This is a genomic window from Phenylobacterium sp., assembly GCF_030698145.1.
Lineage (GTDB): Bacteria > Pseudomonadota > Alphaproteobacteria > Caulobacterales > Caulobacteraceae > Phenylobacterium.
Map to the genome: position 1 here is coordinate 54,238 of NZ_JAUYNW010000011.1, position 43,716 is coordinate 97,953.

Sequence of the window (43,716 nt, forward strand, 5' to 3'; positions counted from 1 at the left end):
GTGGCCAAAGCGGCCGTACAGCGTCAGGCGGCCGGGCTCGTCCTTGGGGTTGAGCGCCTCCATCAGCCGCAGCAGGTCGTCCGGCTCCATGGTGGGGCCGCACTTGACGCCGATCGGGTTGCGGATGCCGCGGAAGTACTCGACGTGGGCGCCGGCCAGGTCGCGGGTGCGCTCGCCGATCCAAACCAGGTGGGCGGAGGTGTCGTACCACTCGCCTGAGGTGGAATCGACGCGAGTCATGGCCTCCTCGAAGCCCAGCAGCAGGGCCTCGTGGCTGGTGAAGAACTCCACCCGATGCAGGTCGGGCTGGCTCTCCGGGGTGACCCCGATGGCGGCCATGAAGGTCAGGGCCTCGCTAATCTTTTCCGACAGCTCGCGGTACTTGGCGCCCTGGGGGCTGTCGGCCACGAAGCCCAGCGTCCAGCGGTGAATGTTGTAGAGGTCGGCATAGCCACCGCCCGCGAAGGCGCGCAGCAGGTTCAGCGTCGAGGCCGACTGGCCATAGGCCTGCAGCAGGCGCTGGGGGTCGGGCACGCGGCTGGCGGCGTTGAAGTCCATGCCATTGATGATGTCGCCGCGATAGGAGGGCAGCTCCACCCCATCGATGGTTTCGGTCGGCGCCGAGCGCGGCTTGGCGAACTGGCCGGCCATGCGGCCCACCTTCACCACGGGCTTTCCACCGGCGAAGGTCAGCACCACCGCCATCTGTAGGATCAGGCGGAAGGTGTCGCGGATGTTGTCGGCGTGGAATTCCTTGAAGCTCTCGGCGCAGTCGCCGCCCTGCAGCAGGAAGGCCTTGCCCGCGGCCACGTCGCCCAGCAGGCTCTTCAGCCGCCGCGCCTCACCGGCGAACACCAGCGGCGGCATGCCGCGCAGGGTCTGTTCGACCCCGGCCAGGGCCGCGGGATCCGGATAGTCGGTCGGCAGATGCTTTGCGGGTTTCTTTCTCCACGAGGCAGGCGTCCAGTGTTCGGTCATCGGGTCAAACTCCGCGCTCGACGAGGCGCCGCGCCTTCTACTCCGGAAAGGCGCGACGCATCCAGTCCCCGGCGACATCAGGGATTGGCATCCAGGAACGCCGTCCGCACGGCCGCCCAGCCCTCGGGACGGGTGATGAGCCCTGTATGATCGAGACCGGGGACGAGCCTCACGCGCAGATCCGGCTTGGCCGGACGCAGGGCCGCCTCATAGCGCTCTGCGTGGAATTGCTGGTCCTCGACCCCCGCCACCACGGTCAGCGGTTGGGGCATTTCGCGCGCGGCGGCGCGATAGTCACCGACGCTGTAGTTCATGGCCAGCCGATAGGAATAGGCCGGCGTGGAGCCGGAGGCCCGGTCCGGCGGCACGGCGAACGCGATCACGCGATGGGCGTCCCAGGCGTGAATGCCCATCCTGTTCGCCAAGCCGATGAGCACCATGGCGGGGAAGTCGATCCTGGCCCATCCGCCGGTCCGCGGTCGCGCCACGTTCGAGGGGAAGGGGAAGGCCGGGGCCAGGGCGATGACGTGGTCGAACGCCTCGCCGCCGGGCGCCCCCGCCGCCCGCAGCGCGAAGGCGCCTCCGGCGGAAAAGCCAATCAGGGTGATCCTGGCGTTGGGCCGCTCTCGTCGGACCCGGACGACAAGATCGGCGAGATCGTCTTCCAGTTGGCCGATGCGATCGATGTCGCCCCGCGGCCCCGAGGCGCCGTGCCCCCGCACATCGGGCGCGAGCACCGTGGCGCCGGTCGCGTGAAGGCTGCGCGCCAGGGGATGGACGAACAGGCTCTGGCCCGCCGAGCCGTGCAGGAGGATCGCCACCCGCCCGTCGCCGGGATAGGCGCGATAGGCCAGGCGCCTGCCGTCACGGGCCAGGTAGTGCGAGATTGGCGGCGGATCGCTCCATCCTTGCGCGATTGCTTCGCCCGGACTGGCGCGGTCAGGCGCGGCGGTCGCGACCAGGGGAGCGATAGCGAGGCAGATGAGCAGGATCGCGCGGCGTGGCATGGCGAGGGTTCCGGAACCGGGACAGGCGGCGTCCCATCGGCCGTCCTGGCGACGTCGGCGCCCGGCGTCTCGCCGGCTTTCGAAGGCGGCTGGCCGTTTCCGAAATCAGCCGGTCCGCGCGCGACGCCGATACTCGGTCGGCGTCAGTCCGGTCCGCGTCTTGAACGCCCGGTTGAACGGTCCGACGGAGGCGAACCCGGTGTCCAGCGCGATGGTGAGGACAGGCACGCCATCCTGCTCCGGGTCGGCCAAGGCCTGCGCGGCCTCATCGACGCGATAGCCGTTGACGAAGGCGGCGAAATTGCGATGTCCCAAGCCGGCGTTGATCAGCCGCCGCAACCGATGTTCAGGCAGGGCCAGCCGCCCGGCGAGAGAGGCGACGGTGAGGTCCGATCGATAGGCGCGTTCGACCGACATGAGACTCTGGAGGCGCTCCAGCAGCACCGGGTCGACCGGTTCGACGACGCGCGCCGCCGTCGGGTGACCACCGCCTTCGAAGAGGCCCCCTGTCCGGGCGCGCAGCAGCTCCCAGAGCACGGCGAAGGTCGCGGCCAGGACGCTCCCGCTCATGATCAGGCTGACGCTGGCGGGACCGGCCGACGAGTCAAAGGCGACGGCGAGCCCGGTGTTCAGCATGGTCGCGCCCGCGAAGGCGACGACCAGCAGCACCCTCAGCCGCCGACGAGCGTTCACCAGGTCGTCGCGCCAGGTCGCGGCGGTCTCCAGCAGCGCCAAGCCGGCGAAGGCCAACGCCATGAAGGCTGTCGCCAGGTCCAGGGCCGTGGAGATCGCCGGCGCCGCCGCGGCGGTCAAACCCGCCGCGAGACCGCCTGCGACCGGTATCGACCAGGCCAGCAACCACCAGGCTCGGGGCCGCCGGCCCTCGCGGAACAGAGATCGGGCGAGGAGCCACGCGACGGCCGGATTGCCCGAGGTCAGGGCCAGGGCCGCGACGTGCAAGGGACTGGGCTGGAACTCGAATCCGGGCGCCGAGCACCAGGCGTGGGCCGCGACGCCGACGGCGAAGGCGGCGCTGAGCCACGAGGCGTCGCCGCGCGCGCCAGCTCGAAGGATCAAGCCGGCGGCCAGGATCGCCAGGCCTCCAACCGCGCCGCGCGCGACGAGGTCCAGCACCTCCAGCATTAGCCGGCTCGCGCCGCGGGCTGCCGCGCCGCGAGCACGCAGGCGGCTGCCGCCAGGGCGCCGATGGCCAGGAACCACTCCTGCCAGACACCGAACGAGAAGGCCGAATAGGTCAGATAGGCCGCCGCCGTGGCCGCCCCGACCGCGCGGGCGGGATCGCGCCGCTTGTGGCCGAGGCCCCACAGGATGCTGGCCCAGAACACCGCCGCGGCCATGGCGCCGATCAGGCCGAGCTCCAGCCAGAGCTGCAGGGCCGCATCGTGCGGGTGCAGTTTGATCCCCGGCGAGAACATCCGGCTGGCGTCCAGGCCCCAGCCGCGCGAGGGGTGATCGCCGATCCAGGCTACAGCGCGGCGCCAATAGCCCATCCGCAGGGCCCAGGAGGTGGGCACGTTGGCCTCGACCAGCGCGTAGGCTCCAGCCTTCTGCGCCAGCCAGACCAGGGCGGGCGCGCTGAGGAAGAAGACGCCGGTCACGGCGGCCAGCACCCGAGGCCCGATGCGCGGCCATTGATGGACTGTGAGGCCCGCGAGTGCGGCGGCGGCCAGGGCGACAGCGGGCGCGTCCGTGGCGAACAGCAGGGCGACACCCAGGCTGCCGGCGACCATCGGCGCAATCAGCCAACGACTCTGTCCGGTGCGCAGCGCTGCGAGCGCGCCGGCCGGGGTCAGTAGCGCCAGGACGAAGCCCGCCTGGGCGACGTTGCGGATGGCGAGATCGGGACGGATCGGATCGCCCATCGCCTCACGCAGGGTGCGGTAGACCAAGGCCCCGGTGGCGGTCTCCACGCTGAGCAGCAGGCCCAGCGCGGCCAGGCCCCAGGCCAGGATGCGCAGGGCCGCCGTCCGAGTCGGCGGCGAGGCGTCGCGGGCGGCGCAGACCACCGCCCAATAGAGCGCGGCCTGGACGATCAGCTTGAAAGCGGTGGCGCCCTCCAGGTCCGTCGGCGTGTAGGGGCTCCAGGCCATTGAGCCCAGGGACCAGGCCAGGATCACCACAAGGGCGATCGCCGCCGGGCGGTCGGTGTCGGCCACCCTGAGCCCCCGCAGCGTCAGCAGGCCCGCCAGGCCGACCAGCGGCGCGAAGGCCAGCGGCCCGCCCCAGCCGGCGAACGGGATGAGGACGAACAGGCCCGCGAGGACGGCTCCCGACCAGGCCGACGCCCGCGCCTGAGGGTTCGCCGCCCGCTCGGTCATGCGGTCGCGCCGAGCTCCTGGGGCGCATACTTCTCGCGCATGGTGACCAGTTCCTCGGCCAGGGTCGGGTGGACCGCGCAGGTGGAATCCCACTGCGGCTTGGTCACCCCCATCTTCAGCGCGATGGCGGCCATCTGGATAATCTCCGGCGCGTCGGGCCCGACCACATGACAACCCAGCACCTTCTGGCTGGCGGCCTCGACCACCAGCTTGATCATGCAGCGCTCCTCGCCGCCATAGAAGGTCGTCTTCATCGGCCGGAAGCGCGAGAGGTAGATGTCGACCTTGCCATGCTGGTGACGTGCGTCGGCTTCGGACAGGCCCACCGACCCCACCGGCGGCTGCGAGAACACCGCCGAGGCGACCATGTCGTGATCGAAGCTGGTCGGGGTGTCGTAGAACTCGGTCTGGGCGAAGGCCGCGCCCTCTCGGATCGCCACCGGGGTCAGGTTGATGCGGTCGGTGACGTCGCCGACCGCCCAGATATTGTCGACATTGGTCTTGGAGAACTTGTCGACGGCCACGGCTCCGGCCTCGTTCAGCTTCACCCCGGCCGCCTGCAGGCCCAGGCCGTCGGTGTAGGGCTTCCGCCCAGTGGCGAACATGACCAGGTCGGTCTCGATGGCCGAGCCGGAGCTCATGTTGCTGCGATAGCCCGTGGCGGTCTTCTCGATGCTGGCGTGTTCGCTGCCCAGGACGATCTTCACGCCGCGTTTCGTCATCTCTTCCGTGACATGGGCGCGGATGTTGTCGTCGAAGCCGCGCAGGATGTTGGCCCCGCGATAGACCAGGGTGGTGTCCACCCCCAGGCCGTTGAAGATGCCGGCGAACTCCACGGCGATGTAGCCCCCACCGGCGATCATGATCGACTTGGGCAGTTCGGCCAGGTGGAAGGCCTCTTCCGAGGTGATGATGTGCTCGGCGCCGGCGAAGTCGGTCGGCTTCCAGGGCCGGCCGCCCGTGGCGATCAGGATCTTGCCCGCCGTGACGCTCCCCTTGCCTTCCAGCTCGACGGTGTGGGCGTCCTTGAGGCGGGCCTTGGCGTGGACGATCTCGGCGCCGGCGTTGGAGAGGTTGGTGACATAGATGCCCGACAGGCGGGCGATCTCGCGGTCCTTGGCGTCGAGGAAGGTCTTCCAGTCGAAGGTCGCCTGGCTGGCCGACCAGCCATAGCCCTGGGCGATCTCGGCGTTGTGGGCGAACTCCGAGGCGTAGACCATGAACTTCTTGGGCACGCAGCCGCGGATCACGCAGGTGCCGCCGACGCGATGTTCCTCAGCCACGCCCACCTTGGCGCCGCTCATGGCCGCGAGCCTGGCCGCCCGCACGCCGCCCGAGCCCGCGCCGATCACGAAGAGGTCGTAGTCGTAGTTCGCCAAGACGGGCGCTCCTTAGGGTTCGAAGGTGACGACGCCGTCGGGCGTCCCCACCAGGGCCAGGTCGGCCAGGTCGAGGAACAGGCCATGATCGACCACGCCGGTCACGCTCTTCAGCGCGGCGGCCAGCAGGGCGGGCTCCTCGATCCGCCCGCACGCCGCGTCATAGATGAGGTTGCCGCCGTCGGTTTTCACCGGGACGCCGTCTTTCAATCTCAAGCGTGGCGCCACGCCCAGGTCGCACTCGGCCAGGGCGTCGCAGATCCGCAGGGCCGTGGTCTCGTGCCCGAAGGCCACCACCTCGATGGGCAGCGGGAACTGGCCTAGCGTCTTCACCCGCTTTGCGGCGTCGGCGATGACCACGCAGCGCTTTGAGGCCTCCCAGACCAGCTTCTCGCGCAGCAGGGCCGCGCCGCCGCCCTTGATCAGCGACAGGGCCGGGCCGATCTCGTCGGCGCCGTCGACGGTGAGGTCGATGGCCTTCACCTGGCCAAGGTCGCTCAGGCGGATCCCCAGGCTGGCGGCGAGTTCCGCGGTCGCCACCGAGGTCGGCACGCCCACGATGTCCAGGCCGCGGGCGGCCACCGCCTTGACGAACCAGGCCGCGGTCGAACCGGTGCCCAGGCCCACCACCATTCCGGATTCCACCAGGGCCGCGGCGGCCTCGCCACTGGCCCGCTTCTGATCGTCGACGGATGCGCTCATGGCGGTGACATAGGCGAAGCGAGCCCAGGCCGCGACGCTATTTTTTGGCCCGCTTGGCAAGCTTGGCGGCCCGGAAGCGCGCGGCCCAGCCTTCCTTCTCCACCTGCGGCCCACGCTCCAGGGCGAGCGCGTCGGGCGCGACGTCGCGGGTGATGACCGAACCCGAGCCCGTATAGGCCCCCGCCCCGATGGTCACCGGCGCCACCAGCGAGGCGTTGGAGCCGACGAAGGCGCCCTCCCCCACATGGGTCTCGTATTTGTCGAAGCCGTCATAGTTGCAGAAGATGGTGCCGGCGCCGATGTTGGCCCTGGCGCCCACCGAGCCGTCGCCCAGATAAGCCAGGTGGTTGGCCTTGGCGCCCGCGCCGACCTTGACCTTCTTGACCTCGACGAAGTTGCCGATGTGGGCGTCCTCGCCGATCTCCGCGCCCGGGCGCAGGCGGGCATAGGGGCCGATCAGGGCGCCGGCCATGACCTTGGCGCCCTCCAGGTGGCTGAAGGCGCGGATCACCGCGCCGGTCTCGACGCTGACCCCGGGGGCGAAGACCACGAACTGCTCGATCTGGGCGCCCGGCGATATCTTGGTGTCCCAGGCGAAGTGCACGGTCTCCGGCGCCAGCATCTGCACGCCCTCGGCCAGGAAGTGCGCGCGCCGCCGCTGCTGGAAGATCGCCTCGGCCTGGGACAGCTGCATGGGAGTGTCGCAGCCCATCACCGCGCTCTCGGGCGCGATGGCCGCGCGGACCACGGCCTCGTCCGCCGTGGCCAGGCCGACGATGTCGGTCAGGTAGTACTCGCCCTTGGAATTCTGATTGGTCACCCGGTCCAGCCAGCCAAACAGGCGGACGCGATCGGCGGCGAGCATGCCGGCGTAGCAGACCTTCACCGCCTTCTGCTCGGGCGTGCAGTCCTTGGCCTCGACGATGCGCAGCACATGACCGTCGGCGCCGCGGATCAGCCGGCCGTAGAGCAAGGCGTCAGCCGGCTCGAACCCCAACAGGGCCAGCGGCACGCCCTCGCCGCGCAGCTTGAACAGCGGATCCACGTCGTGCGGCTCCAGAAGGGGGCAGTCGCCGTTGACCACCAGCACGTCGCCGTCGAAGTCGGCCAGCGCCGCCTTCGCCGCCAGCACGGCGTGACCTGTCCCAAGCGGCGGGTCCTGCACGGCCACCGCGTCCTCGCCCAGCCGGCGGACCACCAGGTCGCGGACCGCCGGGTTGTGCGTGCCCACCACCACCACGATCCTTTCGCAGCCTATGGCCTGGACGGTGTCGATCACCCGATCCAGCAGGGTTCGCCCGCCGATCTTGTGCAGCACCTTGGGCAGGGGCGATTTCATGCGCGTGCCTTGGCCGGCGGCCATGATCACGGCGGCGCGTGCGGTCATCGGGCGGTCCTTCGAGTCAGCGGTCGTTGCAATCTTGCGGCGTTTAGCTGAAACGGCGAGCGGTTTCGATGGAGCGCACGCCTTGGCCGACCTCTCAGCGCTGGACGGCGCGACACTGGTCCTCGACCTGGACGGCACCCTGGTGGATTCGGCGCCCGACCTGATCGGGACCCTGAACGTGCTGCTGGCGCAGGAAGGAATCGCTCCCCTGCCCCTCGACGCGGCCCGCCCGTTCATCGGCCACGGCGCCCGACGCCTGATCGAACGAGGCTTCGCCGCCCAGGGCCAGCCGGCCCCGGCCGCCCGGATGGACGAGCTCTTCAAGCGCTTCATCGCCCACTACAACAACCACAGCGCCGACCTGACGCGGCCGTTTCCGGGCGCGGTGCGGGCCCTGTCCGATATGAAGGCGGCGGGCGCGAAGCTCGCGATCTGCACCAACAAGCTGACCAACCTGTCCATGCCGATCCTTGAGAAACTTGACCTCGCCTGGCTGTTCGACTCGGTGATCGGCGCCGACCTCGCCCCGGCCCCCAAGCCCGACGCAAGCCATCTGATCGCCGCCGTGGAAGCCGCCGGCGGTATGATCGGCCGGGCCGTGATGGTCGGCGACGCCGCCACCGACGCCGGCGCCGCGCGCGCCGCGGGGGTCCCGCTCATCCTCGTCAGCTTCGGCTACACGGAGATCCCGGCCGCCGAACTGGCCCCCGACATCCTGATCCACCACTTCGACGAACTGCCCGATGCGTGCGTTCGTCTTCTCACCGCTTGAACGGGGCGAGCCCCCGGGCTATAGGCGCATCCCTTCCGGAGGATGCGTAGCTCAGCGGGAGAGCACCTCGTTCACACCGAGGGGGTCACAGGTTCAATCCCTGTCGCATCCACCACTCCTTTCAAGCTCTAGGGTCCTGGCTTCACCGTCGCCACCCGGCTTGATGCCCCACATCACAGCTGTTCTCAGGTCCCAGGGGGCCACCACCACCTCCCCAGGCCCGAGCCCTTCCCTCGACAACGTAACTTCGTTTAAAAGACCTACTTGCCCTCCGAGGGCGGACTGCCGGGGAGCCAAGTCGTGTCGGTCTACATCTATGACGCCGTTCGGTCGCCTCGAGGCAAGGGACGGCCGGATGGATCCCTGGCCCGCGTCCCTCCGGCGCAACTGGTCGTTCAGCTCGTCAGGGCGCTGGAGCGCCGGCTGGGCGCCGCCGTTGTTCACGAGGCCGGTCACCTGACCCTGGGCTGCGTCACCCAGGTAGGCGTCCAGGGCGGGCACGCCGCCCTATCGGCCCGGATCCAGGCCGGCCTTCCCGACAGCATGGCCTGCCTGACGCTCAACAACTTCTGCGTCTCGGGCCTCAGCGCCCTGGCTGACGCCGCTCGGCGGGTGCAGTCGGGCCAGGAGGAGCTGGCGCTGGCTGGCGGGGTCGAGAGCATGTCCCAGGTCGCGTTCCTCAGCGACGCGGCGGACTACTATTCCGACATGGCCCTGGCCTCGAGCATGGGCTGGGCCCCGGTCGGCGTCGCCGCCGACCTGCTGGCGACGCGGGAGGGATTGGACCGGCCGGCCCTGGACGCGGCCGTCCTGCGCTCGCATTCCCGGGCCGCGGCGGCCTGGCGGGAGGGGCGCTTCGCCGACCGGGTCGTTCCCATCACCCACGCAGACGGAACGATCGCCCTGGCCCAGGACGAGAACATCCGCGACTTCGGCGACGGCGCGAGCCTCGCCCGGCTCGCACCGGTGTTCGCCGCGGCCGGGGCCCAGGGCTTCGACGACATCCTGATCGCACACAAGCCGGAGCTGGCGGCCGTGCGGCACGTCCACAGCGTGGCCCACTGCCCGCCCATTTCAGACGGGGCGGCCTTGCTGCTGCTGGGCAGCGCCGAGGCGGGCCGGCGGCATGGCCTGCGGCCCCTGGTGCGGATTCGATCGGTGGCCGAGACCGCGGACGACCACGTGATGCAGCTCACCGCCGGATACAGGGCGATGGAGCTGGCCCTGGAGCGCGCCGGCCTCTCCCTGGATCAGGTCGGGGCGGTGGAGTTCATGGAGGCCTTCGCCGCCGTGCCGGTGCTGTTCGAGCGGGACTTCGCGCCCGACATGTCGCGGGTCAATCCCAACGGAGGCCACCTGGCCATGGGACACCCGATGGGAGCGACCGGGGCGATCCTGGCCGCCAGCCTGCTGGACGACATGGCCCAGCTCGACGCCCAGACCGGACTGGTCGTCGCCACCGGTGGGGTCGGGGTCGGCGCGGCGATGGTGTTCGAACGCGCCGGTCTATCTTCAAAAACTTAGAGCGTGACGGCCGCCTGAACCGGTATCCACTTCAGGCTGTCACGCTCTAGACAGGCCTATTTCTTCTCGGGCGCCTCGCCGACGCCCATCTCCCGCAGCAGGGAGGCGCGGTCGTAGTACTCCCGCCACTCCTGGACCTTGCCGTTCCGGATATCCAGCACACCGACGACAGGCGTCGATCCCGGGTGGCCGTTGTAGACGAAGCGGTCGACCCGCTCGATGAACACCAGACCGTCGATCAGGCCCATGTGGGCGACGTCCAGGATCACGCCGTCCGGTGCGCCCTTCCCCAGGGCCGAGATCCGGTCGTAGATCGCCGGGCGGCCGACCACCGGCTCGATCATCATCGAGCGCAGCACCCCGTCCTCGGCGAACAGATCGGCGACCTTTCGCCAATCGGCGGCCTTCCAGGCGGCGATCATCTCGTGGGCCACCTCCAACTTGCCGACGTCGCCGTCGGCCGCACGCGCCACGGACGGCGACGTCGCCAGAGCCAGAATCAAGGCCAGCAGGCTGAAAATCCGCTTCATATTTTCCTCCAGGCCCTCTCACGGGGCCAATGTCGAACCGCCCGGAACGCAAGAATTCGCGACGCGGCCGCTCCAGTCACTTGCACAACAAGACCATGGTGTTAGGTTGAATTCAAGGGCGGTTCTTTCGGCCGCCGACGCGAGATTCGGAGAGCTCTCGATGAAGATGGAGCGCCTGCCGCCGGTGAAAACCAGCCTGGGACCCAGCAACCATCCCTACCTGACCGGCGCCTGGACGCCGCTGCATGAGGAGGTGGACGCGACGGACCTGGAGGTGATCGAGGGCGCGATCCCGACCGACATCGACGGGATCTACGTCCGCAACACCGAGAACCCCGTCCACCAGCCGCTCGGCCGCTATCACCCGTTCGACGGCGACGGCATGATCCACGTCATCAATTTCAAGGACGGCCGCGCCGACTATCGCAACCGCTTCGTGCGCACCCGCGGCTTCGAGACCGAGCAGGAGGCCGGCCAGTCCCTGTGGGGCGGGCTGATGGACGGTCCGGAAACCTCCCTGCGGCCCGGCTTCGGCGCCCATGGCGGCCTGAAGGACTCATCCTCCACCGACGTGGTGGTCCATGCCGGAAAGCTGGTCTCGACCTTCTACCAGTGCGGCGAGGCCTATTGGCTCGATCCCGAGACCCTGGAGCAGGGCGGCGTCGCGAGCTGGGGGCCGATGGACGGCGTCTCGGCCCACACCAAGGTCGACGAGGCCACCGGCGAGCTGCTGTTCTTCAACTACTCCAAGCACGCGCCCTACATGCACTACGGCGTGGTCGATCGGGCGGGCAAGCTGGTCCATTACACCTCCGTCCCCCTGCCCGGCCCGCGCCTGCCGCACGACATGGCCTTCACCGAGCACTATTCGATCCTCAATGACCTGCCGGTGTTCTGGGACCAGGACCTGCTGACGCGCGGCATCCACGCAGTTCGCACCCACGAGGGCCTGCCGTCGCGCTTCGGGATCATCCCGCGGTACGGCGACGCCAAGGATGTCCGCTGGTTCGAGGCCGATCCCACCTACATCCTGCACTTCCTCAACGCCTATGAGGACGGCGACGAGATCGTCATGGACGGCTACTTCGAGGAGAACCCGACGCCGGGTCCCCTTGCCGGGGCGCCGGATGGCCACGGCCATATGATGGGCTTCCTGGACGAGCATTCCTTCCTGCCCAAGCTGCACCGCTGGCGCTTCAACCTGAAGACCGGCGATACCACGGAGGGTCACCTGGACGACCGCGTCCTGGAGTTCGGGATGTTCAACCAGCGCTATGCGGGCAAGCCCTATCGCTACGCCTATTCGACCACCAGCAAGCCCGGCTGGTTCCTGTTCACCGGCTTCGTCAAGCACGACCTTCGGACCGGCGAGTCCTGGACCCTGCCCCTGCCCGAGGGCCGCTACGCCAGCGAGGCCCCCTTCGTGCCGCGCATCGGCGCCAAGGACGAGGACGACGGCTATCTGGTCAGCTTCATCATCGATGAGACCACCCAGACCTCGGAGTGCGTGCTGATCGACTGCAAGCGTTTCGAGGAGGGGCCGGTGGTACGCATCGCCCTGCCGCACAAGCTGTCCAGCGGCACCCACGCCGTGTGGGCCGACCGCGAGTTGATCCGCAACGGATTCATCGCCGGCTAGGCGCAAGACCAAGAAGAGGCCATCGATGGACATCAAGGACAGCGTCGCCCTGGTGACGGGCGGCAACCGCGGGATCGGCGAGGCGTTCGTGCGCGCCTTCCTGGCCGCCGGGGCGGCCCGGGTCTATGTGGCGACGCGGGACCCTGCTAACGCCCGGCATCTGGTCGACGAAGGCGGCGGCCGGGTGGTCGCCGTGGCCCTCGACGTCAGCAAGCCCGGGCAGATCGAGGCCGCCGCGGCCCGGTGCCAGGACGTCAGCATCCTGGTGAACAACGCCGGCCAGTTCTCCATGCAGACCCTGATGACGGCCCCGGACCTGTCGGCCGCCCGCGCGGAGATGGAGACCAACTATTTCGGTCCCCTGGCCATGTGCCGCGCCTTCGCCCCGATCCTGGCCCGTCACAGGGAGAGCGCTATCGCCAATGTGCTGTCGGCCGGCGGCATCGTCGCGGTGCCGGGCATGGGCGGATACAGCCCCTCCAAGTTCGCCGGCCGCGCCATGACCACCTGCGTCCGCGCCGAGCTTGCCGCCCAGAACACCAGCGTCACCGCTCTGATCGTGGGCTCGGTCGACACCCGCATGGCCAGCCATGTGGAGGGCTTCAAGGAGACCCCGGCCACCATCGCCGAGGCGGGGCTGAAGGCGATCCGCAAGGGCGCTGACGAGGTCGACACCGACTTCATGGCCGTGGACGTGCGCGCCAACCTGGCCCGCGACCCGAAGGCCCTCGAACTTTCCATGCGCCGCTCGCTCTCGGGCGAACGCGTCACCACCGGCCGCTGAGCGAGATCACCGATGACCCCCCAACAATACCTGGACTTCGCCGAGCGCTTCGTGGGCGCCATTCAGAGCGGCGACACCGACACCGTGCGCGCCTGCTACGCGCCGGACGCCAAGCTGTGGCACAACAGCGACGGGATAGAGCAGACGGTCGACCAGAACATGAAGGTGCTGGACTGGTTCATCCGCACCCTGCCCGACCGCAATTACCGCGTTGTGCGCCGCGAACCCCTGCCGGACGGGTTCCTGCAGCAGCACGTGCTGGAGGCCACCTTGCCCGACGGGGCGAAGTGGGCCATGGACGCCTGCGTGGTGGTGAAGATCGAGAACGGCCTGATCACCCGGCTGGACGAATATCTCGACTCCGCCCGTTCAGCCGAACTGCGGGCGTTCGGCCGCTAGCGAGTCTTGGCGTCGAAGTCCTCGACCAGGCCCATGGCCTTCAGCAGGTGGGCCCGGTCGTAATATTCCCGCCAGGTCTTGATCAGCGGGCCGTCGAACTCCAGCACGCCGACCACCGGGGCCGAACCCGCCTTGCCGGCGATCGTGAACTCGTCGGTGCGCTCCATGTAGAGCAGGCCGTCGATGACCCCCATGTGGTGGATGTTCAGGGTGATCTGCTCAAGCCCCGCACCGATCCCCGAGACCCGTCTGTAGACTGCCTCGCGGCCGACGATCGGGTCGACCATCATGGAATGCAGCACCCCGTCGGGGGCGAACATGTCGGCCACCTTGCGCCAGTCCTTGGCGCGCCAGGCCTCGGCCATCTCCCGGCCGACCCCGATCTTCCGCTCGTCCGTCAACGTTTTGGACATGCCCTCGCCTCCCCTGACTGCGTCGGGCCGACCCGGGCGGCGGCGCGACGGTATTTAACTTGCATAATCATACGTACTGCTGGCAAGTCCTTTCTAGGGAATCGGCCGGAGGCGGTGGAAACACCATTTCAGATCGCCCCCGGACCTAGCTCGGCTCGCTCGGCTCGCTCACCCGAAGAGTGACTTGCTTGACGAGATGTAATATCGACGCCTATCCTCCGGGGGTGTAGGCGAGACAAGAACAATAGGAGGGAGGCGGCGGTCGGAAGCATCCAGGACCCACGACGTCAGCGCCTATGGCCACACCCGCCGTTCGCGGTTGATGGCGTTATGCAAGCCGCACGCCGCGACGTTCGCCGCCCCGGACGAGTCCACGCTTCGCCGCGCTCCCACCGCCATATCGAACGTCCACCGCCGCGCGCGGAAAACACAATCGGGACCTCGGCGCTTGGGCGATCGAGGCCAGGGGGAGAAGACCAGTGAAACTTCAGCACACCACATCCGTGATCGCCGTGCTCGCCGGCATGAGCCTGGCCCTGCCGGCCATGGCCCAGGGCACGCAGCTCGAGGAGCTGATCGTCACGGCGCAGAAGCGTGAGGAGAACGTCCAAGATGCGCCGTTGGCGATCACCGCCGTCTCAGGCGCCAGCCTGGCCAAGGACCGCGTGCTGACGCTCGAGGACCTGGGCCACAACATGACGGGGATCTCGTTCACGGCCAATTCACCGCAGTCCAACGAGATCAACATCCGCGGGGTGGTGAACACCCGCCTGTCCTCGCCCACCGCCGACCAGTCGGTCTCGACCTTCGTCGACGACGTCTATGTGAGCCGTTCGGGCAACCTGAACTCGGCCTTCTACGACGTGGCCCGGATCGAGGTGGTGCGCGGTCCGCAGGGGGTGCTGCTGGGCAAGAACGTGGCCGGCGGGGCGGTGAACATCATCAGCAACGCCCCCAGCTTCGATCGCTCGGGCAAGGTCACCGTCACCTTCGGCAACTACGATCTGCGCCAGACCACGGGCTACTTCACCGGCGCCCTGACCGACACCCTGGCCGGCCGGCTCTCGTTCCAGACCATCAATCGCGGCGGCTACTACAAGGACATCCTGCACAACACCGAACTCGAGAACCTGGATTCCACCCAGGCCCGGATCCAACTGGCCTATGCGCCGACGGACTCCGATCTACGAGCGAGCCTGAACGTCGATTACGCCAAGGACAGCAATGACGGCATCCATCGGGTCGGCTTGAAGAGCCCCACCCTGCCGGCGAGCTTCACGCCCTGGTCGACCACCCGGGCCCTGATCGCCGCGGCCCGCGGCCACCTGGATTTGGACGAAAGCCTGCCGATCTGGCCGCACTTCCTGGGAGACGCGGCCCCCACGCCCCAGGGCGCCTGGCACAAGACTTACGACATCATCCTGAAGGTCGAGAAGGACGTGGCGCCGAATATCCGGCTCTCCAGCATCACTGGCTATCGCAACAACCAGTCCTTCACCCTGTACGACCAGACGGGCCTGGGTCCGGCCAACGGCTACAACGTGGCCGGTCCGCTGCTCTTCGCCGAGCCGGTGAACTTCATCGAGGGGATGAACCAGATCTCCCAGGAGGTGCGCCTCACCTCCACCAACACCGAGAGCCGCATCGACTGGATCGTCGGCGCCTACTACCAGAAGACCAAGGTCCACCAGTACAACCGCTTCTGGGGAGAATCGACGGTGCTGCCGACCCTGTCGGGCGAGTCCCACTGGGACGACCACGGCAGCAACGAGGACATGGCCGCCTTCGCCCAGATCGGCTTCAAGATCACCGAGACGCTCAAGCTGGACGTCGGCGCCCGCTACACCCGCGACGAGAAGGGCGGGTTCCAGCGGGGCATCATCGTGGCCACCGGCGACCGCATCAGGCCCAACGACACGGCGCCGCTGACCCCGCTGACCACCAACTTCGCCACCGCCTACGGCGAAAGCTGGAAGGAGCTGACGCCCCAGGCCACGCTGCGCTGGACCCCCGACGACCTCAACATGGTCTATGTGACCTATTCCAAGGGCTTCAAGGGCGGCGGCTTCCAGAACAACGCCTCCAACGGCTTCGCCGCGGCCAAGGCTTACGATCCCGAAACCGTCACCAACCACGAGGCCGGCTACAAGACCGAGCTGTTCAACCGCACCCTGCGTTGGAACACCGCCGTGTTCTACATGAAGTACAAGAACCTGCAGGTGCAGCAGACCCTCGCCTCCTGCCTGTGCAACGTGATCAGCAACGCGCCCGGCGCGACCATCAAGGGCGTCGAGACCGACCTGCAGTTCGCGCCCACCTCCTGGTTCCGCGCCTGGGCCAGCGGCAGCTATGTGGACGCCACCTACGACACCTTCATTTTCGCCGGCGTGAACAACTCCGGGAAGCTGATGCAGCGGACGCCCAAGTGGCAGGCGGCCGTGGGCGCCGAGGTCACCACGGACTTCGGCTCCATGCCCGACGCGCTCTCGGCCCGCCTGGCCTATCGCTGGCAGGGCAAGATGCCCTGGGCGCCCGAGAACACCACCTGGGAGAAGGCCTACGGCACCCTCGACGGCCGGGTGACCCTGACCCTGCCCGACCAGGGTTGGAGCATTTCGGTGTACGGCAAGAACCTGGGCGAGACCCGCTACCGCACCAACATCATCCCCTTCTTCCAGGAGGAGATGTCGTCCTTCGGCGCCCCGCGCACCTACGGTGTGGAACTGTCCGCCGCCTTCTAGCGTCCTTCGCCGGGCGGCCCCGCGCCGCCCGGCGCCTTCATGCGAGGTTGCGCCATGGGTCGCTGCTACGGGATCCTCCGCCAGGTGATCGAGGCCTGGCAGGCCAAGGACATCGATCGGGTGCTGTCCTTCATGGCCGAGGACATCGTCTGGCACTACGCCGCCGCCGCGGCGCCGCCGGTTCGCGGCAAGGCGTCCGCCCGCAAGCTCCTGGAACGCTTCCAGGCCGACATGCACGGGATCCAGTGGCGAATCTTCGCCCATGCCGAGACCGGCGATCGCCTGTTCGTCGAAGGCGTCGACGACTATCGCACGACGGAGGGCCACCGCGTGGCCACCCCCTATGCCGGGGTCCTCGACTTCCGCGGTGACCTGATCGTCGGCTGGCGGGACTATGTGGACCTGGGCGTCGCCGCCCAGCAGAAGGCCGGCGAACCCCTGTCGCGCCAGGTCGACGAACTGCTCGACCGCCCCCTCGCATCGTGAGCCCGCCCATGTCCCTCGACCGCCGGACCCTGGTGGCCGCCGCCGCCTTCGCCGCCACCCCCGCCCTCACCCCCGTCCTCGCCTTCGCCAAGGAGACCGCCATGCCGCGCTTCTATCCCGTGCTGACCGCCGTGATCGACGCCTGGAAGCGGCAGGACGTGGAGGGCGTGCTGGTCCACGTCACCGACGACATCGTCTGGCGCAACTCCTCGGGCTACGCCCCCGCGGTCAGGGGCAAGGCCTCCATGCGTACGGCGCTGCAGGGCATGGCCAAGGTGATCAAGACCAACAGGTGGCGCATCTTCGACCATGCCGAGAACGGGAACCGCCTGTTCATGGAGGGCGTCGACGAGTTCTGGCTGACCACCGGCGAGCACGTGGCTATCCCCTATGCGGGGTCGCTGGAGTTCCGCGGCCTGTTGATCCACGAGTGGCGGGAATATTTCGACGGCCGGATCAGCGCGGCCATGAAGGCCGGCGCGCCCATGACCGACGAGGTCAAGGAGATGCTCGACCGGCCCCTGGCGAAATAGCCCGGTTCAGCCCTGGCCCGGCGTCACGTTGAAGGCCGTGACCTCGTCGTGGCAGTGGTCGCAGGTGACCTTCGAGACCAGCACATGGCCGCAGGCGCGGTGATAGGTGATCAGCGGCGGCCCCTTGTCGCCAGCCAGCCAGCGGTCCCCCCATCGGTTCAGCTCGGCGATCAGCGGATAGAGGTCCCGCCCCTCGTCGGTCAGGCGATACTCCCACCGATCGGGACGCTGCTGGTAGAGCTCTCGACGCAACACGCCGAGGTCGACCAGCCGCGACAGGCGGTCCGACAGGATGTTAGGCGCCACGCCCAGGGCGGCCTGGAAATCATTGAACCGCCGCCGCCCCATGAAGGCCGAGGCGATCACATGCGAGGTCCACCGGTCGCCCAGCACCTGGAAGGCGCGGTCCAGCATCGGATTGCCCTGGTTAAGGGTCCCGGCCGGCACGATCGAACGCCGCTGGGCGCGTGGCGGCGGCGAGGGCTCGAACCCGGCGCCCGGGCCGGTTTCGGCATAGACGTCGCGGGCACTGACCAGCTCGCCGCAATGGCCGCATCGGAACTCGGGCGTGAAGTCCTGGCCGCACTTGTGCCGGAGCCGGTGGGCCGGATTGGCGGGGTCATAGAACCAGCGCTTCTCCCAGCGGATGATCATCAGGGCCAGGCTGTAGAGGTCTCGCCCCATTTCGGAGAGATGATATTCGTCGCGCGCCGGCCGCTCCTGGTAGCGGATCTTCTCGAGGATGCCGGCGGCCTGCAGCCGACGCAGCCGATCGATCAGCAGGCTGCGCGCCAGGCCGATCTTGCCCTGGAACTCGTCGAACCGGCGGACCCGCTGGAACGCCAGGTAGAGGATCATGAGGGTCCAGCGGTCACCCAGGATATTCAGCGCCCGGGTGGCCGAGTTGGCCTGGACCAACTGGGTGAGCGCCGGTGTTTCCGGGGTGCTGGTGCGGCTGGATTCGGCCATGTCGCCTCTGGTTTCAGGACCGCGCGAACCTTCGGTCCCGGACCGGCCTTGTCAAGGCCTGGCCGGTCGCGCCCTCAGCCCGTCCGCCCGGCCTCGGCGTAGTCGCGAACCAGGGCCTCGACGATGACGCCCAGGGGCTCGACGGCGCGCACCTCGCCGACGCCCTGACCCGCCGCCCAGACGTCGCGCCAGCGCTTGGCGCTGTCCTCGGGCCGGCCCAGATTGATCTCGGCCTTGGTCTTCAGGCCCTCGGCGTCATGACCCGCGGCGAGCAGACTGGCCTTCAGCCAGTTGGCGGGGATACCGGTCAAGGCTGCGGAGGTGACGATGTCCTCAGCCGTGGAATCCACCAGCATCTGCTTGTAGCCGGGGACCGCCAGGCTCTCCTCGCAGGCGATGAGCCGCGTGCCGAGATAGGCCAGGTCCGCCCCCAGCATCTGGGCGGCGCGCACCGCCCGGCCCGATCCTATGCCGCCGCCCAGGACGATGGTCCCGTCGAACACCTCCCGCACCGCCGGCGCGAAGGCGAAGCCCGAGATCGGTCCGGTGTGTCCGCCCGCGCCCGAGGCCACAAGGATCAGGCCGTCCACCCCCGTCTTCGCCGCCTTCTGGGCGTAGGTCAGGGAGTTCACGTCCGCATAGACCAGGCCGCCATAGCCGTGGATCGCCTCGACCACCGCCACCGGGCTTCCCAGGGCGGTGATGACGATCGGTGGCCGATGCTTGAGGACGAGCTCGAGCTCCTCCTCCCAGCGGCTGTAGGACCGGTGGACCATGATGTTGATCGCCCAGGGCGGGGCGTCGGCGGGCAGGCTCCGCGCGATCTGGCCCATCCAGGCGTCGAAATCGTCCAGGGTCCTGGCGTTGTTGGCGGGAAAGGATCCGATGATCCCCGCCTTGCAGGCGGCGAGCACCATGTCGACGCCCGAGACCAGGAACATGGGGGCGGCGATGGCTGGAAGCCTCAGGCGTTCGGCGATATGCGGCGGCAGGGACATGGTCAGGCGGTTTCCGGGGGTTTGGGCGGCCAGGGGAAGAAGCCTGACGTGCGGCGGATATAGTCATCGTAGTCCGGCTTGCGGCGGCGCAGCCGGCCCTCGACCGTCGGAACGCCGCTCCACCGGGTCAGGGTGAAGACCAGGTAGGCCGGGCCGACGACCGCGAACAGACCGGGCGTCGTCTCCGCCGCGACCAGCCACAGGCCCCACCAGACGCAGGCGTCGCCGAAGTAGTTGGGGTGGCGCGTGTAGCGCCACAGGCCTCGGTCCATCACCTGGCCGGCGTTGGCGTGATCCTTCTTGAACGCGACGAGCTGCCAGTCGGCGAGGCTTTCGAAGACCAGGCCGAAGACGGCGAGGCCCGCGCCAATCAGGCCGACTAGGCCAAGCTGGGCGGGCTCGGCCGCGACCTGGCCCAGTTGGACCGGCAGGCAGACCAACCAGAGCAGCGGCATCTGCAGCAGGAACACCAGGCGGAAGGCCGCATAGCCGTAGCCCCAGCCGCGCTCGGCCTTGGCCTTGTCCAGCATGCGCACATAGCGGCCGTCGGGCCCGTGATCGCGCCAGCGCCACAGCATGTAGCCGCCAAGCCGCAGCGCCCAGGCCACGCAGATCACCGTCAGCACCACCCGGCGGGGCGTGCCGCCGCCGGTCTGGATGAAGGTCGAGATGGCGACCAGGCCCATGCCCAGCCCCCAGAGGCTGTCGACCGGCGTGCAGTCGCGCATAGTGACGCAGACCGCCCAGGCCAGGACGAACAAGGCCAGGATGACGCCAGCGTTGACCGCCAGAACCACGACGAAATCCGGCATAGCCTCACCCCCCAACGCCCCGCTCAAGACGGAATGATTTGACAGTCTTCCTATGCAAGTGATCCTAGCCGCGCAAGGCGGGACGCACAAGAAGACCTGGGAGCAAACGGACCATGGCCGACTTCACGGGCGCGACGGCGCTGGTCACCGGCGCGGCGGGCGACATCGGCGCGGCCACCGCGGCGGCCTTCGCACGGGAGGGCGCCAATCTGGTGATCACCGATCGGCGAGGCGATGCCCTCGAGGAGGTCGCGGCCGGGCTGAAGGCGAGCGGCGCGGAGGTCATGACCCATGCCTGCGACCAGACCGATCCCGAGGCGGTCTCGGTCCTGTTCGACGCCGTGCGGGCGCGGTTTGGCCGCCTGGACGCCGCCTTCCTCAACGCCGGCTACGGCCGCTATGGGACGCTCATCGACCTGCCGTTCGACCAGTGGCGCAAGCATGTGGAGGTCAACCTCAACGGCGGCTTCCTGATGGCCCAGGGCGCGGCGCGGCTGATGCGGGACGGTGCCCGGGGCGGGGCGATCGTCATGAACGCCTCCACCGCCGCTACCCATGTCTGCGACATGCTCGGCGCCTATGCGGCCTCGAAGTCCGGCGTGCGCATGCTGGCCAAATCCCTCGCCTCGGAGCTGGGCGTCTTTCGCATCCGCGTGAACCTGATCCTGCCAGGGGTGATCGAGACGGCCATGACCAAATCCCTGATCGATGATCCCGCCGTCCGGGCCGACGCCCTGACCAACACCCCGGTCGGCCGGCTCGGCAAGCCGGAAGACATCGCGCGGATGGCGGTCTTCCTCTGCGGCGAGGCGGCCGGCTACGTGACCGGCGCGGAGGTCCTGGTCGATGGCGGCCAGACCCTGCATGGCTATCCGCGCTGGTTCAGCGCCGACTACGCCCAGGCCGGCGCCGAGTGGACGCCGCACACGCAAAGGCCGTCGCCCTAACCCAGGGCCATCACGCCGGCGTCCGGCGTCTCGGCGAACAGCCGTTCCACCTCGGCGCCGCGACGGTCGATGACGGCGCGTCGATTGATGGTGCCCTTGTCCGAAATCTCGTGAGCGTTGGCGTTGGGCGGGTCGGTCAGCAGGAGCGCGCGCCTCACCTGCGCCGCCCCGCCCCGCTGGTCGGTGTTGAAGGCCGCCAGGCGCCGGGCGATCTCGGCGGGATCGGCGCCGAGCGTGGGCCACACCATCACCCCGAGATAGGGCCGACCGTCGTCGCAGAGCACCAGGTCCAGCACCAGGGGCGACAGGGACCTGAGCAGGCCGTCCCGAAGCGACCCGCCATAGACCCAAGTCCCGCTGGAGAGCTTGAACTCCTCGGCCGCCCGGCCCGCGAAGGCCAGTCCCTGGGTCGGGTCGGCCGGATCGTGGAACACCGCCAGGTCGCCGGTGCGGTAGAACCCCTCCTCGTCGAAGGCCAGGGTCGTCTTCTCCGGCTCATCGAGATAGCCGGCGGTGACGTTGGGCCCGCGCGCACGGACCTCGTAGCGCTCGCCGACCGGGGCCAGCTTTAGGGTCGTGCCCGGCGCCGGCAGGCCGATGCCCACCTTGTCGGTCTCGAAGTGGATGACCATGAAGGCCGAGACGGTCTCGGTCATGCCGTAGCCGCTGGTCATCATGATCCGATGGCCGGTCTCGGCGACGGCGGCCGCCTGCAGGCGATCATGCACCGTCTGGGACAGGCCCGCCCCGCCATAGAGCATCAGCCGCATCTTCTTGAAGAAGGTGGCCCTCAGCACCGGGTCCTTCTCCAGCGCCTCCACCAGCATGGTGTAGCCCAGCGGCACATTGTTGAAATAGCTGACCGAGATCTCGCGCAGGTTACGGATCGAGGTCTCGAACAGTCCGGTCGCCGGCTTGCCGTCGTCCACATAGAGGGTCCCGCCCTCCAGCAGGGTGGTCCGCAGCACGAAGGCGCCGGCGGCGTGGTGCCAGGGCAGCCAGTCCAGCATCACTTCGTGCCAGCCCGCCGCCTCGCCGATGGCTTGCTGGCACTGGGTGGAATTGGCCATCAGGTTGTCGAAGGTGATCGGGACCACCTTGGGCAAGCCGGTGGAGCCGGAGGTCAGCATCAGGGCGGCGCGGTCGTGGGGCCTCAGCCGTTCGATCGACCTGGCGACCGCCGGGGTCGCCGCCGTAGCCAGCACCTCGGCATAGGACGTCGCGGGTTTGGACAGCCGCGACGGATCGGTGGTGATGATATTCGCCGCGCCTAGGTCCAGGGCCTCCAGCGCGCCGGCCACCGTGGCGCTGTCCTGGGCGAACACCACGCCGGGCTTCACCTTGGCGATCACGTGGGCCAGCCGGCCATAGTCGCCGCCCAGCGCCGCATAGGTGACGCTGACCGGACAGGCGGCGCGGCCGGCGGCCTGGGCGGCGAAGCTCATCACCGCGAAGGCGGGGGTGTTGGCCGCCAGGATTAGCACGGGTCCCGCCGGCGCCTGGTCGAGCAGCCACTGGGTCGCCGCGTCCATGTCCCGCTTGAGCCGGGCGAAGGACGTGAACGCCCATTCGCCGTCGGCGCCCCGCTGGGCCAGGGCCGGCTTCTCGCCCGAGATCGCCGCCCGCCGGGCGAAGGCCGCGGGGATGTTGGCGTCATAGGGACGGAGCGGAATCTTCGAGCCGATCAGGATCGTCCCGTCGGCGCGCCGCTCGATATCGAGGTCCACCGGCAGCAGGTGGGCCTCCCGGAACGGCGCTGGCGCAGGCGCGGCCACGGCGGTGTCGGCCATGGTCAGACGCCCACGACCAGGCTGACGGTGGTGGTGGTCGATCCGCCGATATTGAGGGTCTGGACGGTCTTGGCGCCCTCGACCTGGTAGTCGCCGGCGCGGCCGGTCACCTGCTTGAAGGCGTCCAGCGCCATCCGCACGCCCGTCGCGCCCACGGGATGTCCGCCGCCGATCAGCCCGCCGGAGGGATTGATCGGCAGCCGCCCGCCGATCTCGATGGAGCCGTCCTCCACCGCCTTCCAGGCCTCGCCCGGCGCCGTCAGGCCCAGATGCTCGATGGCCATGTATTCGGTGGTGGTGAAGCAGTCATGGGTCTCCACCGCGTCCAGCTCGCCCACGTCGGCGATCCCGGCCCGGGCGCGCGCGTCGTCGATGGCCCGCTTCACCTGCGGGAAGACATAGGGCCCGCCCTCGCTGGCCCGCACCTTGCGCTCATAGCTGATCGGCGCGGAGCGATGCCCCCAGCCCTTGATCTGAGGCAGGCTCTCCAGCGCGATCCCGCGCTTGGCGGCGTACCCGGTCGCCGCCTTCTCCGACGCCAGGAACACCACGGCCGAGCCGTCCGTCACCTGGCCGCAGTCGTTCTTGCGCATCATCCCCTCGACCACCGGATTGGCCTCGTCGTCGTCGGTGAAGCTCTTGTCGTTGAAAGCCCAGGCCCGCGTCTGGGCGTTGGGGTTCTTGCGGCCGTTGGCGAAGTTGATCTCCGCGATCCGCATGAGGTGCTCGTACTTCAGCCCGAAGCGGCGGTCATACTCCTCGCCGAGGTCGGAAAAGGCCTTCGGCCACAGATAGGTGGCGTCCTGGAACTCATGGCCGGCCCAGGCCGCGGCGCCCAGGTTCTGCGCGGCCTGCTGGCCCGAGACATTGCGCATCATCTCCAGGCCGACCACGCAGGCGGTGTCATAGCGTCCGGCCTCGATCTCGGCGGTCGCCGCCAGGATCGCCACGCTGCCCGAGGCGCAGGCCGCTTCGTGGCGCGAGGTCGGCATGCCGTCGAAGTCGGGATGCACCAGGCCGAAGAACCCGCCCAGCAGGCCCTGGCCCGCGAACAGGTCGCCGACGAAGTTGCCGACGTGGCCGGTGTCGATGTCCTTGGGCTCCAGGTCCACGGCGGCCAGGCCCTGACCCACCACCTCGGCGAAGGCGTCGGCGAAGTCCATCTGCTGCCGCGCCCAGTTCTTGGAGAAGTCGCTCTGCCAGCCGCCCAGGATGTAGACCATGGTTTCCTCGCTCGGCCATTGAGGCCCGAAATTGTCAGTCTGATTGTACAAGTGAACGGGTGGGATCCAAAGTCCGGCGCCCGTCCATGAAGGCGGCGAAGGCCTGGTGTGCGTCGTCATAGGGCTCGCGCGGCTCGGCGGTCAGGGCGATGCCCACGGCGGCGCCTATCTGTCCGGTTTCCAGCCGCACCGGCGGGCCTTCCACGGTCCTGGCCGCGCGCATAAGGCAGCCGCCGGAGACCAGGGTCTGGCCGGTGACGTCGCAGGCATCGCTGACCAGCCAGGAGACCAGGGGCGCCACCGCCGCCGGGTCCATGCGCACGGCGACATCGGGCGCGACGAACGTCTCGGTCATGGCGGTCAGGGCATAGGGCGCGATGGCGTTGATCTTGAGGCCGCGGGCGGCGCCCTCCACGGCCAGGCCGCGGACCAGGCCGATCAGAGCCGCCTTGGACGAGGCGTAGGCCGCCATGCCGTCGCCGCCGTGCAGGCCGGCCGACGAGGCGCTGACCACGATCCGGCCCGAGCCCGAAGCCGACAGGGCCGGCCACGCCGCCCGGACCAGGTCAAAGGCGCCGAAGAAGTTGATGTCGAAGATCTTCCGGAAGCCCTCGCGGGTCTGGCGATGCAGGCGAAGCGTCTCGGGCACGCCTGCGTTGGAGACCACGGCGTCCAGCCGGCCGAATTCCGTCATCGCCTGGGCGACCAGCGCCTCGCCGGCTTCCGGGTCCTCGGCCGGAACGAGACTTGCCGCCGCCCGGCCGCCGGCGGCGCGGATCTCGGCCGCGACCGCTTCGGCGCTCGAGGGCTGGCCGCGGTCGGTCCAGCGATTGTTGACCACCACGTTCGCCCCGCGCGCGGCGAGGTCCAGGGCGTAGGCGCGGCCCAACCCCTTGCCCGCACCGGTGACGATCACCACCCGATCGCGCATGTCGCGCGCGGTCCCCGCGCTCTCCTCGGTCGTCTCCGGCATATGGCGGTCCCTTCCGGCCGCCGATCATCCACACATCGTATCGTTATGCAAGTGACGGATGGGATCGGCCTGTCAGGTCACTGAGCTCTCCTCGAAACGGCGTCGCGAACGGCCGCGTCATCACCCCCGGCGGTGCAGCGCGGACCAGGGGGATCGAATTGATCACCGTTCCGGCGACGCCCAGTTGCTCGGCCGAGGTGGCGCTCGTATCGCCGGCCCGCTTCTCCAGGTCGACCGACAAGCGCACGCCCGGTTGGCCCTCGACATGGATGCGCCACAGCGGCGGGTCCGGCTCCGCCAGATGGGCCGTCTCCATGTACCAGTGGATCGACATGGTGAGCTTGGCCGCGCCTCCCACGATCGCGCGCCAACGCCAGTTCACATGGCTGATCCCACCGAGCGCGATGCGCCCAGCCGCCACGCTCAAGTCCTCCGAGGCAGGGAAGGCCTTATGGTCGGTGTCGATGCGTTCCGGGGCCAGACCCAAATGCTCGGCCATGGCCGAGAGCACCTCGGCGTACATGCCATTAAGTGACGAGGCGGCCCCCCAGTCGGGGGCGTCAATCGCCAGAGGATCGGACCCGAACCCCAGGATCTTGAACACATAATCGGGATTTCGCATGCCCCTGCAATCGACGCTTTCCACCACCTCGACGTGGTCGAGCTGCGAACAGACGCCGGTCGCCACCACCGCGAGCTGCTCGGCGGCGAAGCCCGGATTCAGACCCGCGGCCATCAGGGTGGCGCCGCCCGCCGCGCAGGCCGCCTCCAGGGCCGCCAGCCGCGCCCCGCCCCAGTGCCGAGGACGGCTGTAGCCGTTGATGCTGATGACGTTCTTGCCCGCGGCCAGCAACTTCAGGATCTCGGCGTCGTGAGAGCCATAGGGCGGGGCCAGGCGCGCGCAGTGGATCACCACGTCGGCGTCCAGCGCCAGGATCTCCTCGACGTCGCGGGTGGCGATCACCCCCGTGGGCGGCCGCCGCGCGATGTCGCCGGCGTCGCGCCCGGCCTTGTCCTCGCCGTAGACATAGAGGCCCACCAGCTCCATCGCCGGATGGTCGATGACCGCCCTCAGGCAGGTCTTGCCCATGGCCCCGGTGGCCCACTGGATGACGCGGTGCTTCATGACCCCTCGCTGAACTCGGGAGAGCCTAGCCGATCAAGTATCGTTATGAAAGTGACTGCGTTGACGGCGAGCGCTAGTCCGCCGCCTCGACCGCCCGTGGCGCGTCGGCCTCGATGACCTCGAAGGTCACGTCGTGCGCCTCGACCGGCTGACTGCAGCACGAGCATGTCACCGCGGGCTCAAGGTCGTGGCCATCGGCCTTGTGCCGCAACAGCAGCGGCGGCCCTTCGGGCGAGACATAGTACTTGTCCCCCCACTGCAGGAGCATCAACAGGATGGGGTAGTAGTCGATCCCCTTCTCGGTTAGCCGGTACTCGGAGCGCCGGCCGCCCAGATCGTGCGCGCGGATTACGCCCTGCGCTGTGAGCCAGGACAGCCGCTCGGACAGGATGTTCGTGGCCATGGCCGTGTCGCGATGGATCTCGTCGAACCGTCGCAGTCCCGTGAAGATCGAGCGCAACACGAGGCTCGCCCAGCGGTCCCCGGTGATCTGGGCCACGTCCACCATCAGGCTCGAGGCGCTCACAGCGGCGTGGCGGTGCTGGCGGCGGCGGCTGTAGCGGGCGGCCATCCAGCCCACGCCGGGCCCCTCGGTCCAGTCCACGTCGCGGGCGCTGATCTCGTCGCCGCACTTCAGGCAGGTCGGAACCGGTTCGAAGACGTGGCCGCAGGTGCGGTGCCTCAACCGGAGCTGCAGCTTGCCCGCGGGCGGGCTCCAGCGCCGCTCCCAGCGCAGCATCATCAGGGCCGGCCAATAGAGGTCGAGGCCCTTGGGGGTCAGGCGATACTCGAACCTTGGCGGCGCGGTGCTGTAGGGCGTTTTAACCAGCACGTCGGCGGCCACCAGCCGCTTCAGCCGGTCGCTGAGCAGGGTCTGAAGGAGGCCTGTGCGCGTGCGATATTCGTCGAACCGCCGCGCCCCGATCCAGGATGCTTCGAGGATCAGCAGGACGGAGGTGTCCCCCACCACCTCCAGCGCCCGCCAGATCGAGCAGGTGCGGATGAACTTCGACGTGATCATGGTCGCAAGAGTCGCGGAACGGGTGCGACTATGCAAGTCGCTTCAACGCCGCGGCGACCGGATCAGGTCGCGGCGACGCCGGCCAGTTCGCGCCTCAGCACCTTTCCCAGGGGATTGCGCGGCAGGGCCTCGACCACGCGCAGCTTCTCCGGCAGCTTGAACGTCGCGATGTCGTGGCCCTTCAGGTGGGCAGTCAGCTCTTCGAGCGTCAGCGCCTTGCCGGGCCGAAGCGCCACGACGGCGCAGACCCGCTCTCCCAGCCGCTCGTCCGGATAGGCCGCGCAGCCCGCCTCGCGCACGCTCGGATGGCTTTCGATCATGACGTCCAGCTCCGCGGGGGAGATGTTCTGCCCTCCTCGGATGATGATCTCCTTGCACCGGCCGACGAAGCGATAGAACCGACCGCCGCCGTCCGGGGTGATCTCGAACAGGTCGCCGGTGCGGAAGAACCCCTGGTCGTCGAAGGCCTGCCGGGACAATTCGGGCGCCTTCCAATAGCCGTCGAAGGTCATGGCGCCGGCGATGCGCAGCTCGCCTTCTATCCCCGGCTCGGTGATCTCGCCGCCGCCCTCGGGGTCAACCAGCCGCGTGCGGATCTTGGAGGGAAACGCCGCCGGCCAATCCAGGCCCTTGGCGCCGAAGCGGGGGAAGAACCGCGCGCGCTGCTCGGGATCGGGAATGGCCTCGCCGGTGGAGAACAGCGAAGTTCCCTCGTTCGAACCGAACACGTTCATCACCGTCACGCCGTGGCGGTCCTGCCAGCCCTTGACCATCCAGGGCGCCAGGGGAGCGGAGCCCGAACCCAGGCAGCGCAGCCTGGACAGGTCGGTCGCCGACAGCAGGGCCTCGTTCTGCAGCAGCATGTTCAGGATCGCGGGCGGCGCCACGGTGTAGGCCACGCCCTCGTCCTGCATCTGGGACAGGAAGATCGGCAGGTCGAAGGGGTGGTGCTGAATCAGCCGGCCCTGGCAGACCAGCCACGGCATGACCATGCCCCCGATGGCCGCGATGTTGATCAGCGGGAAGGGGTTCAAGATGGTGTCGCCGGGCCTGAGGCGGGCGGCCTCCGCCAGGGCCTCGCCATTGACCACCCAGTGGTCGTGGTGCCGCGGCACGCCCTTGGGCGCGGCCTCCGTGCCCGAGGTCCAGCAGACGGTCAGCGCCTCGGCCGCGTCCAGATCGGCCGGGGTGGGATAGGGTGTCGCAGGCGCCTGCGCCATCAGCGGGTCGAGCGCGTGAGCGCCGGTCGGCGCCACGGCGGCCAGGCTGAGCACCTGCGCGTCGGTCACACCTTCCGCCCTCAACTCCAGCAGCATGGCGGCGTGGTCGCAGCCATGGAAATCGCCGACGGTCAGGTAGAGCTTCGGCTCCACGATCGGCAGGATCTGACGCAGCTCGTGCCCGCGATAGGCCATGGCCACGGGACTCAGGATGGCCCCCATGCGGGCGCAGGCGAGAAAGGCCAAGACGCCCTCGACCAGATTGGGCAACTGCGTCGCCACCACGTCGCCGCGCCCGACGCCAAGAGCGGCGAAGACCGCCGCCATGGCGTCCACCCGAGCGTCAACCTGTGCGTAGGTCAGCCTTTGGGGCGCAGTCCCCGCCAGGGCCTGGCGGTTGGGCGCATCCGCCAAGGCCTCCTCGCCGGGGCGCGCCGCGACGGCCTTGCGGAAAAGCGCGTCGACGGTCTCGCCACGCCACCATCCCCTGCTGCGAAAGTCCGCGACGCGTTCAGGCGAACTAGGGCGCAAGCTCGCCTCCCGGCTGGAATAGGGGTTCAGCGGCTGGCTCTCCCGCTTCAGCCCAAGCGGTCGCATAGTCAGTATTGTATTGCAAGTGACTACTAGCACGTTTGCAGAGGCTCTGGACAGCGGGCGGGTCGGTCTGATGCGGTTCATGAGACAACCCAAAAGTGTTTTCGTAACTTGATCTACCTTGAAAGGCGTGACGATGCTGTGGGCCATCGTGTGGCGAACGGGGTGATCCAATGGCTGACTTCACGCTGAAATACGGACAGGGCGAACTCAAACTCTCGCAGAGCAAGACGCTCATCGGCGTCCGGCCCAAGCGCAATCGCGAGGCCGACGCCAATACCGCCGTCGGCATGGCCCTGCAGGGCGCGGACTGGACCGACCAGGGCACGCTGGGCGGGTTCCGGATTGTGGCGATCGACGACGCGCGGGTCGACGCCGACGCCGCGCTCGACCGGGTGCGGATGGACGGAGCGGTGGCCACCGGCACCCACGTCTTCGAACTGCCGCAGGGCAAGGGCCTCTACGTGCCCACCGGCGATGTCTATGTTGAGTTCAAGGGCGGGAGCTCAGAGAGCGCGCGCCAGGCGACGATCGACAAGTTCTCGCTATCCATCAAGGAGGCGCGCGGGGAGGATGGCTTCATCTTCACCGTGACCCCCGACTCGCCCAATCCGATCAAGGTCGCGGCCGGCCTCCAGCAGGATCCGATCGTTGACATCGCCGAGCCGGACCTGGCCAGCCGGGCCGCGGTCAAGGCGCCCCTGATGCCGATGGACTCGCTGTTGGGCGAGCAATGGCACCTGCAAAACAAGGGTCGGCACCGGGGCACGACCCAAGGCTTCCTGCAGGGCGCCGACGCCCGGGTGGTGGAGGCCTGGAGTGCGGCCGGCACCCTGGGTCAGCCTGATGTGGTGGTCGCCGTCATCGACGACGGGTTCGACTTGAAGCATCCCGACTTCTCCATGCCGGGCAAGATCATCCACAAATGGGATTTCACCCGAAAGAACGACGACCCCAAGCCGGAGCCAGGTGATTGGCACGGCACGGCCTGCGCGGGTGTGGCCTTGGCCTCGGCCGGCGGCGGCGGCGTGGTCGGCGCCGCGCCGGGTTGCACCCTGATGCCGGTCCGCTGGGGCCCCGACCTGTCGGACGCCCAGCTCGAGGCCTGGTTCAACCATGTGACGATCAAGGGCGCGTGGGTGGTCAGTTGCAGCTGGGGGGCGCTGAACCCGTTCTTCCCGCTGTCGACGCGGGCCGCGCGCGCGATCACGAAATGCGCGCGCGAAGGCCGGGGCGGTCGCGGCTGCGTCGTCGTCTTCGCGGCGGGCAATGAGAACAGCGACACCAACAACCCGGCGGCCGGCACGGTCTCCGGGTTCGCCAATCATCCTGACGTGATCGCCGTGGCCGCCAGCAACAGCCGCGACCAGAGATCGAATTATTCCAACTTCGGCGCGGCGATATCCGTCTGCGCCCCGTCCAGCGGCGCCGGCGGTTGGGGGGTGCTGACCTCCGATGTGACCGGGACGGCCGGCGCGGGAGCCTTCCTGGGCTATGCCGAGGGCGACTACACCTACGACTTCGGCGGCACCTCGAGCGCCTGCCCGCTCGTCGCCGGGATCGCCGCGCTGGTCCTGTCGGTCAAGCCCAACCTCAGTAGCGCCGAGGTCAAGCGCCTGCTGCAGAGCACCGCGCGCAAGATCGGCCCTCCGTCCAGCTACAAGAACGGGCGCTCGCGCCAATTCGGGCATGGCTGCGTCAACGCCCTGGCCGCCGTGCGCACGGTGCTGCCGCAGGCCCAGCCGGTGGTCGCCGCCCTCAGCGCAGCGGCTCGGCAGGCCAATGCGACGCCGGCTCAAGCTAAGGCGACGCCCGCGCCATCAAAGGCCAAGCCGGCGCGCGCCAAGGCGATGAGCTAGGCCCTCGCCTCTTCCAAGGTGCGGTTCGTGAAAGTGGCTAGCTGTGCGCCTGGGCGTTCATCGGCGGCTGATACTCCTCGATCAGGTCCTCGCGCTCGGCGTGGCGCACCGCGCTGCGAACGTTGAGGCGGGTCAGCACGTCGACCTCGGAGCCATAGACGTCCTTGGCGCGGGCGAGCTGATCGCGCCAGACGGTGCGCGCCAGGCTGTCGGTCTCGCCCACATAGAGGATATCGACCCCCTGCGAACCCGGCTTGGCGATGATGTAATTGGCGCCGGCGGGGGGCAGAATCCGGTCCTCTTCCAGCGATGTGTAACGATAACGGTTGCCGGACTTACCGACGATCTCGATTTGACGGGTCAAACCACGCTCCCGACCTGGACGGACACTCCGGGGTCGGACAGTCCCGCCCCCGGCTGGTGATAACCGTGCGAGTGGGGCGAAATATAGACCATGGGGCGTGACAAACCATCACCAAGTCGCGAGGCGGGCCAGCTTATCCACCGTAAGGAACAACCGGCGCCATAAGGCGTTCCGGGTCGGGACGCCGCTCTGCTAGGTTGATCCCATGGGGGCGTCGACTCGTTCGCGACGCCGCAGAGCCGAGGACACGCGCCACAATCATGGAACGCCCCGCCGAGTTCAGCCTGGTGAAGGCCGCAGACGGTCCCCAGGCCGTGCTGGCGGGCGATTGGACGGCGACGTCGATCGGGGAAGCCGCCCGCGAGCTCTATGAGGCCATCGTCGGCCAGGCCGCCAAGTCGCTGGACCTCACCGCCGTGGGCCGGCTGGACACCGCCGGCGCCTATGCGGTGATCCGCGCCGCCGAAGGCCACATCGACCCCGACAGGGTCTCGGGACGGCCGGAATCGCTGCGGCTGCTGCAACTGGTCGGCGCCGCAGCGTCGGCCAAGCCGGTGGAGCGCGTCGAGCCCCGCGGCTTCCACCAGATGACCATTCGGATCGGCAAGGGGGTGTTCGACCTCGGCCACGAGATCTTCGAGACCCTGGTCTTCGTGGGGCACCTGTTGGTCGCCGTGGGCCGCACCTTCCTCTACCTGTTCACCAATCCCAAGCGCGTGCGCTGGGCGCCGATCGTCTCGCTGATGGAGCGGGCGGGCCTGGACGCCATCCCCATCGTGGCCATCACGTCGCTCTTCATCGGCGCGGTGGTCGGTCTATTGGGCGCCAACATGCTGCGCCAGTTCGGCGCCGAGGTGTTCGCCGTCGAGCTCATCGGCATTGCGGTGTTGCGCGAGTTCAACATCCTGATCACCGCCATCCTCCTGGCTGGCCGCTCCGCCTCGGCGTTCGCCGCCGAGCTCGGCTCGATGAAGATGAACCAGGAGATCGACGCCATGCAGGTGCTGGGCGTCGATCCGTTCGAGGCCCTGGTCTTCCCGCGGTTCGCGGCCCTGCTGCTGACCATCCCGCTGCTGACCTTCGTGGCGACCCTGGCGGGCCTGTTCGGCGGGCTGCTGATCACCTGGACGGTGTTGGACCTGGGCCCCTCCTTCTTCCTGCAGCGGATCGTCGACAATGTCGGACCCACGCATTTCTGGATCGGCCTATGCAAGGCGCCGGTCATGGCCGCGGTGATCGCCGGCATCGGCTGCCGCCAGGGCCTGGAGGTCGGCGGCGACGTGGAATCCCTCGGGCGGCGGGTGACGGCTGCAGTCGTCCACGCCATCTTCGCCATCATCCTGATCGACGCGATCTTCGCGCTCATCTTCATGGAGCTGAACATTTGAGCGACGAGTCGCACCCCGAAGACACCCTGCCGACCACCGGCCCGGCCATCGAGGTGCGCGGCCTGGTGTCGGCGTTCGGCGACCGGGTGATCCATGAGAGCCTGGACCTGACCGTCAAGCGCGGCGACGTGGTGGGCGTGGTCGGCGGCTCGGGCACCGGCAAGTCGGTGCTGCTCAACACCATCATAGGCCTCAAGGCGCCGGAGGGCGGCATGGTGCGGGTGTTCGGCCAGGACATCCAGCGGGCCTCGCGGCGCAAATGGTCTGCGATCGAACGCCAGTGGGGCGTGCTGTTCCAGCAGGGCGCGCTGTTCTCCAACCTCACAGTGCGCGAGAACGTCTCGGCGCCGATGTACGAGCACACCGACATCCCGCGGCGCATCGTCGCCCAGCTCGCGGATCTCAAGATCGCCCTGGTCGGCCTGCCGCCCGAGGCCGGCAGCCTCAAACCCTCGGAACTGTCGGGCGGGATGCGCAAGCGCGCGGGCCTGGCCCGGGCCCTGGCGCTGGACCCCGAGCTGCTGTTCCTGGACGAGCCCACCGCGGGCCTGGACCCGATCGGCGCGGCCTCGTTCGACGAACTGATCAAGGACCTGTCCGACAGCCTGGACCTGACCGTCTTCATGATCACCCACGACCTGGACAGCCTCTATACGATCACCGACAGCGTCGCCGTCCTAGCCGACAAGAAGGTGGTCGCCCACGCGCCGGTGCAGACGCTCGAGACCTCCGACCACCCCTGGATCCGTGAGTACTTCCTGGGCCCGCGCGGACGCGCCGCGGTCAAGGCGCATAGAGCCGCAACGGTGAACTGATGGAAAAAGACGCCAACTACGCCCTGGTGGGCCTCTCGACGCTGATCCTCTTCGTGGGACTGGTTATTTTCGGTGTCTGGCTCGCCCGCGTGAGCTTCGCCAAGGACTACGACCTCTATGACGTGATCTTCCAGGGGCCGGTGCGCGGGCTGTCGCAGGGCGGCGAGGTGCATTTCAACGGCATCAAGGTGGGCGAGGTCACCCAGATCCAGCTCGACCCGGCCAACCCCAACCGCGTGATCGCCCGCGCCCGCGTCGGATCGGAAGTGCCGATCCGAGTGGACTCCTACGGCACCCTCGAGCCCCAGGGCATCACCGGGATCAACTACATTCAGATCACCGCAGGGACGCCTTCAAAGAAGCTGCTCAAGGACACCGTGCCACCGAACAGGGTCCCGCAGTTGCGCACCCAGCGCAGCGCCCTTGCCGATCTGCTCGAGGGCGGTGGCACGGTGCTGTCGCGGACCGTAGAGGCGTTGGACCGGGTCAACCGCGTCCTGTCGGACCAGAACATCAGGTCCTTCACCGCGGCGATCAGCGACACCCAAACGGTCACCGCCGAGCTGCGCCAGCGCAAGGCGATCATCGCCGACGCCCAGAACGCCCTGCGCAGCATCGACGCGGCGGCTCAGCAGATCGGGACCCTGTCGCAGTCCAGCCAGCAGCTCGTCGATGGCGACGGCAAGCGCACCATGAAGAACGTCGCCGGCGCCGCCGAGGAGGCCCAGGCCGCGGCCAAGGACCTGCGCGTCATGATCGGCAAGCTGGAGGGCCCGACCAGCGACTTCGCCACCAACGGCCTGCCGCAGCTCACGGCCTCGGTCGCAGCCCTGCAGCAGACGGCCGAGTCCCTCGACCGGCTGATCCGCGACATCGAAACCAACCCCCGCGGCCTGGTCGGTAAGCCGGCGGCCCAGGAAGTGGAGATCAAGCCATGAGCGCCCTCACCCGCTCTCTCGGGGCGCTGGGCGCCGCGGCGCTCGTCCTTTCGCTCGGCGGCTGCGTCTCGCTGTTCCCCAAGAGCGACCCCGCCCAGCTCTACAGGTTCGACGCCGCCGCGCCGTCCGCGGAGCAGAGCGCGGGCCGACCGGCCGGCCAGTTCGGCGTCGTGCGCGGCGGCGGGAGCTTCACCCGTGCGGCCTCCAGCGACCGAATCCTGACCGTCGACGGTGGCGAGGTCGCCTATGTGGCCAATTCACGCTGGGTGGCCCCGGCCGTGACCTTGTTCGACGAGGCCCTGGCCCAGGCTTTCGACGCCAACAGCGGCGCAGCGCGGCTGATCTCTCGCGGCCAGACCGCCAAGGCCGACTATTCCCTGCGCGTCGACGTCACCCGTTTCGAGGCGGTCTATGACCGCGGTCCCAAGGCCGCGCCGCTGGTGGTGGTGAGCCTCCGGGTCGCCCTGACCCGACCCGACCGCACCCCGGCCGGGTCCGATCTCATCGAAGCCCAGGTGCGGGCCGGCGACAACCGGGTCTCGGCCATCGTGGCGGCCTTCGATCAAGCCGTGGGCGAAGCGCTGAACGGCCTGGTCGCTTGGACCAACCGCACCGGGGCGGCTCCCGCCTAGGTATCCGTCACCCAGTTTTAGGGCGTGTGACGAGCTGCCGCAGGCGACCGTGACGAGATATTAAGTTCCCGACCTCATGATTTAAGTATTCGGGCGTCATGAGGCATTCATGGACAATGATCGAGGCGTACGGCGTCTGACTTCGTTGGAACAATCTGCGTCCACTGCGCGGGTGCTGAACCTTTTGGCGATCCACCGAAATTTTGGCGACGATGTAGATCTGGCCCAGGCGCCGTTCTTCAAGAACCGGTTGCTGGACCGTAGCATCATCCTCAAGCACCGGCTTCGACCCCACGAATACGCACAATTCGCCTCGCCGCGACCGACGGCGACCAAGATCCTTATTCCAATCGACAGTTCCGATCTGAGGGTCGGCGCTCGCTCGGTCTTCGTCGGCCAGAAGGACTTCGACGAAGTCGTCGAGTCGGTTCTGGGCCAAAATCTGAAACCAGGCTCGCGTGATCGTCGTGTCCTCGATCTTATCGATAGCCTGCCATCGCTCGATCCGTTCCTGCTGCGGGAACATCTGCGGGTCAACGAAATCGAACCGGCGCGCGGCTATTTTGGGATTTCGGCCGGCGATGTGCAGCGGATGTTCGACTTTGCCCGCGAGGAGATTCTGGCGCTGGTCACCCTGTCGTCTGGCGACAATTACGGATCGCACGCCTGCGCCTCGCGCCTGGTCGAGAAGCTGCTTTCGAACACCCCGGACAGCGGGTGCGAGCCCCTGAAGGCGACTCTGAAGCTGAGCGACCAAGAGTACACTGACGGCGCCTTCTCCTGGCGCGGCTTCCTCTACCACAAATGGGTGCTTGGAGATCTTGCGGCGCCGATGCGCCAAGTCATGGCCGAGATCACGCAAAGGCGCGCGGCCCCAAAAGCGCTGACGCCTCGGCCTACATCCCAGAGGCCAAGAAGCGCGTCCAGCTGGCGATGAGCGCCACCAAGACCGCCGCCCAGGACATGTTGGATGTCTATAATAGGGCCTACGCTTCGCTGACCGAGGAGAGCAAGCCGACCGGTTTCCGCGACCTTCTGCTGACCGCGCCGGCCATGTTCTCCAGCCTCGGCGAACAGCTCGGAGCCATCCAGCACGTCGCGAGTTTCTGGCGCTACCGGTTCCCGGAAGGCCGGGCGCGGTTGATTGCGCCCGACGAACTAATGGACGTCTTCCTGGATTTTGAGGACAGCATGGCCTTTACCCATGACGAGGCCAACCATGTCCGTTTCGCCTGACGCTCCGGGCGCAGGGCTGAACCTGCAACTCCTCGGCCTCGCCTTCGCCGGCGCTGACTTGGTATTCGAGGTCGACGCCGTCGGCACGGTCACCTTCGCGCTCGGCGCCGTCGAGCAGCTTACCGGTCGCGTCCCCGCCGAGTTCGTCGGCTCGAACTGGGCCGAGCTGGTCGGGCCAGGCGACTCTGACCTGCTGGCGACTTTGCTCGAGGGTCTGAAGGCCGGCGAGCGCCAGGGACCGCTGCGGATCGCTCTGGCGTCCAGTCCGGCCCGCCGCCTGGCGCGGCACGGCTCCCTGTCAGTCTTCAAATTGCCCCAGCGCGCGGGGCGGGTGTCCTGCGCCCTCGGCCTCGGAGGTCCCGCGGCCGTCGACCAGATTGCCAGGGGGCCGGATGGCCTGCTGGCCAAGGACGCTTTCGCCTCGACCGTCGCGACCCTCTTGGGCGAAGCCGACCGCGCGGGCCTGCCCGTGCGTTTGGACCTCGTTGAGTTGGGCGGGCTCGACTCGGCGGTCTCGACCATGGACGCCGTCACGGCGGAGCGGACGCGGCGCCGCGTGGCGGCGACGCTACGCGCCGAATCCTACGCCGGCGCCGGCGCCTCGGAAGTCGCTGTCGACCGCTTCGCGCTCGTCCGGTCGGCCGCCGCGTCAACCGATCGGCTCACCGAGCGCCTCAAGCAGGCAGCAGGCGGCCAGGTCGAGCCGGTAACGGCCGAACTCGCCCTGAACGTTGGCTCGCCGGCCCAGAACCTCCGCGCCATGCGCTATGTGCTCGATCGTTACATCGAGGACGGCCCTGCCGGGGCCCAGGCGGGGTTCAGCGCCGCAATTCAGCGAACGGCGCGCGACGCGGCGCGGTTCAAGGCCATGCTCGCAAGCGGGGATATCCATCTCGCCTACCAGCCGGTCGTCAGCCTGGATGGACGGACGCTCCACCATTTCGAGGCGTTGGCCCGCTTCGATCCCGATTCGAGCCCAGCCGACACCATCCGACTGGCCGAGGAGCTGGGCCTGATCGCGGATTTCGATCTCGCTGTCGCCCGGTGCGTGGCCAAAGCGCTAATTGCGGGCGTCTCGGACCTGCGAATCGCGGTCAATGTAAGCGCCATCTCGTTGATGCAACCTGGATTCATCGAGACGCTTGGCGAAGTCACCTCCTTCGCCCCCTCGCTTCGCCCAAGGCTGCTGCTGGAAATCACCGAGACCCAGCAGATTCCGGATCTTCCAATGGCCAATCTGAAGATCGCCGCGCTACGCGCAATCGGACATGTCGTTTGCCTCGACGATTTCGGGGCCGGCGCCGCTTCGCTGAATTATCTGCGATTCCTGGACGTCGACATCATCAAGATCGACGGCCGCTATATCCAGGCGCTGGACTCCCGCCCCCGCGATACCACGGTGCTCAAGCACGTGATCGCGCTCTGTCGCGAGCTTGGCGTGACCACGATCGCCGAGATGGTGGAAACGGCCCAGACCGCCCGCCTGGCCCAAGAACTCGGCGTCGATCTCGGCCAGGGTTGGCATTTCGGAAAACCGCTGTCCGAGCCGAGATGGCAGGCTCCAACCGCCGCGGCGCCCACGAGTCAGGTCGGCGCTGCGGGGTCTAGACTTCCAGGCCAGAGATCCGCTTGGCGGCGGTGAGGGTATTCCTCAGCAGGCAGGCCACGGTCATCAGGCCGACGCCGCCGGGCACCGGCGTGATGTGGCCGGCCACGGCCAAGGCCTCCTTGTAGGCCACGTCGCCGACGATCTTGGTCTTGCCCGCGGCGGCCTTGACCGGATCGCGGAACGGTATGCGGTTGATGCCCACATCGATCACCGCGGCGCCCGGCTTGATCCAGTCGGCCTTGATCATCTGCGGTCGCCCCACGGCGGCCACCAGGATGTCGGCCTCGCGGCAGACCGCGGCCAGATCCCGGGTCCGCGAATGGGCGATGGTCACGGTGCAGTCGGCGGCCAGCAGCAGCTGGGCGATCGGCTTGCCGACCAGCACGGAGCGGCCCACCACCACGGCGCGCTTGCCGGTGAGGTCGCCCAGGGCGTCGGCGAGCATGATCATGCAGCCCATGGGCGTGCAGGGGACCAGCGCCTTCTGACCCTGGGCCAGCAGGCCGATATTCACCGGGTGCAGGCCGTCGACATCCTTGGCGGGATCGATGGCGGTGATGACGGCCTTTTCGTCCAGACCCTTCGGCAGCGGAAGCTGCACCAGTATGCCGTGAATGGCAGGGTCTCGGTTGAGGGCGTCGACGAGGGCCAGCAGGTCCGCCTGGGAGGCGTCGGCCGCCAGGAGATGGGTCACCGAGTGCATGCCGACGGCCTTCGAGTGCTCTCCCTTGGAGCGCACGTAGACCTGGCTTGCGGGATCGTCCCCGACCAGGACGACGGCCAGGCCGGGCGTCAGGCCATGGCTCGCCTGCAGCGCGGCCACCTCGGCGGCGACCTCGCCCCGGATACGCTCGGCCGTGGTCTTGCCGTCGATGATCTGAGCCTGCGACATTCACCCTCGCGCGCGGTCGGAACTTGGCCGTGGCGATAGCCGTTCAGCCTCCGCCGCGCAATGCGGCGTGGAGCCGTACAGGTGCCAGACATGAACCAGTTCTTCACCCGGTTCGCCTCGGGCATCGCGCGCTGGACCGGCCGGCCCTTCGTGTTCATCGCCTGCTGTGGGGTGGTGATCACCTGGGGCGTGACAGGACCAATCTTCGGCTATTCCGACACCTGGCAGCTGGTCATCAACACCGGCACGACCATCGTCACCTTCCTGATGGTCTTCCTGATTCAGAACACCCAGAACCGCGACAGCGACGCCCTCCAGGCCAAGCTTGACGAGCTGATCAGGGTCACCAAGGCCGACAACTATTTCATCGGCATCGAGAACCTGCCCCAGGACAAGCTCGAGGAAATCCTGACCGACCTGGACAAGCTGGCGCCCCACCTGCGGCAGCAGAACGGTAGGCCCATTTCCCACAAGCCGAAATCCAAGGCCGAGCCCAAGGGCAAGACACCCACGGGCGCCCGAGCCAAGCCCCGCGCGCCTGCCTAGGGCCGCCGCAGCCAGGCCGCCACCGCCCAGGCGTGGGCCTCGTGGCGCAGGGTCGTCATGGCTTCCAGCGGCTTGACCCAGATCAGGGTGTGGTCCTTCTCGACCTTCAGGTCCGGTGCCTCGGCCTCGATGGTCACGGCGAAGAACGTCCCTCGATTGTCGAATGCCTTGCCCTCGGTGTTGAGGAAGTACTGGTCGGCCTCGGCGAAGGCCTCCCCGGCCGCGATCGCCAGTCCTGCCTCCTCGCCGAACTCGCGGACCACGGCCTGCTCGGCGCTCTCACCGGGGTCGACCGCGCCGCCGGGCAGGTCGCGCCAGATCGCCCCGTCGGGCTTTTCGATCCGCACCAGGGCGATCTTGCCGTCGCGCTCGGCGACGCCGAAGGCGGCGGGCCGGTCGGCGTAGACACGCCCACCCATCCGCTCGCCGAACTGCGGGACGGCGCGCATCAGTCCTTGCCGTAGAGCGCGTCATAGGGGTCGACCTTGCCGGCCAGCACGTCGTCCACCCGCACCACCGGCCAGCCGACCGTGACCCTGGCGCTGGCGCGCCAGGCCGAAACCGTCATGTCGCGCAGCTCCGAGGCCCCCGCCGCCAGGCGCTCGGTGGCGAAGGCCACGCCGCGCGGATCGGCGGGTTTCAGGCCGCCGGCCTTTTCCATCTCGTAGAACGGGAGAACGAACCGGCTGGTGGCGGTGAGGTAGTCCACCGTCCGCTGCTCGACGGCGCACTTGCAGTCGACCGGCGCGGCCATGCCGGCGGCGACGCCGGCGGGCTTGATGTTGTTGAACACGAACTCGCTCTCGAACGGGCCATGGACCTTGGCGGTGGAGTAGCCCTGGGGGTTCGGATACTCGCCCCAGCCGTTGTAGTGGACCGTGACATGCAGCGGCTGGGACCCGTCGCCCACGAAGTGCGACAGCTGGCCGATAGTGGCCAGGATCTGGGTCTCCCGCCGCGCCAGGTCGCGGACCAGCCAGGCCTTGCGCACCTTGTTCCGCTCGCGCCCGGCGGCGTACTTCACCACCCGCCAGTAGCCGAAGTCCTTGGCCAATTGCTGGTGCTGGTCGATGATCGAATAGGGCAGGTAACCGGCCTTCCAGCTGTCGAGGCCGGCGGCCTGCAGGGCCTTCTCATAGTCGGCCCGGGTGGACGGCAGCGGGAGGAAGGACGGGCCGCCCAGCAGCTTGCCTTCCTCGTCCAGGTCCAGGGAATGCCCCGGGTTGCGGTTGTGGTCGTGTATCCGTCCCGAGCCCTTGGACCGGTCGGGCTCACGCGACAGCTCGCCGACGTCGCGGACGGCCTGGGGATTGCGCAGGAAGGCCGGGAGGTCGCCCGGCAGGGCGCGCATGGCGGCCTCGCCGACGATGCGGTGGCCCATGGCGCCCCAGGCGAGGGCCTGGACGGGCGCGAAGGCGAGGAGAAGGGCGGAGGCGAGCGCGGCGGTGCGGATCATGCCCACCGGTTTAGGCGATCTTCAGCGCGCCCTCCACCCGCTTCACCCAGGCTTTCACCGCGGGATAGCGGGCCAGGTCGAAGCCGCCCTCGTGAGCGACCCGGGTGTAGGCCACCAGGGCGATGTCGGCGAGGCTGACGCGGTCGCCGACCAGGAACCCGCCGTCCGCGAGGCCGTCCTCCAGCCTTTGCAGGGCGCCATGGCCCCGCTCGACGATCTTCGGCTCCAGCTCGGCGACGGGCTTGCCCAGATAGTGGACCTGGAAGCGCGCCACGGCGACAGAGGGCTCGTGGCTGTACTGCTCCCAGAACATCCATTCCAGCATCCGGGCCCGGTCATAGGCGTCGGCGGGGATCAGGTCCGAGCCGTCGGCCAGGTGCAGCAGGATGGCGTTGGACTGAGCCAGCGGCCGGCCGTCGGCCAGGATCACCGCGGGCACCTGGCCGGCGGGATTGAGCGCCAGGAACGCGGCGGTGCGAGTCTCCGCCTTCAGGACATCGGTCTCGATCCAGTCATAGGCCAGCCCCAGATGGTCTGCCGCCCACTTCACCTTCAGGCAGTTGCCGGAGATCGAATCGCCGTAGATGCGCATGGTGGTTTTCCTTGCTGGACAAGGGTTTCAATAGCCGAGCTCGCCGCCTGTGCAAGCCAGACTCTTCGAGGGCGCCTGTTAGTTCCGCTGCAAGCCGGTTTGACTCAGGCCCGTGAGTCCGGGTACCCAAGACCCTGCTGCACAGATCAACGACGAAGGAGCCGCCGTCATGCGACGTCGCCTCGCCGCCCTTGCCGCCCTGCCTGTCCTGCTCGGACTTTCCTCCAGCGCCCAGGCTGCGCCCTCTTCCGATCCCATTGGCGACCTGATTGTTTCGGCCCTCACCGGCACCCTGCCCGGCACCCCCGAATTCCGCCTCAAGGCCACCCTCTACCATGCCGGCGCCAAGGGCGTGGGCGCCCTGGACTCGCTGGGCTGCAAGGTCGTCGCCATGCGCACCGTGGCCACCGACCGCACCGTGATCCCGCGCCGAACGAAGCTCTACATCAAGGAAACCGTCGGCCTGCCGATGCCCGACGGCTCCAAGCACGACGGCTACTGGTACGCCACCGACACCGGCGGCGCGATCAAGGGCGAGAAGATCGACCTCTATACCGGCCACGGTTCGTCATCGATGCGTCCGTTGATGGCCCTGAACCTCGCCAAGCTCACCGTCGCCAAGGCCGGTGAGTTCAAGGGTTGCCCGCCGGCCTGACGGCCGCCGCGACGCCCGACCCATTTCCCCAGGCCTGACCCAACGCCGCCTCGCGCCGGCGCAAATTTTCTTGGCTTGAGGACTTCCATGATCGTCTCGAAACCCAACTTCTTCCTGTTCACCGGCGGTCCGGGCGTGGGCAAGACAACGCTGATCGAGCACCTGCGCGCACGCGGCGAGCGCTGCGTCGAGGAGACCCATCGCCGGGTGATCCGCGAAGAGGCCGCCGCCGGTGGCTCCGCCCTGCCCTGGCTCGACGTCCAGGCCTATGGCGAGCGAACGGCGCGCGAGGACATCGCCATCTTCGACTCGATGGCCGATGTGGAGGAACGCGTGTTCTTCGACCGCGGCATCCCCGATACTGGCGGGCCGGACTTCAGGCCGCCGCCCTGGCACCTCGAGGCGCTGCGAACGCGTCGCTACAACACGACGGTCTTCGTCCCGCCGCCGTGGTTCAAGATCTACGGCCAGGATACGGAAAGAAAACAGGCTTTCGACCAGGCGGTGCAGGTGCACGACCTCATCCTCGCCCATTGCCACGCACTGGGCTACGAGCCGGTGATCCTGCCCCTGGCCAGCGTCGAGGACCGGGCAGCCTTCGTCCTGGACATCGCCGATCAGGTCTCGACGAAGGCGCGTTCCAGCACGTAGTCGCCGGGCTTGGCCAGGGAGCCTTCCTCGTAGCCGCGGGCTTCCAGCAGCGCCTTGAGGTCGGCCAGCACCGAGGGGCCGCCGCACAGCATCAGACGGTCGACCGCCGGGTCCAGGGGCGGAAGGCCCAGGTCCTCGAACAGCTTCCCGGACTCGATGAGCGTGGTGATCCGGCCCTGGGTCTTGAAGGGTTCGCGCGTCACGGTCGGATAGTAGGTGAGCTTGCCGCCGATCACCTCGCTCAGGATCTCGTCCTGGGCCAGGTCGTGCTCGAACATCTCGCGGTAGTTCAGGTCGCCGACGCCGCGCACGGTGTGGGTGACGATCACCTGGTCGAACCGGTCATAGACCTCCGGGTCGCGGGCCAGCGATAGCCAAGGCGCCAGGCCCGTGCCGGTGCCCAGCATGTAGAGCCGCTTGCCGGGCTTCAGCCCGTCCAGCACCAGGGTGCCGGTTGGCTTGCGGCCGACCAGCACCTGATCGCCCACCTTGATCTTCTGCAGCCGCGAGGTCAGCGGGCCGTCCTGGACCTTGATTGAATAGAATTCCAGCTCGTCGTGCCAGGCCGGCGAGGCCACCGAATAGGCGCGCACCAGCGGCTTGCCGTCGACCTCCAGCCCGACCATCAGGAACTGGCCGCTCTGGAAGCGCAGGCTCGGGTCGCGGGTGGTGCGGAACGAGAACAGCTCCGGCGTCCAGTGTTGGACGAAGGTGACGGTCTCTGTGAAGAAGGCGCCCGCCTTCTTGGTCGGCGCGGCCGGGGCGATGGTTTCGGTCATGATGCGTCTTTAACTGAT

At 68.5% G+C, this 43,716-nt stretch carries 44 protein-coding genes and 1 tRNA gene (1 of these 45 only partly in view); 21 read left to right on the plus strand and 24 right to left on the minus strand.

The window, feature by feature from the left end; genetic code table 11:
• The 7 genes from Q8Q77_RS01020 to glmU form a co-directional block, all read right to left on the minus strand.
• Positions 1-978: the 5' portion of a class II 3-deoxy-7-phosphoheptulonate synthase gene (locus Q8Q77_RS01020; RefSeq protein WP_305580268.1), read on the minus strand. 402 nt of this gene lie to the left of the window's left edge; 978 of the gene's 1,380 nt are visible here — the first part of the coding sequence; the start codon lies at positions 976-978; the stop codon falls past the left edge of the window.
• Positions 979-1,055: 77 nt separating this feature from the next.
• Positions 1,056-1,985 (minus strand): alpha/beta hydrolase, encoded by a 930-nt coding sequence (locus Q8Q77_RS01025; RefSeq protein WP_305580270.1) that lies wholly within the window; start codon positions 1,983-1,985, stop codon positions 1,056-1,058.
• A gap of 105 nt (positions 1,986-2,090) precedes the next feature.
• Positions 2,091-3,128, minus strand: coding sequence for a helix-turn-helix domain-containing protein (locus tag Q8Q77_RS01030; RefSeq protein WP_305580272.1), 1,038 nt, complete (start codon positions 3,126-3,128; stop codon positions 2,091-2,093).
• Positions 3,128-4,324, minus strand: a complete 1,197-nt coding sequence (locus tag Q8Q77_RS01035; protein ID WP_305580274.1) for an O-antigen ligase — start codon at positions 4,322-4,324, stop codon at positions 3,128-3,130. The genes Q8Q77_RS01030 and Q8Q77_RS01035 overlap by 1 nt, the downstream gene beginning before the upstream one ends.
• The gene (gene gor / locus Q8Q77_RS01040) at positions 4,321-5,703 is read right to left on the minus strand and encodes a glutathione-disulfide reductase (protein WP_305580276.1); all 1,383 of its coding nucleotides are present in this window, start codon (positions 5,701-5,703) and stop codon (positions 4,321-4,323) included. The genes Q8Q77_RS01035 and gor overlap by 4 nt, the downstream gene beginning before the upstream one ends.
• 12 nt (positions 5,704-5,715) lie before the next feature.
• Positions 5,716-6,405: a ribose-5-phosphate isomerase RpiA gene (rpiA, locus tag Q8Q77_RS01045; RefSeq protein WP_305580278.1), complete on the minus strand. Its 690-nt coding sequence runs from the start codon at positions 6,403-6,405 to the stop codon at positions 5,716-5,718.
• A 37-nt stretch (positions 6,406-6,442) separates the two neighbouring features.
• Positions 6,443-7,792 carry a bifunctional UDP-N-acetylglucosamine diphosphorylase/glucosamine-1-phosphate N-acetyltransferase GlmU gene (gene glmU, locus Q8Q77_RS01050; RefSeq protein ID WP_305580280.1) on the minus strand — a complete coding sequence of 450 codons (1,350 nt, stop codon included), beginning with the start codon at positions 7,790-7,792 and terminating at the stop codon, positions 6,443-6,445.
• An 82-nt stretch (positions 7,793-7,874) separates the two neighbouring features.
• On the opposite strand from glmU, the gene gph reads away from it, so the two are divergent.
• The 3 genes from gph to Q8Q77_RS01065 all read left to right on the plus strand — a co-directional run bounded on the left by gph (position 7,875) and on the right by Q8Q77_RS01065 (position 10,088).
• Entirely contained in the window at positions 7,875-8,564 is a 690-nt protein-coding gene (gph, locus tag Q8Q77_RS01055) for a phosphoglycolate phosphatase (RefSeq protein WP_305580282.1), read from the plus strand.
• 40 nt (positions 8,565-8,604) lie between these two features.
• Positions 8,605-8,679, plus strand: a tRNA-Val gene (locus Q8Q77_RS01060).
• A 185-nt stretch (positions 8,680-8,864) separates the two neighbouring features.
• On the plus strand, positions 8,865-10,088 hold the full coding sequence (locus Q8Q77_RS01065; RefSeq protein WP_305580284.1) for an acetyl-CoA C-acyltransferase: 1,224 nt from the start codon (positions 8,865-8,867) through the stop codon (positions 10,086-10,088).
• Between the two features lie 56 nt (positions 10,089-10,144).
• On the opposite strand, the gene Q8Q77_RS01070 is transcribed toward Q8Q77_RS01065, so the two are convergent.
• A complete protein-coding gene (locus Q8Q77_RS01070) occupies positions 10,145-10,618 on the minus strand; it encodes a nuclear transport factor 2 family protein (RefSeq protein WP_305580286.1) in 474 nt (157 codons plus the stop codon).
• A gap of 160 nt (positions 10,619-10,778) precedes the next feature.
• Between Q8Q77_RS01070 and Q8Q77_RS01075 the strand changes: the two genes are divergently transcribed.
• Genes Q8Q77_RS01075 through Q8Q77_RS01085 form a run of 3 tightly spaced genes read left to right on the plus strand, consistent with a single transcriptional unit; the run spans position 10,779 to position 13,440 of the window.
• On the plus strand, positions 10,779-12,257 hold the full coding sequence (locus tag Q8Q77_RS01075; protein ID WP_305580288.1) for a carotenoid oxygenase family protein: 1,479 nt from the start codon (positions 10,779-10,781) through the stop codon (positions 12,255-12,257).
• A gap of 25 nt (positions 12,258-12,282) precedes the next feature.
• Positions 12,283-13,041, plus strand: coding sequence for an SDR family oxidoreductase (locus Q8Q77_RS01080; protein ID WP_305580290.1), 759 nt, complete (start codon positions 12,283-12,285; stop codon positions 13,039-13,041).
• Positions 13,042-13,053: 12 nt separating this feature from the next.
• Positions 13,054-13,440, plus strand: coding sequence for a nuclear transport factor 2 family protein (locus Q8Q77_RS01085; RefSeq protein ID WP_305580292.1), 387 nt, complete (start codon positions 13,054-13,056; stop codon positions 13,438-13,440).
• Here Q8Q77_RS01085 and Q8Q77_RS01090 read toward each other — a convergent pair.
• Entirely contained in the window at positions 13,437-13,853 is a 417-nt protein-coding gene (locus Q8Q77_RS01090; protein WP_305580294.1) for a nuclear transport factor 2 family protein, read from the minus strand. The genes Q8Q77_RS01085 and Q8Q77_RS01090 overlap by 4 nt on opposite strands.
• Positions 13,854-14,332: 479 nt before the next feature.
• Between Q8Q77_RS01090 and Q8Q77_RS01095 the strand changes: the two genes are divergently transcribed.
• The 3 genes from Q8Q77_RS01095 to Q8Q77_RS01105 are packed head-to-tail and all read left to right on the plus strand — an operon-like array spanning position 14,333 to position 17,613.
• Complete coding sequence (locus Q8Q77_RS01095) at positions 14,333-16,594, plus strand: TonB-dependent receptor (RefSeq protein ID WP_305580296.1); 2,262 nt, start codon at positions 14,333-14,335, stop codon at positions 16,592-16,594.
• Positions 16,595-16,648: 54 nt separating this feature from the next.
• Positions 16,649-17,080, plus strand: a complete 432-nt coding sequence (locus Q8Q77_RS01100) for a nuclear transport factor 2 family protein (protein WP_305580298.1) — start codon at positions 16,649-16,651, stop codon at positions 17,078-17,080.
• 8 nt (positions 17,081-17,088) lie between these two features.
• The gene (locus tag Q8Q77_RS01105) at positions 17,089-17,613 is read left to right on the plus strand and encodes a nuclear transport factor 2 family protein (RefSeq protein ID WP_305580300.1); all 525 of its coding nucleotides are present in this window, start codon (positions 17,089-17,091) and stop codon (positions 17,611-17,613) included.
• A 6-nt stretch (positions 17,614-17,619) separates the two neighbouring features.
• Here the strand turns inward: Q8Q77_RS01105 and Q8Q77_RS01110 are convergent, their stop codons facing one another.
• The 3 genes from Q8Q77_RS01110 to Q8Q77_RS01120 all read right to left on the minus strand — a co-directional run bounded on the left by Q8Q77_RS01110 (position 17,620) and on the right by Q8Q77_RS01120 (position 20,392).
• Positions 17,620-18,582 (minus strand): helix-turn-helix domain-containing protein, encoded by a 963-nt coding sequence (locus Q8Q77_RS01110; protein ID WP_305580302.1) that lies wholly within the window; start codon positions 18,580-18,582, stop codon positions 17,620-17,622.
• Positions 18,583-18,656: 74 nt separating this feature from the next.
• Entirely contained in the window at positions 18,657-19,580 is a 924-nt protein-coding gene (locus tag Q8Q77_RS01115) for a nitronate monooxygenase family protein (RefSeq protein ID WP_305580304.1), read from the minus strand.
• Between the two features lie 2 nt (positions 19,581-19,582).
• Positions 19,583-20,392 carry a DUF1295 domain-containing protein gene (locus Q8Q77_RS01120; protein WP_305580306.1) on the minus strand — a complete coding sequence of 270 codons (810 nt, stop codon included), beginning with the start codon at positions 20,390-20,392 and terminating at the stop codon, positions 19,583-19,585.
• Between the two features lie 113 nt (positions 20,393-20,505).
• Here Q8Q77_RS01120 and Q8Q77_RS01125 point away from each other — a divergent pair, with 113 nt between their 5' ends.
• Complete coding sequence (locus tag Q8Q77_RS01125) at positions 20,506-21,339, plus strand: SDR family NAD(P)-dependent oxidoreductase (protein WP_305580308.1); 834 nt, start codon at positions 20,506-20,508, stop codon at positions 21,337-21,339.
• Here the strand turns inward: Q8Q77_RS01125 and Q8Q77_RS01130 are convergent.
• From Q8Q77_RS01130 to Q8Q77_RS01155, 6 genes are all read right to left on the minus strand, one after another.
• Positions 21,336-23,129 (minus strand): AMP-binding protein, encoded by a 1,794-nt coding sequence (locus tag Q8Q77_RS01130; protein ID WP_305580310.1) that lies wholly within the window; start codon positions 23,127-23,129, stop codon positions 21,336-21,338. The genes Q8Q77_RS01125 and Q8Q77_RS01130 overlap by 4 nt on opposite strands.
• A 2-nt stretch (positions 23,130-23,131) precedes the next feature.
• Positions 23,132-24,352 (minus strand): acetyl-CoA acetyltransferase, encoded by a 1,221-nt coding sequence (locus Q8Q77_RS01135; protein ID WP_305580312.1) that lies wholly within the window; start codon positions 24,350-24,352, stop codon positions 23,132-23,134.
• Positions 24,353-24,386: 34 nt separating this feature from the next.
• Positions 24,387-25,325, minus strand: coding sequence for an SDR family NAD(P)-dependent oxidoreductase (locus Q8Q77_RS01140; protein WP_305580314.1), 939 nt, complete (start codon positions 25,323-25,325; stop codon positions 24,387-24,389).
• A gap of 43 nt (positions 25,326-25,368) precedes the next feature.
• Positions 25,369-26,451 (minus strand): hypothetical protein, encoded by a 1,083-nt coding sequence (locus tag Q8Q77_RS01145; RefSeq protein ID WP_305580316.1) that lies wholly within the window; start codon positions 26,449-26,451, stop codon positions 25,369-25,371.
• A gap of 73 nt (positions 26,452-26,524) precedes the next feature.
• Positions 26,525-27,472: a helix-turn-helix domain-containing protein gene (locus Q8Q77_RS01150; protein ID WP_305580319.1), complete on the minus strand. Its 948-nt coding sequence runs from the start codon at positions 27,470-27,472 to the stop codon at positions 26,525-26,527.
• A 62-nt stretch (positions 27,473-27,534) separates the two neighbouring features.
• Positions 27,535-29,289 carry a class I adenylate-forming enzyme family protein gene (locus Q8Q77_RS01155; RefSeq protein WP_305580321.1) on the minus strand — a complete coding sequence of 585 codons (1,755 nt, stop codon included), beginning with the start codon at positions 29,287-29,289 and terminating at the stop codon, positions 27,535-27,537.
• A gap of 170 nt (positions 29,290-29,459) precedes the next feature.
• Between Q8Q77_RS01155 and Q8Q77_RS01160 the strand changes: the two genes are divergently transcribed.
• Positions 29,460-31,145, plus strand: a complete 1,686-nt coding sequence (locus Q8Q77_RS01160; protein ID WP_305580323.1) for a S8 family serine peptidase — start codon at positions 29,460-29,462, stop codon at positions 31,143-31,145.
• A gap of 37 nt (positions 31,146-31,182) precedes the next feature.
• Here Q8Q77_RS01160 and Q8Q77_RS01165 read toward each other — a convergent pair whose 3' ends face one another.
• Positions 31,183-31,509, minus strand: coding sequence for a hypothetical protein (locus Q8Q77_RS01165; protein ID WP_305580325.1), 327 nt, complete (start codon positions 31,507-31,509; stop codon positions 31,183-31,185).
• Between the two features lie 260 nt (positions 31,510-31,769).
• Between Q8Q77_RS01165 and Q8Q77_RS01170 the strand changes: the two genes are divergently transcribed.
• From Q8Q77_RS01170 to Q8Q77_RS01200, 7 genes are all read left to right on the plus strand, one after another.
• A complete protein-coding gene (locus Q8Q77_RS01170) occupies positions 31,770-32,897 on the plus strand; it encodes an MlaE family lipid ABC transporter permease subunit (RefSeq protein ID WP_305580327.1) in 1,128 nt (375 codons plus the stop codon).
• A complete protein-coding gene (locus tag Q8Q77_RS01175) occupies positions 32,894-33,712 on the plus strand; it encodes an ABC transporter ATP-binding protein (RefSeq protein WP_305580329.1) in 819 nt (272 codons plus the stop codon). The genes Q8Q77_RS01170 and Q8Q77_RS01175 overlap by 4 nt, the downstream gene beginning before the upstream one ends.
• Positions 33,712-34,650 carry an MlaD family protein gene (locus tag Q8Q77_RS01180; RefSeq protein WP_305580331.1) on the plus strand — a complete coding sequence of 313 codons (939 nt, stop codon included), beginning with the start codon at positions 33,712-33,714 and terminating at the stop codon, positions 34,648-34,650. Before Q8Q77_RS01175 ends, Q8Q77_RS01180 begins: the two co-directional genes overlap by 1 nt.
• Positions 34,647-35,282, plus strand: coding sequence for an ABC-type transport auxiliary lipoprotein family protein (locus Q8Q77_RS01185; protein ID WP_305580333.1), 636 nt, complete (start codon positions 34,647-34,649; stop codon positions 35,280-35,282). The genes Q8Q77_RS01180 and Q8Q77_RS01185 overlap by 4 nt, the downstream gene beginning before the upstream one ends.
• Before the next feature lie 109 nt (positions 35,283-35,391).
• Positions 35,392-36,219 carry a hypothetical protein gene (locus Q8Q77_RS01190; protein WP_305580335.1) on the plus strand — a complete coding sequence of 276 codons (828 nt, stop codon included), beginning with the start codon at positions 35,392-35,394 and terminating at the stop codon, positions 36,217-36,219.
• Positions 36,216-36,518 carry a hypothetical protein gene (locus Q8Q77_RS01195; RefSeq protein WP_305580337.1) on the plus strand — a complete coding sequence of 101 codons (303 nt, stop codon included), beginning with the start codon at positions 36,216-36,218 and terminating at the stop codon, positions 36,516-36,518. The genes Q8Q77_RS01190 and Q8Q77_RS01195 overlap by 4 nt, the downstream gene beginning before the upstream one ends.
• Complete coding sequence (locus Q8Q77_RS01200) at positions 36,502-38,160, plus strand: EAL domain-containing protein (protein WP_305580339.1); 1,659 nt, start codon at positions 36,502-36,504, stop codon at positions 38,158-38,160. The genes Q8Q77_RS01195 and Q8Q77_RS01200 overlap by 17 nt, the downstream gene beginning before the upstream one ends.
• Here Q8Q77_RS01200 and folD read toward each other — a convergent pair.
• The gene (gene folD / locus Q8Q77_RS01205; protein ID WP_305580341.1) at positions 38,123-39,019 is read right to left on the minus strand and encodes a bifunctional methylenetetrahydrofolate dehydrogenase/methenyltetrahydrofolate cyclohydrolase FolD; all 897 of its coding nucleotides are present in this window, start codon (positions 39,017-39,019) and stop codon (positions 38,123-38,125) included. The genes Q8Q77_RS01200 and folD overlap by 38 nt on opposite strands.
• A gap of 90 nt (positions 39,020-39,109) precedes the next feature.
• Here folD and Q8Q77_RS01210 point away from each other — a divergent pair, with 90 nt between their 5' ends.
• Positions 39,110-39,565, plus strand: coding sequence for a low affinity iron permease family protein (locus Q8Q77_RS01210; RefSeq protein ID WP_305580357.1), 456 nt, complete (start codon positions 39,110-39,112; stop codon positions 39,563-39,565).
• Here the strand turns inward: Q8Q77_RS01210 and Q8Q77_RS01215 are convergent.
• Genes Q8Q77_RS01215 through Q8Q77_RS01225 form a run of 3 tightly spaced genes read right to left on the minus strand, consistent with a single transcriptional unit; the run spans position 39,562 to position 41,613 of the window.
• Positions 39,562-40,014 (minus strand): NUDIX domain-containing protein, encoded by a 453-nt coding sequence (locus Q8Q77_RS01215; protein WP_305580343.1) that lies wholly within the window; start codon positions 40,012-40,014, stop codon positions 39,562-39,564. The two genes, Q8Q77_RS01210 and Q8Q77_RS01215, sit on opposite strands and share 4 nt — an antisense overlap.
• Entirely contained in the window at positions 40,014-41,021 is a 1,008-nt protein-coding gene (locus tag Q8Q77_RS01220; RefSeq protein WP_305580345.1) for a S1/P1 Nuclease, read from the minus strand. Before Q8Q77_RS01220 ends, Q8Q77_RS01215 begins: the two co-directional genes overlap by 1 nt.
• Positions 41,022-41,031: 10 nt before the next feature.
• Positions 41,032-41,613, minus strand: coding sequence for a glutathione S-transferase family protein (locus Q8Q77_RS01225; RefSeq protein ID WP_305580347.1), 582 nt, complete (start codon positions 41,611-41,613; stop codon positions 41,032-41,034).
• Between the two features lie 169 nt (positions 41,614-41,782).
• Here Q8Q77_RS01225 and Q8Q77_RS01230 point away from each other — a divergent pair, with 169 nt between their 5' ends.
• Complete coding sequence (locus Q8Q77_RS01230; protein WP_305580349.1) at positions 41,783-42,268, plus strand: 3D domain-containing protein; 486 nt, start codon at positions 41,783-41,785, stop codon at positions 42,266-42,268.
• Between the two features lie 87 nt (positions 42,269-42,355).
• Positions 42,356-42,919 (plus strand): AAA family ATPase, encoded by a 564-nt coding sequence (locus Q8Q77_RS01235; protein ID WP_305580351.1) that lies wholly within the window; start codon positions 42,356-42,358, stop codon positions 42,917-42,919.
• On the opposite strand, the gene Q8Q77_RS01240 is transcribed toward Q8Q77_RS01235, so the two are convergent.
• Positions 42,886-43,698 (minus strand): ferredoxin--NADP reductase, encoded by an 813-nt coding sequence (locus Q8Q77_RS01240; protein WP_305580353.1) that lies wholly within the window; start codon positions 43,696-43,698, stop codon positions 42,886-42,888. The genes Q8Q77_RS01235 and Q8Q77_RS01240 overlap by 34 nt on opposite strands.
• Positions 43,699-43,716 lie beyond the last annotated feature (18 nt).

What these genes read in the sequence shown, in the direction of transcription:
- Q8Q77_RS01130 (WP_305580310.1), bottom strand. Translation starts at nt 23,129, where the DNA reads ATGGCCGACACCGCCGTGGCCGCGCCTGCGCCAGCGCCGTTCCGGGAG.
- Q8Q77_RS01120 (WP_305580306.1), bottom strand. Translation starts at nt 20,392, where the DNA reads ATGCCGGATTTCGTCGTGGTTCTGGCGGTCAACGCTGGCGTCATCCTG.
- Q8Q77_RS01075 (WP_305580288.1), top strand. Translation starts at nt 10,779, where the DNA reads ATGAAGATGGAGCGCCTGCCGCCGGTGAAAACCAGCCTGGGACCCAGC.
- Q8Q77_RS01190 (WP_305580335.1), top strand. Translation starts at nt 35,392, where the DNA reads ATGGACAATGATCGAGGCGTACGGCGTCTGACTTCGTTGGAACAATCT.
- Q8Q77_RS01215 (WP_305580343.1), bottom strand. Translation starts at nt 40,014, where the DNA reads ATGCGCGCCGTCCCGCAGTTCGGCGAGCGGATGGGTGGGCGTGTCTAC.
- Q8Q77_RS01030 (WP_305580272.1), bottom strand. Translation starts at nt 3,128, where the DNA reads ATGCTGGAGGTGCTGGACCTCGTCGCGCGCGGCGCGGTTGGAGGCCTG.
- Q8Q77_RS01235 (WP_305580351.1), top strand. Translation starts at nt 42,356, where the DNA reads ATGATCGTCTCGAAACCCAACTTCTTCCTGTTCACCGGCGGTCCGGGC.
- Q8Q77_RS01070 (WP_305580286.1), bottom strand. Translation starts at nt 10,618, where the DNA reads ATGAAGCGGATTTTCAGCCTGCTGGCCTTGATTCTGGCTCTGGCGACG.
- Q8Q77_RS01150 (WP_305580319.1), bottom strand. Translation starts at nt 27,472, where the DNA reads ATGATCACGTCGAAGTTCATCCGCACCTGCTCGATCTGGCGGGCGCTG.
- Q8Q77_RS01025 (WP_305580270.1), bottom strand. Translation starts at nt 1,985, where the DNA reads ATGCCACGCCGCGCGATCCTGCTCATCTGCCTCGCTATCGCTCCCCTG.
- Q8Q77_RS01155 (WP_305580321.1), bottom strand. Translation starts at nt 29,289, where the DNA reads ATGCGACCGCTTGGGCTGAAGCGGGAGAGCCAGCCGCTGAACCCCTAT.
- rpiA (WP_305580278.1), bottom strand. Translation starts at nt 6,405, where the DNA reads ATGAGCGCATCCGTCGACGATCAGAAGCGGGCCAGTGGCGAGGCCGCC.
- Q8Q77_RS01230 (WP_305580349.1), top strand. Translation starts at nt 41,783, where the DNA reads ATGCGACGTCGCCTCGCCGCCCTTGCCGCCCTGCCTGTCCTGCTCGGA.
- Q8Q77_RS01080 (WP_305580290.1), top strand. Translation starts at nt 12,283, where the DNA reads ATGGACATCAAGGACAGCGTCGCCCTGGTGACGGGCGGCAACCGCGGG.
- Q8Q77_RS01135 (WP_305580312.1), bottom strand. Translation starts at nt 24,352, where the DNA reads ATGGTCTACATCCTGGGCGGCTGGCAGAGCGACTTCTCCAAGAACTGG.
- Q8Q77_RS01105 (WP_305580300.1), top strand. Translation starts at nt 17,089, where the DNA reads ATGTCCCTCGACCGCCGGACCCTGGTGGCCGCCGCCGCCTTCGCCGCC.
- Q8Q77_RS01185 (WP_305580333.1), top strand. Translation starts at nt 34,647, where the DNA reads ATGAGCGCCCTCACCCGCTCTCTCGGGGCGCTGGGCGCCGCGGCGCTC.
- Q8Q77_RS01090 (WP_305580294.1), bottom strand. Translation starts at nt 13,853, where the DNA reads ATGTCCAAAACGTTGACGGACGAGCGGAAGATCGGGGTCGGCCGGGAG.
- glmU (WP_305580280.1), bottom strand. Translation starts at nt 7,792, where the DNA reads ATGACCGCACGCGCCGCCGTGATCATGGCCGCCGGCCAAGGCACGCGC.
- Q8Q77_RS01240 (WP_305580353.1), bottom strand. Translation starts at nt 43,698, where the DNA reads ATGACCGAAACCATCGCCCCGGCCGCGCCGACCAAGAAGGCGGGCGCC.
- Q8Q77_RS01220 (WP_305580345.1), bottom strand. Translation starts at nt 41,021, where the DNA reads ATGATCCGCACCGCCGCGCTCGCCTCCGCCCTTCTCCTCGCCTTCGCG.
- Q8Q77_RS01200 (WP_305580339.1), top strand. Translation starts at nt 36,502, where the DNA reads ATGTCCGTTTCGCCTGACGCTCCGGGCGCAGGGCTGAACCTGCAACTC.
- Q8Q77_RS01035 (WP_305580274.1), bottom strand. Translation starts at nt 4,324, where the DNA reads ATGACCGAGCGGGCGGCGAACCCTCAGGCGCGGGCGTCGGCCTGGTCG.
- Q8Q77_RS01210 (WP_305580357.1), top strand. Translation starts at nt 39,110, where the DNA reads ATGAACCAGTTCTTCACCCGGTTCGCCTCGGGCATCGCGCGCTGGACC.
- Q8Q77_RS01225 (WP_305580347.1), bottom strand. Translation starts at nt 41,613, where the DNA reads ATGCGCATCTACGGCGATTCGATCTCCGGCAACTGCCTGAAGGTGAAG.
- Q8Q77_RS01145 (WP_305580316.1), bottom strand. Translation starts at nt 26,451, where the DNA reads ATGAAGCACCGCGTCATCCAGTGGGCCACCGGGGCCATGGGCAAGACC.
- Q8Q77_RS01085 (WP_305580292.1), top strand. Translation starts at nt 13,054, where the DNA reads ATGACCCCCCAACAATACCTGGACTTCGCCGAGCGCTTCGTGGGCGCC.
- Q8Q77_RS01160 (WP_305580323.1), top strand. Translation starts at nt 29,460, where the DNA reads ATGGCTGACTTCACGCTGAAATACGGACAGGGCGAACTCAAACTCTCG.
- Q8Q77_RS01140 (WP_305580314.1), bottom strand. Translation starts at nt 25,325, where the DNA reads ATGCCGGAGACGACCGAGGAGAGCGCGGGGACCGCGCGCGACATGCGC.
- Q8Q77_RS01180 (WP_305580331.1), top strand. Translation starts at nt 33,712, where the DNA reads ATGGAAAAAGACGCCAACTACGCCCTGGTGGGCCTCTCGACGCTGATC.
- Q8Q77_RS01110 (WP_305580302.1), bottom strand. Translation starts at nt 18,582, where the DNA reads ATGGCCGAATCCAGCCGCACCAGCACCCCGGAAACACCGGCGCTCACC.
- Q8Q77_RS01195 (WP_305580337.1), top strand. Translation starts at nt 36,216, where the DNA reads ATGAGCGCCACCAAGACCGCCGCCCAGGACATGTTGGATGTCTATAAT.
- Q8Q77_RS01115 (WP_305580304.1), bottom strand. Translation starts at nt 19,580, where the DNA reads ATGTCCCTGCCGCCGCATATCGCCGAACGCCTGAGGCTTCCAGCCATC.
- Q8Q77_RS01125 (WP_305580308.1), top strand. Translation starts at nt 20,506, where the DNA reads ATGGCCGACTTCACGGGCGCGACGGCGCTGGTCACCGGCGCGGCGGGC.
- Q8Q77_RS01100 (WP_305580298.1), top strand. Translation starts at nt 16,649, where the DNA reads ATGGGTCGCTGCTACGGGATCCTCCGCCAGGTGATCGAGGCCTGGCAG.
- Q8Q77_RS01170 (WP_305580327.1), top strand. Translation starts at nt 31,770, where the DNA reads ATGGAACGCCCCGCCGAGTTCAGCCTGGTGAAGGCCGCAGACGGTCCC.
- folD (WP_305580341.1), bottom strand. Translation starts at nt 39,019, where the DNA reads ATGTCGCAGGCTCAGATCATCGACGGCAAGACCACGGCCGAGCGTATC.